General features: G+C 45.8%; 44 protein-coding genes, 2 tRNA genes and 1 pseudogene. 22 read left to right on the forward strand and 25 right to left on the reverse strand.

Going from position 1 to position 51,717, the window contains the following annotated elements:
* A partial coding sequence (locus tag GX419_09710) for a hypothetical protein (protein NLI24969.1) occupies positions 1–873 on the forward strand: 873 nt, incomplete at its 5' end.
* Between the two features lie 123 nt (positions 874–996).
* Here the strand turns inward: GX419_09710 and GX419_09715 are convergent.
* From GX419_09715 to GX419_09735, 5 genes are all read right to left on the reverse strand, one after another.
* Complete coding sequence (locus GX419_09715; protein NLI24970.1) at positions 997–1,638, reverse strand: WbqC family protein; 642 nt, start codon at positions 1,636–1,638, stop codon at positions 997–999.
* A gap of 6 nt (positions 1,639–1,644) precedes the next feature.
* Entirely contained in the window at positions 1,645–2,391 is a 747-nt protein-coding gene (gene larB / locus GX419_09720; protein NLI24971.1) for a nickel pincer cofactor biosynthesis protein LarB, read from the reverse strand.
* 37 nt (positions 2,392–2,428) lie between these two features.
* The gene (larE, locus tag GX419_09725; GenBank protein ID NLI24972.1) at positions 2,429–3,235 is read right to left on the reverse strand and encodes an ATP-dependent sacrificial sulfur transferase LarE; all 807 of its coding nucleotides are present in this window, start codon (positions 3,233–3,235) and stop codon (positions 2,429–2,431) included.
* 3 nt (positions 3,236–3,238) lie between these two features.
* Positions 3,239–4,432 carry a nickel pincer cofactor biosynthesis protein LarC gene (larC, locus tag GX419_09730; GenBank protein NLI24973.1) on the reverse strand — a complete coding sequence of 398 codons (1,194 nt, stop codon included), beginning with the start codon at positions 4,430–4,432 and terminating at the stop codon, positions 3,239–3,241.
* Between the two features lie 120 nt (positions 4,433–4,552).
* Positions 4,553–5,428 carry a hypothetical protein gene (locus tag GX419_09735; GenBank protein ID NLI24974.1) on the reverse strand — a complete coding sequence of 292 codons (876 nt, stop codon included), beginning with the start codon at positions 5,426–5,428 and terminating at the stop codon, positions 4,553–4,555.
* 132 nt (positions 5,429–5,560) lie between these two features.
* Here GX419_09735 and GX419_09740 point away from each other — a divergent pair, with 132 nt between their 5' ends.
* The 5 genes from GX419_09740 to GX419_09760 all read left to right on the forward strand — a co-directional run bounded on the left by GX419_09740 (position 5,561) and on the right by GX419_09760 (position 12,160).
* Complete coding sequence (locus GX419_09740) at positions 5,561–6,127, forward strand: RNA polymerase sigma-70 factor (protein ID NLI24975.1); 567 nt, start codon at positions 5,561–5,563, stop codon at positions 6,125–6,127.
* Between the two features lie 75 nt (positions 6,128–6,202).
* Complete coding sequence (locus GX419_09745; GenBank protein ID NLI24976.1) at positions 6,203–7,201, forward strand: DUF4974 domain-containing protein; 999 nt, start codon at positions 6,203–6,205, stop codon at positions 7,199–7,201.
* Positions 7,202–7,324: 123 nt separating this feature from the next.
* Positions 7,325–8,854 carry a hypothetical protein gene (locus tag GX419_09750; GenBank protein NLI24977.1) on the forward strand — a complete coding sequence of 510 codons (1,530 nt, stop codon included), beginning with the start codon at positions 7,325–7,327 and terminating at the stop codon, positions 8,852–8,854.
* A gap of 124 nt (positions 8,855–8,978) precedes the next feature.
* The gene (locus GX419_09755; GenBank protein ID NLI24978.1) at positions 8,979–11,435 is read left to right on the forward strand and encodes a hypothetical protein; all 2,457 of its coding nucleotides are present in this window, start codon (positions 8,979–8,981) and stop codon (positions 11,433–11,435) included.
* Between the two features lie 149 nt (positions 11,436–11,584).
* Entirely contained in the window at positions 11,585–12,160 is a 576-nt protein-coding gene (locus tag GX419_09760) for a hypothetical protein (GenBank protein ID NLI24979.1), read from the forward strand.
* A 25-nt stretch (positions 12,161–12,185) separates the two neighbouring features.
* On the opposite strand, the gene efp is transcribed toward GX419_09760, so the two are convergent.
* Both efp and GX419_09770 read right to left on the reverse strand, forming a co-directional pair.
* The gene (gene efp, locus GX419_09765) at positions 12,186–12,743 is read right to left on the reverse strand and encodes an elongation factor P (protein ID NLI24980.1); all 558 of its coding nucleotides are present in this window, start codon (positions 12,741–12,743) and stop codon (positions 12,186–12,188) included.
* 123 nt (positions 12,744–12,866) lie between these two features.
* Complete coding sequence (locus GX419_09770; GenBank protein ID NLI24981.1) at positions 12,867–14,153, reverse strand: M20/M25/M40 family metallo-hydrolase; 1,287 nt, start codon at positions 14,151–14,153, stop codon at positions 12,867–12,869.
* Positions 14,154–14,537: 384 nt separating this feature from the next.
* Here GX419_09770 and GX419_09775 point away from each other — a divergent pair, with 384 nt between their 5' ends.
* Positions 14,538–15,578 (forward strand): mechanosensitive ion channel family protein, encoded by a 1,041-nt coding sequence (locus GX419_09775; GenBank protein ID NLI24982.1) that lies wholly within the window; start codon positions 14,538–14,540, stop codon positions 15,576–15,578.
* A 39-nt stretch (positions 15,579–15,617) separates the two neighbouring features.
* Positions 15,618–16,130 (forward strand): ferritin, encoded by a 513-nt coding sequence (locus tag GX419_09780; GenBank protein NLI24983.1) that lies wholly within the window; start codon positions 15,618–15,620, stop codon positions 16,128–16,130.
* Here GX419_09780 and GX419_09785 read toward each other — a convergent pair.
* The 8 genes and pseudogenes from GX419_09785 to GX419_09820 all read right to left on the reverse strand — a co-directional run bounded on the left by GX419_09785 (position 16,120) and on the right by GX419_09820 (position 23,722).
* Positions 16,120–16,763 (reverse strand): annotated as a pseudogene (locus GX419_09785) (hypothetical protein). The gene GX419_09780 and the pseudogene GX419_09785 sit on opposite strands and share 11 nt — an antisense overlap.
* A 35-nt stretch (positions 16,764–16,798) precedes the next feature.
* Positions 16,799–17,179: a DUF1987 domain-containing protein gene (locus GX419_09790; protein NLI24984.1), complete on the reverse strand. Its 381-nt coding sequence runs from the start codon at positions 17,177–17,179 to the stop codon at positions 16,799–16,801.
* 6 nt (positions 17,180–17,185) lie between these two features.
* The gene (locus GX419_09795; protein ID NLI24985.1) at positions 17,186–17,716 is read right to left on the reverse strand and encodes a hypothetical protein; all 531 of its coding nucleotides are present in this window, start codon (positions 17,714–17,716) and stop codon (positions 17,186–17,188) included.
* 6 nt (positions 17,717–17,722) lie between these two features.
* A complete protein-coding gene (locus tag GX419_09800) occupies positions 17,723–19,393 on the reverse strand; it encodes a SpoIIE family protein phosphatase (GenBank protein NLI24986.1) in 1,671 nt (556 codons plus the stop codon).
* 115 nt (positions 19,394–19,508) lie between these two features.
* Positions 19,509–20,594, reverse strand: coding sequence for a hybrid sensor histidine kinase/response regulator (locus GX419_09805; GenBank protein NLI24987.1), 1,086 nt, complete (start codon positions 20,592–20,594; stop codon positions 19,509–19,511).
* Positions 20,584–22,794: a hypothetical protein gene (locus GX419_09810; protein ID NLI24988.1), complete on the reverse strand. Its 2,211-nt coding sequence runs from the start codon at positions 22,792–22,794 to the stop codon at positions 20,584–20,586. Before GX419_09810 ends, GX419_09805 begins: the two co-directional genes overlap by 11 nt.
* A 62-nt stretch (positions 22,795–22,856) precedes the next feature.
* Positions 22,857–23,339, reverse strand: a complete 483-nt coding sequence (locus tag GX419_09815; protein ID NLI24989.1) for a response regulator — start codon at positions 23,337–23,339, stop codon at positions 22,857–22,859.
* 5 nt (positions 23,340–23,344) lie between these two features.
* On the reverse strand, positions 23,345–23,722 hold the full coding sequence (locus GX419_09820; protein NLI24990.1) for a response regulator: 378 nt from the start codon (positions 23,720–23,722) through the stop codon (positions 23,345–23,347).
* Positions 23,723–23,986: 264 nt separating this feature from the next.
* Between GX419_09820 and GX419_09825 the strand changes: the two genes are divergently transcribed.
* Entirely contained in the window at positions 23,987–24,634 is a 648-nt protein-coding gene (locus GX419_09825; protein NLI24991.1) for a phosphatase PAP2 family protein, read from the forward strand.
* 11 nt (positions 24,635–24,645) lie between these two features.
* Positions 24,646–25,482: a hypothetical protein gene (locus GX419_09830; GenBank protein ID NLI24992.1), complete on the forward strand. Its 837-nt coding sequence runs from the start codon at positions 24,646–24,648 to the stop codon at positions 25,480–25,482.
* On the opposite strand, the gene GX419_09835 is transcribed toward GX419_09830, so the two are convergent.
* The 5 genes from GX419_09835 to GX419_09855 all read right to left on the reverse strand — a co-directional run bounded on the left by GX419_09835 (position 25,439) and on the right by GX419_09855 (position 31,085).
* Entirely contained in the window at positions 25,439–27,448 is a 2,010-nt protein-coding gene (locus GX419_09835; protein ID NLI24993.1) for a response regulator, read from the reverse strand. The two genes, GX419_09830 and GX419_09835, sit on opposite strands and share 44 nt — an antisense overlap.
* 227 nt (positions 27,449–27,675) lie before the next feature.
* Positions 27,676–27,759: transfer RNA gene (locus GX419_09840), tRNA-Leu, on the reverse strand.
* A 28-nt stretch (positions 27,760–27,787) separates the two neighbouring features.
* Positions 27,788–27,871 (reverse strand) — tRNA-Leu (locus GX419_09845).
* A gap of 173 nt (positions 27,872–28,044) precedes the next feature.
* Positions 28,045–28,725, reverse strand: coding sequence for a PKD domain-containing protein (locus GX419_09850; protein NLI24994.1), 681 nt, complete (start codon positions 28,723–28,725; stop codon positions 28,045–28,047).
* 146 nt (positions 28,726–28,871) lie between these two features.
* The gene (locus tag GX419_09855) at positions 28,872–31,085 is read right to left on the reverse strand and encodes a S9 family peptidase (protein NLI24995.1); all 2,214 of its coding nucleotides are present in this window, start codon (positions 31,083–31,085) and stop codon (positions 28,872–28,874) included.
* 86 nt (positions 31,086–31,171) lie between these two features.
* Here GX419_09855 and thrS point away from each other — a divergent pair, with 86 nt between their 5' ends.
* From thrS to GX419_09885, 6 genes are all read left to right on the forward strand, one after another.
* Positions 31,172–33,118, forward strand: coding sequence for a threonine--tRNA ligase (thrS, locus tag GX419_09860; GenBank protein NLI24996.1), 1,947 nt, complete (start codon positions 31,172–31,174; stop codon positions 33,116–33,118).
* A 32-nt stretch (positions 33,119–33,150) separates the two neighbouring features.
* Positions 33,151–33,717 carry a translation initiation factor IF-3 gene (locus GX419_09865; protein NLI24997.1) on the forward strand — a complete coding sequence of 189 codons (567 nt, stop codon included), beginning with the start codon at positions 33,151–33,153 and terminating at the stop codon, positions 33,715–33,717.
* 22 nt (positions 33,718–33,739) lie between these two features.
* Entirely contained in the window at positions 33,740–33,937 is a 198-nt protein-coding gene (gene rpmI, locus GX419_09870; GenBank protein ID NLI24998.1) for a 50S ribosomal protein L35, read from the forward strand.
* Positions 33,938–34,038: 101 nt separating this feature from the next.
* Positions 34,039–34,389, forward strand: coding sequence for a 50S ribosomal protein L20 (gene rplT, locus GX419_09875; protein ID NLI24999.1), 351 nt, complete (start codon positions 34,039–34,041; stop codon positions 34,387–34,389).
* A 195-nt stretch (positions 34,390–34,584) separates the two neighbouring features.
* Complete coding sequence (gene dapB, locus GX419_09880) at positions 34,585–35,301, forward strand: 4-hydroxy-tetrahydrodipicolinate reductase (GenBank protein ID NLI25000.1); 717 nt, start codon at positions 34,585–34,587, stop codon at positions 35,299–35,301.
* Between the two features lie 312 nt (positions 35,302–35,613).
* On the forward strand, positions 35,614–37,011 hold the full coding sequence (locus GX419_09885; GenBank protein NLI25001.1) for a S26 family signal peptidase: 1,398 nt from the start codon (positions 35,614–35,616) through the stop codon (positions 37,009–37,011).
* A 162-nt stretch (positions 37,012–37,173) separates the two neighbouring features.
* On the opposite strand, the gene GX419_09890 is transcribed toward GX419_09885, so the two are convergent.
* Positions 37,174–38,760, reverse strand: a complete 1,587-nt coding sequence (locus GX419_09890) for a 4Fe-4S dicluster domain-containing protein (GenBank protein ID NLI25002.1) — start codon at positions 38,758–38,760, stop codon at positions 37,174–37,176.
* Positions 38,761–38,765: 5 nt separating this feature from the next.
* Positions 38,766–39,671, reverse strand: a complete 906-nt coding sequence (locus GX419_09895) for a DUF362 domain-containing protein (GenBank protein ID NLI25003.1) — start codon at positions 39,669–39,671, stop codon at positions 38,766–38,768.
* A 371-nt stretch (positions 39,672–40,042) separates the two neighbouring features.
* Here GX419_09895 and GX419_09900 point away from each other — a divergent pair, with 371 nt between their 5' ends.
* From GX419_09900 to GX419_09910, 3 genes are read left to right on the forward strand one after another with little or no spacing between them, the layout of a single operon-like run.
* Positions 40,043–40,366: a Dabb family protein gene (locus GX419_09900; GenBank protein NLI25004.1), complete on the forward strand. Its 324-nt coding sequence runs from the start codon at positions 40,043–40,045 to the stop codon at positions 40,364–40,366.
* Positions 40,367–40,377: 11 nt separating this feature from the next.
* The gene (locus GX419_09905) at positions 40,378–41,058 is read left to right on the forward strand and encodes a rhomboid family intramembrane serine protease (GenBank protein NLI25005.1); all 681 of its coding nucleotides are present in this window, start codon (positions 40,378–40,380) and stop codon (positions 41,056–41,058) included.
* Between the two features lie 5 nt (positions 41,059–41,063).
* A complete protein-coding gene (locus tag GX419_09910; GenBank protein ID NLI25006.1) occupies positions 41,064–41,465 on the forward strand; it encodes a hypothetical protein in 402 nt (133 codons plus the stop codon).
* Positions 41,466–41,503: 38 nt separating this feature from the next.
* Here GX419_09910 and GX419_09915 read toward each other — a convergent pair whose 3' ends face one another.
* The gene (locus tag GX419_09915; protein ID NLI25007.1) at positions 41,504–44,701 is read right to left on the reverse strand and encodes a PAS domain S-box protein; all 3,198 of its coding nucleotides are present in this window, start codon (positions 44,699–44,701) and stop codon (positions 41,504–41,506) included.
* 358 nt (positions 44,702–45,059) lie between these two features.
* Here GX419_09915 and GX419_09920 point away from each other — a divergent pair, with 358 nt between their 5' ends.
* The gene (locus GX419_09920; GenBank protein NLI25008.1) at positions 45,060–46,952 is read left to right on the forward strand and encodes a Na+:solute symporter; all 1,893 of its coding nucleotides are present in this window, start codon (positions 45,060–45,062) and stop codon (positions 46,950–46,952) included.
* Here the strand turns inward: GX419_09920 and GX419_09925 are convergent.
* Entirely contained in the window at positions 46,936–48,024 is a 1,089-nt protein-coding gene (locus tag GX419_09925; GenBank protein ID NLI25009.1) for a glycosyl hydrolase, read from the reverse strand. The two genes, GX419_09920 and GX419_09925, sit on opposite strands and share 17 nt — an antisense overlap.
* Before the next feature lie 199 nt (positions 48,025–48,223).
* On the opposite strand from GX419_09925, the gene GX419_09930 reads away from it, so the two are divergent.
* Both GX419_09930 and GX419_09935 read left to right on the forward strand, forming a co-directional pair.
* On the forward strand, positions 48,224–49,858 hold the full coding sequence (locus GX419_09930) for an amidase (GenBank protein ID NLI25010.1): 1,635 nt from the start codon (positions 48,224–48,226) through the stop codon (positions 49,856–49,858).
* Between the two features lie 77 nt (positions 49,859–49,935).
* Positions 49,936–50,994, forward strand: coding sequence for a radical SAM protein (locus GX419_09935; GenBank protein NLI25011.1), 1,059 nt, complete (start codon positions 49,936–49,938; stop codon positions 50,992–50,994).
* Between the two features lie 439 nt (positions 50,995–51,433).
* On the opposite strand, the gene GX419_09940 is transcribed toward GX419_09935, so the two are convergent.
* Positions 51,434–51,717 (reverse strand): hypothetical protein (locus GX419_09940; protein ID NLI25012.1); only part of this gene is annotated, 284 nt, incomplete at its 5' end.

Raw genomic sequence — 51,717 nt, forward strand, 5'->3', positions numbered from 1 at the left:
CAGGAACGTCACATTGTTACCAAAGGCGGCATTGACGAATATTCCCTCACCTTTGGTGCCAATTATAGCCATATGCTGTATATTGGAATGTCACTCGGCCTGAACCGCCTGTTATATGACGAGAGCAAGGTGCATACCGAGTGGGATGCAAACAATACCATTGATTATTTCCAGTCATTTACGTTCAGCGAATACTTTTATACCCGCGGAACAGGTTTTACGGCCAAATTCGGAATCATTGCCAAACCGGTAGAAATGGTAAGGCTTGGTTTTTCACTGCATCTGCCTACGTTCTATAATCTGGAAAGCGAATTTTCCACTTCCATGAAGTCGAATTTTGATTCAGGAAATCCGTCTTCCATGAGTGCCCGTTCGGGTGTAACCGTTACTGATTACCGGGTTGTTACTCCGTTACGAATGGTCTTCAGCGGTGGTTTACAGTTCGGGAAAGTAGGCATCTTAAGTGCTGATTACGAGCTGATTGATTACACAACGGCAAAAATCGACGGTGACCTGGATAACTATGATGATATCAACAAGAACATTCAGGATTATTACAAGTCGGCCGGCAATTTGCGGCTTGGCGGAGAACTGAAACTGGGGAACCTCGCATTGAGAGCAGGGTATGCGCATTACGGAAGTCCCTATGCATCGGGGCAACTGAATGCCAAAGCTTCCCAGTCCATCCTTTCAACTGGTTTTGGAGTGCGTTCCGGCAGTATGTTTGTTGATTTTGCTTATGCATATGCAATGCGCGATTTTCGCCACTCAATGTATTATGCCGGTTTTGAAGGAGATAACGGAGTGGAATATTACAGCCAGCTGAAACAGAACACATCCAGGATAATGGCTACCATTGGTTTCCGCTTTTAAACTTTCTGTCCTGTGCGCTGATTACAGGTGAGGATGGCCGGAAGAATAACGGTCATCCTCTTTTTTATGAACTGCCGGTTGGTGCATTGCGCCAATGGGCTGTTATTTGTTTGATCCCCTTCGTTATTGAACAACCGAAGCTTTTAGTATCTCCGGTGCATCAGGCCCTGCATTAAAAATCAGATCAAGGATGCTGAGATTGGGAACAAATCCGTAACGTTCCTGAAATACCTGGTAGTATGGCACCGGTTTGAAGCAGGGATCCTCTTTCTGATGCAACGGCTTGGGGTGCATGGTGTTCCGGTAATCGGCCATATCGTTCCGGCTGGTCTCCCACCGTTCCGAAAAATCTACCTGGCTGTTGATGTCGAGAATCTGCAGGGTGGTCTTTAAAAGCGACAGGTTCCAGTCCCACAGGCCCGGAATTTTTTTCCCGTACAGGTCATGAAAGGCGTCAGCGTAATACAAAAAAAACGGGGCGTTCCGGTAGGCCGATTCAATGGCTCTCCAGTGAACGAGGTTCCAGCGTTTGGTATAATCAATTCTTACATCGGTGTAGCGGGGGTTGGGTTGGTTTCCGGTAATTACAGGAATGCTCAGCGAAAGGCGACCGTTTGCGCTCAGAATAATACACCGGTTGAGGTAGGTCTGACGGTTGTAGTTCGAATGCTTTTCAATCACTATGCTGGCGTGCAGAAAGAACTTGGTGAAATACTGTACCGGAGCATTGTAGAAAAGCGGCAAGAGTGCTTTTTCCGGAACCATGGTCCCTTATAATTTATTGATCATGCTGGCAAAAAATCCCGCTCCAAATCCATTGTCAATATTGACCACCGCAATGCCTGACGAACAGCTGGTGAGCATGCCCAGAAGAGCTGAAAGCCCCTGAAAATTAGCTCCATAGCCTATGCTTGTCGGTACGGCAATGACCGGGCGGGAGATTAACCCGGCAACAATGCTGGGCAACGCCCCTTCCATTCCCGCAATAACCACCACAATCCGCGCATCCCGTATTCTGGGAAGATTGTCAACCAGCCTGTGGATGCCGGCTACACCTACATCGAATATCCGTTCTACCCGGTTACCGAAAATCTCGGCTGTTATTGCCGCTTCCTCGGCTATCGGAATATCGGATGTTCCTGCGGTAACTACTGCAATATAGGTGGAAGGCAATTCCGGTTCCTTTTTTTTGATGGTAATGGTGCGCGCCAGCGGATGATAAACGGCTTCCTTGCATATGTTCTGCACCGCTTCATACATTTCGGGCGTGGCTCTGGTAGCCAGAATATTGGTATCTTTTGTGAGCATAAATGCAACAATATCCCGCACCTGTTCCACAGTCTTTCCTGAACAGAATATTACTTCAGGGTAGCCGGTGCGCATTTCGCGGTGGTTGTCAATTTTTGCAAACCCCAGATCACGGTAAGGCATATCCCTCAGGGTGTGGTAGGCTTCATCGGGAGAAATTCTGCCTTCGCTAACTTCCTGCAGAAGTTTTTTGATTTCTTCAGGTGACATATCGGGAATTTTTTGGATTGGTAATCTCTTTATGGAATTATGTTTTTTGTTCCGGAGGGACGGGTTTGCGGTATCCTTCCAGATCAAGGGTTACATAACGGTAACCAAGATATTTCAGGTGGGCTGTGATCTTTGCCAGTTGGGCCGAAGAAACCAGCCGGGGCATGATGTGTTGCGGTACCTCAATCCGGGCGATATCTCCGTGATGTCTGACGCGTACATCAGGGAATCCTGCTGAATGAAGATACCTTTCGGCTTCTTCAATGATTCTGAGCGCGTCTTCAGTTACACGGGTGTTGTGGGGAATCCGTGTAAGCAGACAGGCGTATGCCGGTTTGCCCGCTGTGGGAAGGCCAAGAATGGCTGATAATTTTCTGATTTCTTCCTTCCCGAGTCCGGCTTCAAGCAGCGGACTGTGTACATTCAGTTCCTTCAATGCCTTGCGGCCGGGCCGGATGTCACAGGCATCATCGGCGTTTGTGCCGTCAGCAATATGCTGGTATCCTTGTTTCTGGGCTTCTTCAATTAGTCTGCCAAACAATGCCTTCTTGCAAATGTAGCAGCGTTCCGGCGGGTTATTGCTAAGAGCTGGAAGGATTTCCACCGGAATAATGAGGTGAGGAACCTGCATCATGGAGGCAAGTTCAGAAGCCTCCTTTATTTCCCATTGGGGTATGTACGGTGCCGACACAGTCAGGGCAAGAACTTTTCCTGCCAGGGCATCGCTGGCTGCCTTCAGAAGAAATGTGCTGTCAACTCCCCCCGAAAAAGCCACAGCCAGTGATCCGAACTGCCTCAGCCGTTCATAAAGCGCCTGATATCCTGTATGGTCGTTGATCAGCATGAACTATCGCGAATAGAGTACTTCATTTATCTGGCGGTAAATTTCACTCAGAGGAATATTCTTTTCCGAAGCCAGGCGCCTGCAGTCATCAAATTCGGGCTTGCTGCGCAGAATCTTTCCGTTATGCACGGCATGTTTGATGCGCACCTTACCGGCCGGAATGGAAATTTCTTCTGTTTTACGCTGAAGCATTGCCTTTGAAACAGGAAACTTTCTTATACCCAGCGAAGTTGTCTCTGCAAGAATAAAACTGGCAACAGCATCGGTAATATGTTCGGAACATAAAACGCTGAGAGTTATGGCAGGCCGGGATTTCTTCATAATAATCGGCGTAAGGAACACGTCGTCAGCCCCCAGGGCCAGAATCCGCTCGATAAGGTAATCATACATTTCCGGATTCATGTCATCAATATTGCATTCAATCATCCACCACCGGGGGCTGTGCTCCAATTCAGGCACTGCAGCAAGGTATACCCTGAGCAGATTGGGTATTTCTGTCTGACGATGGCCTGCGCCATAACCTGTTTTATGAATGGTCAGATGGGTTTCAAGGGTGAATTTATCCGCCAGTTCAGCCAGAATAGCTGCGCCGGTAGGGGTAGTGGTTTCAAAGGGAAATCCTCCGGTGAGTACAGGAATGTCTTTGAGAATTTCAGCGGTGGCCGGAGCAGGAACCGGCAGTTTCCCATGGGCCGTATTTGCGAACCCCCCTCCAAGCCTGGGAGGAGTGGCATAGACAGCATCCGGCTTAAAATAATGATAACATACGGCAGCACCCACAATATCCACAATGGAGTCGACGGCACCGACTTCATGAAAATGAACGTTTTCAACTGAAACCCCATGCACTTTGGCTTCTGCAACGGCAATCCGCTCAAATATCCTTATGCTCAGATCCTTTATTTCATCCGAAAGCGTACTGCTTTCAATCATTCTTTTAATTTCTTTCCAGCTGCGATGTTCCTCATGATGATGATCCGATGCCAGAACACTTTTTTCCTGCGTCAGCACAACATCAACCAGAGTGCCTTCAATGCCGTTTTTCTTTTGCCGGCTGATCCTGAACTCAAACGGAAGTTCCCCCAGTTTTCTGAGCTCCGATTCAAGGTAATCTTTCGGAACTCCCAGGTCGAGCATGGCGGCAAGATTCATGTCTCCGCTGATGCCGGCAAAGCAATCATAAAAAAGTATCTCCATCCGCTTTCAGACTTTTATGAATGCGTAAAAATAAATCAAACTGCCGGTAATGCAATAGCTTATCAGTGAATGTCGAAAAGGAGGTGAAAGAGGAAGCGTTGGGTTGTCCCAATACCCTGTCTAATCAACCAGTTCCTGCCGTATGTTGGTCACCAGCGTTGAAATTTCGCGGATGGTATTCTCATCAACATCAATTTTATATTCCTCTGAAAGAATAACCTTGTTGATAGTATCCAGGTCAACCTTCCCCTGTGGGTAAAGAATGTTTACCTTATCAAAGGATTTTTTAAGAATCTTCAGCATTAGCAGGTACTGCGATACGTCCGGTTCTCCGGCATAATTGGAAAGCAGGCTGATCAGGCTATTGAGCGTATATTTCTGGGAGGCAATCCTTCTGGCCAGCAATTCGGTCTGGTTTTGCTTTAACCACGATTGGCAGGTAATATAAAGCGATTCAATCCAGCCTCCCATAACAATGAGCGAAGCCGCCTCAGGCCGGCCCGCCTTCTTAAGATACTCATCGGAGCTTTTATAAACATCATTGATAAAGCGGGTAAGAGAATCCCTGTTCCCGAGATTCTTTTCAAAACGTTCCCGGGAAACTGCCAGGTATTCTTCAGGAATACCAAGTTGCAAGGCGAGCTTGCGGATAGCGTTGAAATATTTAACGGCAGCCTGGGCATCACCAAAGAGCTTAATGTAACCAAGATCAATTCCGTATATGCCCAGATTGATGGCAGCTAAACCTGATTGGGAGTAATCATCTGCTTTGCTGACCGGATTCAGTAAGTCTTTGTTGTAATGAATACCAGCTTTTTCGAATATCTGGATCATGTCAACCGGCAGGGCAATCTGATATAAAATCGGCGAAGCATGCAGGGTGTCTTCTTCCGCCATCAGATTTCCCTGGACAGTACTTTCCTGTGAAGATTTGCCACCGCAGGAAGAAAGAACAAAAGCAAACAGAATAATACTGAAAGCAGGATAGTTTTTCATGGTTGAAAAAATATTGTATGCGAATGTAATGAAAATGAACGATAAAAAATCGCCACTCTTTCATTTGTCGCATTCTGTTTTGTCCTTCCCGAAACTTAATCTAAATTTGATTTTTTAAGCGTATATGCATTTATGACCAGCCAGCCTAAATCACCTGAAGCGTCATTGCCGGAAAACAGGAATGATTTCAGGGAGCTCTTTAACAGGCATTATGTTCCTTTGTGTATGTATGCCTTTTCGAAAGTCAGGAATCAGGAGGCCGCAAGGGAAATTGTACAGGAATTGTTTGTTCATCTCTGGGAGAAAAGAAACGAAATTACCATTCATACTTCGTTGTCGGCATATCTTTACCGGTCAGTACTGCATGCCAGTCTCAATTACATTAAACATAACAGCATTGTTGAACGCACCCACCTGAAGATTTCTGAATCAGACACGGAACAACCCGTCCAACCGGATGCACTTGCCGAAGAAGGAGAACTGTACGAAACCCTGCTGTCAGTTCTTGAAAAACTCCCCGGACGTACCCGTTTAATTTTTGAGAAAATACGGTTTGAAGGGAAAAAGTACCGCGAAGTAGCCGATGAACTGAAGATATCAGTCAAGACCGTGGAAGCACATATGTCAGAAGCCCTCCGTATCCTCCGCATTGCTTTGAAAAACTTCCTGACGGTTTTGCTCCTGCTTGCTCTTCTTTAGGATGATGGCTTTTGTTAACGTATTATAGGGTATTAGGAAACTGAATTGTCATATTGAAAGGTGAAAAAGACAGAAATGAAACAGACTTTAGAGTATGATGATCTGATAATCAGGCATTTAATTAACGAAACAACCTCTGATGAAGAGGTGAAATTGCAGCAATGGCTGAATGAATCAGATGATCACAGAAAATATTATGAACAGACGGAACGCCTGTGGGAACTGGCGGGGGCTTATCATCCGGCATTTGCGGAAAACAGGGAACGGGACCTGGAGTGCACGGAGGAAAGGCTGACTGATTATCCTGCCCCGCGTATTGTTTTCATCAAAAAGGTTTACCGGATGGCTGCTGCAGTGGCCGCCATCCTGGTCATTGCCATCGGTGCATTTTACCTGCTGAAGTCCCTGCCGGCTGGTTCTTCCGAAAAGATTGCGCTCCTTTCGACAGATAACATAGTCCATCAGATCTTGCCCGATGGTTCGGAAATATGGCTTAACCGGAACAGTTCGTTGACATTTGAGTACGGCAGGGAGAAAAACAGAACCTGCATCCTGAGCGGTGAAGCTTTCTTTCAGGTAAAGCACGACAGCCTGCATCCTTTTGAAATTGTCACCCGGGCGGCCATTGTGAGAGTTCTCGGAACCTCTTTTAATGTGAAAACAATTACCCGAAGCAACGAAACCGAAGTGTTGGTTTCGGAAGGGAAAGTCAGCCTGACACCCGTTAACAGCAGTGTGCAGTCGGTTATTCTGCCATCCGGATCATACGCAAAGGCAAACCCTGGTTCCGTTGTTGAAAGGAAGGATAAATTTGTCCGAACAAACTATCTTTCCTGGAAAACCCGGATTCTTGTTTTCAGGGATACCCCCCTCGATTCAGCTCTGGCGGATATTGAACAGTGCTATGGAATAACATTTGACCATGCCGGCACAGATATTTCCGGCTACAAGCTTACTGCCCGCTATGTTGATGAACAGCTCCCTGATGTGCTTGCCGTGCTTCAGGCTACTCTTGGACTATCCATAGAGTTTTCCGGAGGGAATACGTATCGTCTGTTCTCCTCAGAACCATAATCAATGGTTTCTTAATAAAGAGCTATGAAACCCACATGTTTTCAAAACACAAACACAGGCACAGCTCTGATAAAATCACCAACATGTGGGTTTCGTCATGCCATTGAAAAGCAATTGATTCTGATGAAAAACCGGTGTCTGATCTGTTGTTTTTTTCTGCTGTTTTCTCTGCCGGCTAATAATCTGATTGCCCAGTCAGTATTTAACGATACTGTGTTTTTCTCCTCTTCCTCCATTGTTGTTTCTGATTTGCTGGATACAATTCACTCCCGAACCGGTATCAATTTCTCCTATGATCCTACCAGGGTTCCGGTTTCAGATAAAGTAGCAGTGCATTTCGGCGGACAGACGGTCAATGAGGTCCTCAGCCAGATATTTCATGATATTCCGGTGGGTTTTGTCGCCCGCGGAAGGCAGATCGCCATTTTCCGGCGGAATGTTCCCGCTGGTGAAATAACGAAAAATCCGATGTACATCGAAATCAGAGGAAAGGTGACAGACGGGAAAAGCAGGCGGCCTGTTCCCTTTGCTTCTGCTGTGTTGTCAGGGACCAATACCGGAACCATTACCAATGAAGAAGGCGTTTTTAGCCTGAAAATACCCTCTGAATATTTGGACTCCGCTCTTACTGTTTCCTGCGTTGGTTACGAAAGCATTTCCCTCCCTTCCGCTATTCTGGCAAACGGAGAAAAGGAGGTTCAGCTGAATCCTGTTCGCATTTCCATACGGGAAGTTGTTGTCAGACCAACCGATCCGACAAATCTGATTTCCCTTGCTGTCAAATCTGTTCCTGAACGTTTTTTGGGTATTCCCGTTTATCTCACAGGATATTTCAGGGAGATTACATGGAAGGATGATAAATGCATTGCCCTCTCCGAATCAGTCACCCGGATCTATAAATCATCCTATTCCAATGTCTGGGACAACGATCAGATTAAACTGTTGAAAGGCAGAAAGCAGGAAAATTCCTATGAAACAGAACGGATCAGCTACCGGGTGGAAGGAGGTCTTTTCAATTCTCTTCTGCTCGATATTGCGAAAAATCCCGCCTCTTTTCTTCAGGAAGACTATTTTCCTTATTACACCTATACATTTGAAGGATTTACCCGCTCAGGAGATCGTGACCTTTATGTCATTTCATTCGACCAGAAGCCCGGGGTGCAGGATGCTCTTTATGCAGGAAAAATATTCATCGATGTGGCCTCTCTTTCCATTGAAGAAGCCCGATTTGGCCTGTCTGAAACCGGCATAAAATACGCCCGGAGCCTTCTGATAAAGAAATCTCCGGCGGGATATAACGTGCGACCTGTAAGAACATATTATACAGTGCGTTACAAGGATGTCAGGGGAGGGAGAGTACTTGCCTCGGTACATACCGAACTCGATGTGAGGGCAAGAGCCAGGAGAGCCTTCTTTAACTCCCTGTACCGTACCACTTCCGATCTGGTGATTACAGGTATGGATACCTCCGGAGTTAAACGTTTCAGGGGCAACGAAATCAGCAAAGTATCCGATATCCATATCAACCAGATCAAGGACTACGACCCTTCTTTCTGGGAAGGATTTAACACCATCGAACCGGAAATACGACTCGATGAGGCTGTTGCCAGATTGCAGCAAAAAATACGCAACCAGATTCCCCTGAACCCATGATAGTAGAGAAGTGAAACCTTAATAATCAACAATATGAAACCCACATGTTTTGCAAACACGAACACAGCGGTAATAAAATGCCGAACATGTGGGTTCCATCATACCATTAAAAATTAATTTTATTATGATGAAAATCAAAATCTTTGGAACCCTGATATGTTTACTCATGCTGCCTGGTCTGGTATCAGGGCAATCGGATCAGGTTAGCCGGATCAGCAGTTCGCTTCATCAGTATTATACAAGGTATCCGCGGGAAAGTATATGGTTTGTTCCCGCAATGAATGTTACCACCCCGGGTTCAAAGGTGCCTTTTGCGGCTGTCATTAGCAGGGATCCGTTGAATTCTGCCTCACGCCTCAGCAGGAGCCTTTTTCTTCAACTTTACAATGAAGAAGGGCAGTCTGTTTATTTTGTTCAGGAAAAACTGGAGGAAGATGTCTATGCAGGAGAGGTGAGGGTTCCCGGAGATATTCCGCCCGGACAGTATGTGCTTTATGCCTATACGAGTTGGATGAAAAACGGGGAACCGGAACATTTGGAAGCTATTCCGCTTTATATTACCAGAGAAGCAGAACCGGAATACGAGATTCTGATCAATGCTGCATCACCGGTGGTTTCGCCTGAAATCCCACTGCAGGCTATGATCAGCCTGGTTGCGTGGAAAGGAGAACTTCCTGCCGGAACGCAGTTTTCCATAGAAATGAGGGTGGATAGGAAGAAAATTTACAGTGGCAAAGTACCAGCCGACATAAATAACAAGGCATTGGTTGTTATTTCTGTACCAATGGGCATCCGGGGTGAGGGAAGGCTGGTTGTCAGTACTTCGGTAAAAGGGAAAAAACTGACAGCCGAACTGCCTGTTCAGATTACGGAAAATCAGGCCAGTGTCTCATTCTATCCTGAAAGCGGAAGCCTGATTCGGGGTGTTTCCAATAAGGTCAGAGTTACCCTTACCCTTGATTCCCTGCCTGTGGGGGATATCAGCGGTGAAATTACCGATAATGCCGGGACATTCTTAAGCTCGGTCCAGCCGGTCGGCCCGGGAACAGCTGTGTTCAGTCTTACCCCGAGGGAAGGGAAAAACTATTTCTTTACTTTTAAGACGCCCGACGGACGAAGGAAAACCTTTGCCATTCCTGATTCGCATAAGGGAATCCTCCTGCAGTTGCTGGAGAACACGCCGCAAAAAGCACGTTTTGCCTTGTTGAAATCGCCGGGATTTGAATGCGGTAAACTTTTGTTTCTTCTTGAATCCAACGGCTTTATCTACAGCTTTACCCAGGCAGAACCAGGCCAGGTGATCAGCGTGCCATTGGACGGCATTCCGTCGGGTTTGGCTCGTGTTTTGGTTTTTGATGAAAACGGACAGGTGGGAGCAGAACGCTGGTTTTATGTCAGAGGAGACGGGCTACGGATTGACACCAGTGCAGAGCTTTCATCCGACAGAAAATCCATCGAAACACGTTTCAGGACGGTGGAACCTGATGGTAAAACAATTCCTGCTTCCTTGATTTTATCTGTTACCGACAGATCTGCCTGGGCAGGACAGCATGTTTTCAGTCAGTTCCATCAGTCCCCTGTTTCTTTGCCCGGACTTACCGGCATTCCGTTGGATGCTGATTCTTCTTCAATGAGTAATGTTGATCTGTGGCTCTGCGGATATTCACACCCTTTTCTGTCATGGAAATCCATCACAACCCTTCCTGAAGAAAAGCTTCCGTACGAAAGCCAGGATTTTCTGGCCGGATATTTACGGGACAAAAATGGAAATGGCCTGGCAGGAACCAGGGTGCAAATGAAAAGTTCCGGAGGCAAAATAACCGAAAAAGTTACCGATGACAAGGGATATTTTCGGTTTGAACCATTTGTTCCTGAACAAGGCGGGAAAATTTCGGTATATGCTCCCGAACTGGCCGGAAAAAAACCGTATCAGATTCAATGGGATGCACCGTTTGATAAAAAACTGAGCCAGGCCGCCAGGGAAACTTTCCGGAAAAATACATTTTCCTCCAGCCGTTTTTATTCTTCCGGAAGAAAGGAATCCCGGCGAAACAATCAGACTGTGGTTCCCGCCAATGTGTCTTCTGACTTTCCTAAATATCCTCCGGGAATTTCCATTCTGGAAATCATCAAGCAAAAGAAGAATTACCAGATTATCAACAATCAGATAGTTTTTATCGGGTCCAGCAATTCCTATTATTCCCAGCAGGGAGCATTGATTGTTATTGACGGAGTTCCTTTCGGAACCGATATTTCCATCCTTCAGCAAATTCCGACTGAAGATGTGGAAAATATAAATGTTTCGACCAACGTAAATGACATTCATAAATATACCGGACTGAACAGCATCGGAATTGTAGAAATTACAACAAGAAAGGGAGTCTCTACGGCACCTGCCGCGAAATCTGAACCCAAACCTTCGGTCTTCTATTACTGGGAACCCTTCATTCCGGTAAATGAGGAAACGGTTGTAAAGCAAATCGGCATTCCCGCAGATTGCAGAAATTGCATGCTGATTCTCAATGCGTTTGACACCCGGGGAAGAAAGGTTGTTCTGGTAAAAAGCCTTCCCGGTAGATAAACACGGTTAAAATAGACCATGGAAAGGCAAAACTGTTCTGATAATAAGTTAATTAGAGAAAAATAGTACTTATATGTCTGAAATTTCGATGTGTGCGGCATCAGAGCTTATAAATTTTTTATATTTGCTGTCGAAAATCCCGGGATTTAATGGCAAAAGGCCGTAAACTACGAAAAATTGCTGATGAAGTCTGGAAGGAAATTCCTTACGCTGATCGCAGGTATGAAATAAGTAACTACGGTCGGGTGAAAAGTTTTTGTTTCGATAAGGAAAAAGGAAGGATACTCAGGCCTGGTGTTATCCGCGGATTTAGAATAGTGAGCATCCGGACAGGAGGGAAGCCCCGTACTTTTCTGATCCATAAGCTTACAGCCGAAGCGTTTGTTCCGCGGGAATCGGAGGATCAGACGGTGGTGATTCATCTCGACGGTAACAAAGGGAACAATTACTATAAGAACCTGAAGTGGGTTACCCGCGAAGAAGCCTACAGAAGAATGTTTGAGCGATATCTTGAAGAATACAGGAAATCAAACAAAGTGTTACGGAGGAATGCCAAGTTAAGGCCGGAAGATGTGAAATTGCTCAAATCGATGCTGCGCAGGGGAATAAAGCAAAAAGTTATCGCAAAGCTTTTTGCTATTTCCGAAATGCAGGTTACCCGTATCAAACGAAATGAAAACTGGTCGGCCATTGAGCCGGAAGACGAAGAAATCACTCAGGACTGAAAAGGTTTAACCCGGAATAAATATCTCAGGCCCGTTCAATGTATTCGCCGGTGCGGGTATCGACCTTGATTCTATCGCCCACATTGACAAACAGAGGTACTTTGACTTCAGCTCCGTTTTCAAGGGTTGCAGGCTTCAGGGTACGGGTTGCAGTATCCCCGCGCAGTCCGGGTTCGGTGTATGTAACTTCCAGTTCAACCGTAACCGGAAGTTCGGCATAAATGGGCTCGTCGCCGTCAAAATATATGGAAACGTTCATCCCTTCCTTCAGAAACTTAAACCCTTCACCAATAGCTTCCTTGCCCAATGTTATCTGTTCAAAGGTTTCATTGTCCATAAAAACAGCATTGTCTCCGTCAAGATACAGAAACTGATGTTCCTTGAAATGAACCCTGACAATCTCGATTTCATCATCGGGCCTGAACCGCTGCTCAATAAGCCTGCCGCTTTTAATATTGCGCATTTTCACCTGATAAAAAGCCCGAAGGTTTCCGGGTGTCCTGTGTTCATATTCAAGCACTACGGCAAGTTCACCGTTGTAACGTACAAAACTTCCTCTCGAAATGTCAGATACTTTATCCATAAATTAATTTTTGCGCAAAACTAAAAGTTTTTTTTTCAAATTGATACAAATTCTTCGGGACTGATTTTGTTTGGCACATTTCCTTGTGATGCGAAACCTTTTTTGGTTTTCCTGATAAAGAAATCAAAACCTCCTGTCCATCAGATAAAACAAAGATGCAATTGCCGCACTTCCCAATTGCAATTCTCTTATGTTGACATGATCGGGAGTATCGTAGGCAGAATGGTGATAATCGAAATACCTCTGGCTGTCGGTAAGCAGTCCGGCCAGAATCCGGGCAGAAGATCGCAATGGTGCCACATCAGTCCCTGAACCGCCTTTTAAGAATGTGTCGGTCCGGTATGGCTCAAAATACGGTTTTAATTTCTGAAGTATTTCCAGATCCTTTTCATTGCAGTCAAATGTAAAGCCAACGGGCAACAGGCCGCCGCGGTCCGATTCAAGGGCTATCAGATGGTTTTCCTTTTCCAGGGTTGCAGTCTGGGCATATTTCCTTCCCCCGGTCTGGGTAATTTCTTCATCCATAAACAATACAGCCCGTATGGTATGCTCCGGCCTGATGCCAAGGGTATGGAATAAGCGGATAACCTCGATGGACTGTATGCATCCTGCTCCGTCATCGTGCGCCCCCGGCGTATTGTACCAGGCGTCAAGATGCCCTCCGGTAAGCAGGATGCCCTTTGCGGGATTTTTTCCCCTGATTTCACCAATAACATTATATCCGGCAGTGTCGCCCGCCGGCCGGCAGGTGGTTTTGATAAAGACCTGCACATCCGGGTTTTGTTTCAGCCAGCAGCTTATACTGTCGGCATCGCGTGTTGCAACAGCAATTGCAGGAATTTTGGCTATTCCTTCCTGATAGCGCATTTGTCCTGTATGGGGGAAAGTATCACTGGCCAGGGTAAGCGAGCGTACCAGAACGGCAACTGCTCCTAATGCCGCCGCCTTTGATGCGCCGGAAACACGCTGATCAGCAGCTCGCCCATAGGCGGCAAATGTGTTGATGAGGGTGGGATCCATCGGCCTGTTGTAGAAAACAATACGTCCCGATACCCTTTCCCTGCCCAGTGCATTCAGTTCATCAAAGGAATGCACCTCAACCACGGAAGCAGTGATACCTTCTGCCGGGGAAGGAACAGAATTTCCCAACGGGAGGGCGTGCAGGGCAACTTTCCGGTTGCCGTTTAAAACATGTGCTTCTGTTTGTCCGGGTTTCCAGTTGGGTATCAGTACAGGCTGAAGATACACTGTATCAGCCCCGGCTTCCAGCAGAAATTGCCTGGTTAACTGAACGGCCGTATTTAGCTGCGGAGAACCGCTCAGCCTGCCTGGTGCCTGTCGGCATAAAAGAAGCAGATTGTTATAGGCTATGCGGCTTGTCAATGCTTCTGAATAAATGCTGCGGACCACGACTGAATCCCTGTCTGCAGCGTTGACCGTGTTTGAAACGGCCACGCTAATGCAAAAAATGCCCAAAACCAGGAACTGTAAAGAACTTTTCAGGTTAACCATGAGCAGCGGATTACATGATTTTGGTAAATGGTGCAAATATATTTTCTTCCTTACCAAAAACAAGTTTTTTTGTGGGTTTCTTAGAGTGCCGGAAGGGATTTTCCCATTTATCCCTGAGTCGAAAAACGAAGTAAGGAGCCATCCCCGGGAATAATCGCCTTGTTAATTCAGCAGCAGCGAATAGAGTGAGGTTAATGCTGCTTTACTGCATACCTTTTGAATTTTTCCAATGCAAAGAATGGGTTAAAATTTATCTTTGCACCAGACAAATTTCTTCGCATTATGGTTATTGATGTTGCCAGTCATCCTGACAGACTAAAAGAGTTGCTCATTTTTCTTTCCATTGTAGCCGGCGGCGCTTTAATCGGCTGGCTTATCGAACAGATTGTGCTGACAAAGCTTCTGCACCTTACTTCCCGAACAAAATGGAAAGGAGATGACCTGATTATTCAGAGCCTGAAAGGCATTCTGCTTCCCCTGTTTGTCCTGCTGGCCATTCATATAGGATTTAATTACGTAACCCTTAAACCCGGCCTGCTGGATGTGTTGCATAAAACGGTGAAAGTGGGAGCGATCCTTGTGTTTACCATCTATCTCTCCCGCATTGTAACACGCTGGATAGCAGGTGAAACAAAAGACGACAAATCGGTTCCTTCCAGTATTGTACTGAACAGCACCCGGATAACGATTATCGCAGTCGGATTTTTAATCGCTCTGCAATCCATCGGCATATCCATAACCCCTTTGCTGACTGCTCTGGGTGTAGGAGGTTTGGCAGTTGCCCTGGCCCTTCAGCCTACTCTCTCGAATTTTTTTTCCGGACTGCATATTCTCGCAACCAAGAAGGTCAGGGTAGGCGATTTTATACGCCTCGATTCCGGAATAGAAGGATATGTGATGGACATCTCCTGGAGAAGTACTTTGGTTCGCCAGCTGGCCAACAACCTGGTCATTATTCCCAACGCTAAGCTGGCAGAGGCTATTGTGATCAATACCCATCTTCCCGACAGAGAAGTGCCGGTTACGGTTGATATCGGCGTGGCTTACGATAGTGACCTTGATCTGGTGGAAAAAATTACCATTGAAACAGCGCGGGAAATATTGAAAACCGTTGAAGGCGGTGTCAGTACCTTTGAACCGGTAGTACGGTTCCATACTTTCGGCGAAAGCAGTATCAATTTCACTGCTGTTCTGAGGGTGCAGGAGCATTCCCAGCAGTTCCTGGTTAAACATGCTTTTGTAAAACTTCTGCATAAACGATTCAGAGAAGCTGGAATTGAAATTCCTTTCCCCATCAGAACCATTATTACCAAAAAACCATAAAAATAAGTACCTTTATACAAACCAATTAAAGAGATATTTATGGGACGACACGCTGTTGAAATTCTGGATCTGGACATCAAAAAACTTCTCGAGATGCTCAATGCGGCACTTTGCGAGGAGTGGCTTGCCTATTATCAGTACTGGATCGGGGCGAAGCTGATGGAAGGTCCCATGCGGAGTGAGATCGAACCGGAACTCCTTCTCCATGCCACACAGGAGCTCAATCATGCTGTGCTTGTCGTTGATCGCATCATCCAGCTGGGCGGTACGCCGGTGCTGAATCCAGCTGACTGGCCCAGGTTTGCCCGTTGCGCCTACGATGCTCCCGTCGATCCTTATGTGGAGGTAATTCTTCAGCAAAACCTGAAAGGTGAACGTTGTGCTATCCAGCGGTACAAGGAGATTGCTGATTTTACCAACGGAAAGGACCATACCACCCACCAGATGGCGACAACCATTCTGAACGAAGAACTGGAACACGAGCAGGACATTGAGGACTGGCTCACCGATCTGGAGAGGATGAAAGAGGATATCAAAAAGTTCAGGTTGTAAACTTCCCCATACAAAAGTTTTTAAATTTTTTCCCGCTGCCGGAGGGAACAGGGATTATTGCGGCCGACAGACAATTGTTTTTTCTGTTTTGCCATCTTATCCTGCTCGTTGTGTTTAATCCAGGCCATTACATTGGCCGGAGCCTGTTTTTTTGCCAGTTGGTCGGCCATGTATTGCATGTACGGATGCACATGCCGGAAGAATATTTTGTATGCAGCACACAATTAATTCAAGCCTTCTTCTCCGTCAGGAGTTTTCTCCCACCTGTGCTTAGGACACTCGCCATGGCAGGCGAAGCGGTACTCACACTTCAGATAATAACGGGGAAGGGTTGTCAACTTTGCCTTTCCGAATTGCAGTTGTTTTTCAAAACAACGGTTTTGTATAATTCGATGCCCGCCAGCGAAGGTTCTCCTCCCTGCCAGACAAACGTCACCACGGGTATTTTTTGTGCTTCAATAAATTGTCTTATAAATTCTTCAAGGGTGCTGTTGACATTCGCAGGGCCTGCCCTTCATAAAGGGTCCTCTTTTCCAGATAGTAACAATAGGAACACCGCAAATTGCAGGCCGATCCTGCTGGTTTCGCCATTACATTAAAAGCGAGTCCGCGTGTGGGAAATTGAAAATCCATGTGCCCGGGTATGCTGTGAAGACTGAGGGGTTGTTTTACATTGGGATCAGGTGTGCATCAATCCCTGCTTCCTGGCACAGGTCTTCAATGTCATTTTTAAGATCCGGGTCCTCTGCCGGATAAGACCATTCTATCTGAATGTTTGCGCCTTTTTGCCTGTACAATGCAAGCATTTTCAACATCTGTAGCAATGTGCGTGAGGTGCTTGTGTTAAAATAGATCAAACGGACAGATAATTTGATCTTACCCTCAGATTCCAGCATTTGCTGAATCCATTCTGTTATGGGATTGTAGAATTTACGGGCATCTTCCATGTAAGATTCTCCCATTATCCTGCATTCTGCCGAATTGTAATAACACCTTATTTCAGGAAAATAAGGTGTTTCCGGAGAAGTAAGCAATACAAGATCCTTCATGTCCGGTTAATTTTCTTCGGTTGTTTTAACTTTTGCCGTGACCGTAAACATAGAAAATTTATCGTCTTTTTCTTCAATCTGAAAATCCAGCGGTTGCTCCGAAATGATTCCGACATGGATCAGGCCAATATGGGCCGCTGAGGTTTTCATTTCCCTGTGATTACGGTTTGCCGCCTTAAAAGCCTTCAATTGTTCCGGTTCCATGCCGTTAATCTGATGGCAATAACCGGCAAGGATGGGTCCGTGCTCATGCAAAATAAGGTTGGAGGTCTGAATATAGACATATTCTTCATCGGTAAAAATATCAAATCGCCCTATACCGCAAGTGCCGTATATTTCAGTTCCCGTATCGGTCCTTTCTGCAGAATAGTGGGCAACATTCTGGGCAAGTTCAATAAAAATCTTATGCACTTTCAGTTTTACTCTTACATGAAAGAGCATACTGCTTCTGATCCAGTTGGAGGTTGCAGCCAGGAGATCCATAAAGAAAGGTCCCTGGTAACTCATAACCGGGGTTGTTGATGAATTGTGTTTCATGTGCAGTTATCGAAGTTTGACTATCCAAACTGTTATGTCATCGCGTTGGGGTTCAGCAGTAAACTGTTTCAGTTCATCCCTGAGTTGCGCTATTTTTTCTTCAGGAGGCATGTTTATATGCCCGGCAAGGAAATCCTGAAATCGTTGCAACCCAAATCTTTTTCGGTTTTTATCTGGCTGGTCTGTAATACCGTCAGTATACAGTACAAATTCATCATTTGGCTGAAGAACAACGTGATGCGAGGTAAATGTTTTTTTTTCGGATTTTCTGCCAAACCCTCCCAGTGAATTTTTGTCACCTTCAATTATGTGATAAAGTCCATCACTGCAATACATCATTGGCCGTTTTGCCCCGGCAAAACTTATATTCCAGGTTCGGTTATCTGATAAGTCAGCTTTGAGAATTGCGATATCCATACCATCAGTATTTTCAGAAGTTTCCTGGCGCAGGGCATAAAAAAGCCTTTGATCAAGTTCCTGAAGGATTTTTTCAGGATCCATGATATTCTGTTCATTCACAATTTCATTCAGTAACATGCTGCCTATCATTGACATGAAGGCGCCCGGAACGCCATGGCCGGTGCAATCAGCGACGGCAAACACTGCTTCATTGCCCCGGCGCGAGAACCAGTAAAAATCGCCCGATACAATGTCTTTAGGCAGGTATAAAACTGCTGAAGAGGATATTTCGCTTATTTCATCCTCAGAGGGTAAAATGGCCTTCTGGATGGTGTTTGCATAATGAATACTGTCTTTAATATTGCGGTTCTGCAGGTCAAGCAGTTCGTTCTGCTTTTGAATCTGAAGATTTTGTTCTTCGATCTTCCTTTTCTGTTCGCGAAGCCTTTTGTTGTCACGGACTTTCAGAATTAGCATCACGCTAACTAAAAGGAGAAACAGGAGAATTCCTGCTGCACCAGCAAACATGGTGCGGCGGATATATCGCTCATACTTCAGTTGGGCTTCTTTTTCGCGAAGCTGTGATGTCCGCAATTCGATTTCCATTTTCTGTAACTGGGCTAATCGCGCCACCACTTCAAGCGAATCGGAAGTTTCTTTGAGACGTCCTGCTGTTTTGGAAAGTTCCTGTTCGGCTATTGCTACTTTGGTATCTGCCTCTTTACGGATGGACTGATATTCCTCTGCCTTGATCTGCCGGTCCAGTGCCGAAAATTGCTCGAAATACTGAAAAGCCTGATCTGATTTGCCAAGTTTTTCATAACAGGAGGCCAGCAGACCGTATCCTTTCCTCATTAAACGGAGGTCCTGCTCTTCCTGCGCAATCCGCATCGCCTCCTGGGCAATTTTTGTCGCCTGTTCATAGTCCTTAAGCCCTTCATGGGCTGAGGCGATATTCATGAGGGCTTCTGCCTGTTCCCGGTTTGTGCGCAATTGCCGTATCAGTTCATATGCTTTCTGGAAAAAACGAAGGGCATTCTGATAGTCTTCCTTCCCGGTATAAAGAAGGGCCAGATTGTTATTGAGGGTAATCAGTGCATTTCGGTTGTTCAGTTCGGCAGCATACCGGAGTCCCTCGCCGAAAACCTGAATTGCTTTTTCTATGTTTCCACCCGACCAGTATGCATATCCCGCCTTACTGTACAAATCCAGTGCAATAGCCTGGTTTCCTTTTTCTGCTTCCTGAATCGCCTGCTTTTCCAGATCTGATCCTGCCATCTGAGCTGTTGTTGTAACAGGAACGAACAGAATGAAACTCAAAAAAAACAAAAAGCAAATACTGTTTATTTTCATGTCACCGGCTGATGCAAGTTGTGAAGTGAGACAAATCTTATCATTCAATCGAGATAATAAACTCAGTGCCTTTTCCTTTTTCTGACCGGAACGTAATTCCAAAACCATGGGCATCCAGAATCATCTTGCAAATGCGCAGACCGACCCCCGAGCCTTTCTCCCCTCGTGTTCCGCGGGTAGATTTGTGAAATTCTTCCTTAAAAAACTCTTCGGGGTTCACTTTTTCCATACCTACTCCTGTGTCTCTGACAGAGATGTACCGTTTGCCATTCTCCTCCATGGCCTGTACGGTTATTGTTCCCCCATCGGGTGTAAACTTGATGGCATTGCCAACCAGATTGTTTAGGACCTGGCTCATAAATGTGATATCGGCTGACAACAAAAATTCATTTTTGATATTCACCTGAATGGTCTGCTGCTTTTCTTCCGCTTTCTTCCTGAACATCAGAGCTGTTGTGTTCAGCAAACGGGAAATGGGGATTTCCTCACGGGAGAGTTCGATTCCCCGTGAACCCAGGTTGGCCCAACTCAGAAGTTTGTTAAAATATTCGCTGATGTTGTGCGTTGTTTCAACTATAATCTGCAGGTAATTTTTAATTTCTTCACTTTGTGGTTCATTGCCTGAAATACTCATCAGGATCATTTCGGCAAATCCTGATATTGTTGACAGAGGAGTCCGCAGATCATGGGCTACAATACGGATAAACTCCTCCTTCGACCGCAACATGTTTCGCAATGTATCTGCCTGGTATTTGATGCGAAGGGCTGTCTTAAGCCTTGCCAGAAGCTCCGTCTCATTAACAGGTTTCTTTATATAGTCCTGGGCTCCTTTTTTTAATGCTTCTTCCACATCTTCCGGTCCGGTTTTTGCCGTAACCATCAGCACCGGAATTTCGCGGGTTTCTTCTTTCTGCTGAAGGACTTCCAGTACATCCAGCCCGCTCATTCCCGGCATCATTACATCCAGCAGGATGGCATCAGGTAGTTGTTTTTCCAGACTCTGAAGAGCCTCCGGCCCGTTCATGGCTGTCTGCACCTGATAACCGAGCTCGCTCAGCAGCCCTTCCAGCAGGAAGATGTTGGCAGGCTCATCATCAACCACCAGAATTGTGCTTCTATTTTCCATATAGTCTTAGATTTTGCTCGATAATCTGCAGTAAAGTGCTTTCACTTACCGGCTTTTTCAGAATATCATGATGAATGCGTTCAAGAGCAGTTGTATTGATAGCCTTTGTTTCGTTGCTTACAAAAAACAGAAATGGACTGGTGTCGTTTACTGGCCGTTTTTCAACAATTTCTGCAATCAGGGAATCTGTTTTCTCACCAAAAGAATCCTGGTCGATAATCGTCAATTCGGGAAAGAAAGCGGATGCTTTTTCAACAGTATCTTCCTGTCCGGATACAATAATGGAGTATTTTTTCCCGAGCATGGTCAGCAAGGTATGGTTCAAAATATCATCTGTGCAGGCAAGAAGAAGCCTCGGCTTGCATTGTTCTTCCAGTATTTTTCGCAATGTTGCATAAGGCTGGTTTTTAGAAAACACCGATCGTACCTGCCCGGTAAGCCTTTCGTCAGGACATTCTCCAAGAATAACGACCGGGATTCTGCTCAACCGCCCGTCAAGAATCAGCTTCCTTAAAAATTCCATGCAGGAAATCCCTTCAATATCATTACCTATCAACAAAATGTCAGGCAGAATCTGAACCGTTTTCTTTAAACCCTGGAATCCGTTTTCGGCGGGTTCAACATCATATCCGCTCTGAATCAGGTAATCAATAAGGGAATTTCTGTATCCTGAATCTTTTTCTATCACCAGAACCCTCTTCTTGGCCAGTTCAATTGCTCTTTCTGTATTTCTGCCAAGTTCCCGTATTTGCTCTTCCGAAAGCACAGGAAGCCAGAAACGCATGGTGGTACCAACCCCTGGCTCACTTTCAACACCAATTTCTCCGCCCAGCATGGTAACCAGCTTCCTGGTAATGCTCAACCCAAGCCCTGTACCCTGGTGCTTTCTTGTAGCTGAACCATCTGCCTGCCTGAATTCGTCAAAAATGATTTTCTGGTCTTCCTTTTTTATTCCGATTCCTGTATCGCTGACAGCAAAATATATACGCTCATTTTCGTTAGAAACAGTAAGTGATATTAACCCTTTTTCGGTAAATTTCACTGAATTTCCCAATAAATTAATCAAAATCTGATGCAGTTTTTTTCTGTCAGTAATCAGGGTTTTGGGAACATTGTCGGCAATATTAATATCAAATCTGATAGGTTTCCCTTTCAGCAGGCCTTTAATAATATCCTTTATCTCGGTCAGTATGGAACTCAGGTACACTGTTTCATAGGTTATGACCATCTTGCCGGCTTCAATTCTCGAAAGATCCAGAATGTCGTTTATAAGTTCAAGCAGATGTGTACCGCTTTGATGAATCATCTGCAATGCTTCGGTCTGCTTTGGCGTTAGGTTGTCATTCTGATATTTTACCAACATTCCGGAAATCCCGATGATGGCATTCATTGGTGTCCGTAATTCATGGCTTATGGTGGCAAGAAACTGACTCTTGGTCTTGCTGGCACTTTCCGCTGTTTCCTTGGCTTTCTGCAGTTCTTTTTCAGCTTCTTTCAGAAGGCTGATATCAACAAAACCATAAATGGTATAATAGGTATTCTGTAAATGAATATCCGACTTCCTGAAAAGCACCGGCAAAGTCTTTCCGTCCTGTTTTCTGAAAGTCCCTTCCTGAATTTCTCCTGAGGTCTTATCTTCGTTATCACCGGGAATCAGAAAATCATCAATTTTTTTTCCTGTAATCATGTGCCGTTTCCCTTCGAACATACGTAGTGCTTCAATATTCATATCCCTAATCAGAGCCGAGTCGTGATCGGCAATGATTAACCCCACCGGAGCTACCTGGTATATGGCATTGATAAACTTCTGCTGTTCAATAAGTTCAATTTCTGTATTTCGTTGATCGGTTATATCGTGGAATACCATGCCGAGGATGGTGGCAGTGACCCTGAACGCCATGGTATCATATATTCGCGCATTTTTATCATCCGATAAAGTGAGAGCTTTGTTACGCCAGAGGGTATTCTTCGTCAGAACCTGCAACAATTCGCTTTCTATTTTCAGATTGGCCAACTGGGGAAACAGTTCATTAAAAGTTTTTAAATCTTCCCGCTGGTCTTTGATTTGAAAAATGGCAGCAGCCTGCTGGTTGGACCGGATTAGCACAAAATGTTCGTTAACATTTCTTAATAAGATCATCGGATGAGGAAGGATGTTCACAATTCCTTCAAGTTCCTTGCTAATCTTCAGATTATTCATTTTCCGAAGATGTGTTGATGATTGTTATACATCTTTTCGACCTGTGGCTTTAAAAAAGTCATTTAGCGGAAAAACAGGAATTGCACGAGGAAAGTAATCCATGCCAGTGCGGCAACAATGATAAACAGAATCATCAGTTTCTTCGACCGTTTTGTTTCTTCCCCCAGCTTTTCGATCGTTACTATCTGTTTGATTTTATTAGCCAGATTCTCTTTTGCGTATGGGTCTTTCACAATATAATCATATGCCCCGAGCTTCAGGGCCTCAACCGCTATTTTTATACTGGTCTGACCCGACATAAAAATGAATTTCGTACCGGGACTGATTTTTTTTACCTCAATCATTGTTTCAATTCCATTGATACCCGGAAGTTCAAAATCCTGAACAACAATATCGGGCCTGAGAGTTTTAAGTTTTTCAAGGCATTCCTCACCCGTCAAACAGGAGTGAATTTCACCCATTTCCTTATTGGTCAAAAAGACTGTGTACAATTTGTTCAGGCCGGGATCATCTTCCACAATGAATATGACAGGTTTCTTTTTCATTTTTTCTATGATTTTGAACATTGTTGTTCCAGATTCCGCGCAATATTGATTATTTCATCGTATCGTACCGGTTTGTAAAGAATCTTATCAATCCCCAGTTCAAATAATTTCTGTCTTGTGTGCAGTGAACTATCGGCTGTTACCACAATTACGGGGATCGCCTTTCCCCGTTTTCTCATCTCCTCAATGAATTGCATGCCATCCATTACCGGCATCATAATATCAAGAAAAATAACTGACGGATTCTCGGTTTCCAGTATTTCAAGAGCTTCTATTCCGCTACCGGCCTCCAGTACATCGATGTCTTCAAATGAAAGAGCGTCCGATATGAATTTCCGGTTGAGAAACGAATCGTCAACTACAAGTACCAGTGGTTTTTTCATGATAAAGATACTAATCTTTCATTTTTCAATCATTGGTTTAATCGCCAAGTTATAAAATCTTTTAATTCCAAAATCCGGAACAATGATGATTTAGATCACCTTATGACGGAAATATTGATTCATTGAATATTTTATTATTTTGCACCTTTGCTCGTTCCAATGCCTGTATACCTGTTCAGACGGATTCTTTTTACCGTGGCATGCGCTTTTATTCATTGTGCAGTTTGTTTATGTATGTCATCAGATTCCTTAACCTATTCGCACATGAAGAAGAAGCATGAACTTAGGACTTATGCGGCACCGGTGGCATTGTTTACGGCTTCTCTTTTCACCATTCCTGATAATTCTCCGCTGAACAGAATCAAGGTTCGTGATGCAGTTCAATCCGGTTTCCCCGGATTCAGAACGCATATGGATGATGGTTTGTGGGCTGTTCCGGCGGCCGGTGCTTATGCTCTTCATCTGGCCGGGGTGAAAGGCAGAAATGACCTTCTGAATACGACTCTTCTGTTTCTGAAGTCCCAGCTGTTTACAGAAATTCTTGTAGAACCGCTCAAGTACACCACACGGGTACTCCGGCCCGACAGCAGCACGCGCAATTCCTTTCCTTCGGGCCATACAGCCAGGGCTTTTGCTGTTGCTACCTGCTTTCACAGGGAGTTTGGCGACAAAAGCATCTGGTACAGTATCGGAGGATATACCATAGCATCCGCTACGGGATTATTACGAATCATGAATAACCGGCACTGGATTACTGATGTACTTGGAGGTGCTGCAATCGGTATAGTTTCAGCTCAGCTTGCCTATGGCACCCACAGGTACCGGTGGGGAAAGCGTCCTGTGCAACTTTCCTGCATGCCGGTATGGTTTGCCGATTCCGGAAAACAACTTATGTTTGTGATCAATTGGTAAATGCATATAGTATGAATAAAACCACCTTTCTTTTTGCCGTTCTGTTGATATTGGCCGGGTCTTTTGCCTGCCACCATCGTGCTGTAACTTCCGATCCCCTTATCCGGGCTATTGACTCCCTCCGGCAGGCTGGTTTTGAAGTAACTGACCTTCATGCACATCTTAAAGGAGGCCTGACAATGGAACAACTGCTTGAACACAGCAGGAAAACGGGTATCCGGTATGGAGTTGCAATAAACTGCGGCCCTGGTTTTCCGGTACATAATGATTCTTCGCTCAGGGCTTATTACAATCAGGTAAAAGACTACCCTGTGTATCACGCTGTTCAGGGCGAAGGAAGAGAATGGACTTCGCTGGTTTCAAAAGAGACCCTCAGTCTGTTCGATTACGCCTTTACTGATGCCATGACCTACACCGATGCCGGAGGACGCCGGATGCGGTTGTGGATGCCCGGTGAAGTGTTTGTGGATGACCCGCAGGAATTTATGGATTATCTTGTGGGGAAAATAGAAGAAATTCTCTCTTCCGAGCCTATCCGTATTTATGTTAATCCAACCTACCTTCCGGAGGTAATCCGCGACCGGTATGACGAACTCTGGACCCCGGAGCGGATGGACCGTGTCATCAATGCTCTGGTAAAAAACCGCATTGCACTGGAAATTAACTGTGCCAACAACATCCCTTCAGCAACGTTCATTAAACGGGCCAGGGCTGCAGGCGTTAAGTTTACTCTTGGTACGAACAACAGCGGGGCTGAACTGGGTTATCTGGAATACGGAGTAAAAATGATCCGTGAATGTGGCCTTACGCCTTCTGATTTCTGGGTGCCTGAGCGAACCGTCCGCTGAAGATGCCGTTTCTAAGTGTGCCTTTCATCTGAAGGGCAATCCGGAAAACCAGTTCATCTCTTCCGACAGGCTTGGCAAGATAGTCATCGCAGCCTGCCCCAAAACATTTGGTCCGGTCTTCTTCCGAAGCATATGCCGTTTGGGCTATGATGCGCAGATCCTTTTTTCTTTCCCTGATCCTGATGGCCAGATCAAGCCCGTTTCCGTCGGGCAGGAATATGTCCAGCAAAACAATCCTTATCGCAGGTTCTGAAAGCAAAATTTCCCATGCTTCCTTCATTGAAGCTGCCTCATATATGATCATGCCCCTGGATTCCAGAACTTCCCTGTAATAAAGGCGGCTTTCCTCATTATCATCGACAATCAGTAAAGGAATACCCTGCAAATCAAAATCAAGCATCAGGGTGCGATGACGTTTAACTTCTTTATTATGCTGCAATCCACCTCTTGGTATAGTAAACCAGAATGTTGTCCCTTTCCCTTGTTGCGAAGAAAACCAGATTCTCCCTCCGGTAAGGGAAATCAGTTTACTGCATATGGCCAGACCAAGGCCAGGACCACTGCTCTCTTCGGCCCCTGTTTCTGCCGCGTGAAACGGTTCAAATACGGCAGTTTGCTTTTCCGGAGGAATCCCGGAACCTGTATCCGATACAAAAAAAGTGAACCATTGTTCGCTGGCAGAATGATATCCGTATGATATTTCCCCTTCGTCGCTATGGCGAACGGCATTGTTGAGCAAAATACCAAATATTTGTTGCAGCCTGCCGGAGTCATAAAAAAATTCATCCGAAACGGATTCAGGTACAGGATGAACGGTCAGCGTTACTTGATTTTTCTCCATGAGTCCCCGGGAATGCAAAAGTTCTTCTTTCAGGTTGTTAAAAAATAAATTAAGCCGGAAGGTCTGAGGAAACAGGGGAAGCTGATGTGTTTCAAGCAGACTGATATCGATCAGGGAATTGATAAGGTTGAGCAAAGCTTCGGAATTTTCGCGTATTATACCCAGGTAATTCGTTGCCACAGCCTCCGGAAGTTCCTTTTGTTCCAGAAGCGTGGCAAAACCGTAAACAGCGTTCATCGGAGTACGCAGGTAATGGGAAAGATTTCTCAGAAAGGCTGTCTTCACACTGCTGGCTTTTTCTGCCTCCAGTTTGGCTCTTGTGAGTTCGTCATCCAGCTGCCGGCGTAAAGTAAAGTCATGTGCGGTTCCCAGGAATTTCCATCTCTGGCCTGAAGGTTTACCATACAAAATATTGATTGTATGCATCCATCGCCAGGATCCATCCTTGTGTTTCATCCTCAGGTCATGTTCGTATGCATTGCCATTGGATGTGGCACCAAAAGCAAGAAGTCGGGCATTGAAATCTTCTAAGTCAGAAGAATGACAAACTTCTGCGAAGAAGTTTTTTCCCAGTTGTTCCCACTCTTCTTTTGTATAACCCAACTGTTTGGCAAGAATCAAATTGGAGTATTCAACGGCCCGGCTGGCAGGTTCATAGATATAAATGCCTGAAGGGATTTTCTGGAGTATTTTCCGAAGCAACTGGAATTCTTCCTGTTCTGCTTTTATTTCATCATCCATTTTTTTCCTTTTCTCGTCTATATGCCTGAGGTCTTCAAGTGCAAACTTCAATCTCTCCGGGCTTTCCCATACAATCAGATCATTGATGCCTGCATCGCGGAGAAAGTTTTTCTCTTTCGCTGCAGGGGTTTCACCAAGGATTATCATCGGAATTTCAGGAGTAAGACCTTTACGGAGGCGGAGAGCCGTAATCCCGTCAAATCCTGTAACCGGAAAAGCCGTAATGATCAGGTCGGGCCAGGCATTTTCGAGATTCTCAACATAGGCGTCGCGCGTACTGACTACCCTCACCGAACAACCGGGAATCGAATTTTTAATTTCCTCAGCAATCTGTGAAGATGAAATCGACACATCCTCCACATACAGCACATGCTTTAATTGCATAAAACATTATATGTGAGATTTTTATGTCAGATTGCCACAAAAAATTAAGTATTTAAACAGTAAAGGTAACAAAAATTATGTTATAACGAATTGAATTGGCTGATATTTTGTAGAAAAGAATATTCTGAATGGTCATTCTTTTGCGAAACACATTCGGTGCAGCCTGTGCGAAAGCAGCTTTAGAAAGAAAAGAAGGACAAAACCGGGAGGTTTTGCCCTTCTTCAGGTGCCCAGAACAGGACTCGAACCTGCACATCATTGCTGATACTAGTCCCTGAAACTAGCGCGTCTACCAATTCCGCCATCTGGGCGATGATCCCGCTAATGCGGGAGTATTTGTGCCCAGGACAAGACTCGAACTTGCACGCTTTTGACGGCGCCAGCCCCTCAAGCTGGTGTGTCTACCAATTCCACCACCTGGGCATTTGGGATTGCAAAAATAATATTATTCGTGAAAAAGTAAAAATGTGATGAAATTTTTTAAAAAAATGAGTGCCGGATCAACCTGTAACTGACCCGGCACTCTTGCCTAACCCTAACTAACCAAAACTAACCGTTACTAACCTAAATGAGATTAAGCAAAAAACGTGCCAGAATTATTCCGTTGCCTTCATTTTTCTTCCTGAAGGATTGCTTGCCGGATTCCGGATGGTTCCGCTCTTTCTGCTGCCGCCGGTATAATCAACCCAGGCAGTAAATGTGTTGACGGCATTGGGAACCAGAGCCATGGTGCGGATAAATGCCACATCCTCCTCGGCAAGTATGTAATTGTTGTGGTATTGTTCCCAGACGTCCACATAATATACGGCAGGTGCAAGATGGGTGAAAACCACACGCCCGTCAATATCGGTAAGACCTTCTGCTACGGCATTGGTCTGATGAATCCAGTCGGTAAGGGAAGGATAGAGAATTACGCTCGCATTGGGAACCACGTACTGGTTATAATACTCTTTAACGGTGATTTCCAGTGTGGTTGGATACAGTACGGTGATGTCCATCATGCTTTCATCCGAAAAATGGTCGGAAGAGAAAACTTTCAGCACGACGCGAAAGGTTCCGGGGCGGGTAAATACATGAACCGGGTCGTATTCATTGCTGATATAGCCATCGCCAAAATCCCATTCTGCAAAATCGGCATTGACTGAAAGATTAGTAAATGCTACGGCTTCGCCGGCTTCGATTACCTGTGCAGATACCGTAAACCGGGCCCGGGGCACCTCCCGGGTGCAGGATGCTGCCATCAGCAGCAAAACCGGCAATAAAATCAGTTTTTTCATGGGGCTGGTCTTTTCTTACCTGAAAGCATCCAAAAAGTATGCCAGAGGCTGATAGCTATTCATACACACAGCCGTTTTGGTGGAAAATACCAAAACGGCTGTGTACCATTAGTAAACAATCAGGAGTTAACTCCTGTGAAATGATATCACAGGTTTCTTTTGATGAAATCGTATATTTTGGTGTACAGGTGCAGGCGTGTGTTTCCTCCGTAAATACCATGGTTCCTGTTGGTATAGAGATGCATGTCGAATTGTTTTCCGGCCTGTACAAGAGCTTCCGCAAATTCCAGCGTGTTCTGCATATGCACGTTGTCGTCGGCTGTTCCATGGATCAGCAGGAGTTTGCCCTTTAAATTTTCTGCATGGCTGATGGGAGAGTTCTGATCGTATCCGTCGGGATTATCCTGGGGTTTCCTCATAAAACGTTCTGTATAAATATTGTCGTAATACCTCCAGTTGGTAACCGGAGCCACAGCAATACCGGCTTTGAATTCTCCATTTCCCCTGGTAAGGCAAGAACATACCATGAAACCTCCAAAACTCCAGCCGAAAATTCCGATCCGGTTCTTGTCAACATAAGGAAGGTTTCCCAGGTATCTGGCTGTTTCAATCTGATCCAGCGTTTCGTATTTTCCCAGCTGGAGATAGGTCATTTTTCGGAATTCCTCCCCCCGGAATCCGGTACCGCGGCCATCGACACATACCACAATGTACCCGTTCTGGGCCAGGAAATTTTCCCATCCAAATGACCAGGAATCGGAAACCGACTGAGACGCAGGCCCGCTGTACTGTGTCATGTAAACGGGATATTTCTTCTTTTTGGAGAAATCAGGGGGTTTTATCATGTATCCGTTCAGGGAAACGCCTTCTGTGGTGGTAAAGGAAAAGAACTCCTTCCGGGTTGGTTTGTATTCGGCAAGGACTGATTTCAGGCGCTTGTTGTCTTCAAGCACTCTCACCAGCTCGCCGCCTGACCGGTGAACAGTTACCAGGTAGGGCGTATTGGCATCGGACCATGTGTTGACAAAGAAACTGAAATCAGCACTGAATTCAGCATCATTAGTGCCTTCCATGACCGAAAGTTTTTTCCGGCCGGTGCCGTCAAGTCCGGTGACGCATATTTCCCGGCGGAGGGGAGAGGCTTCGGCCGACTGGAAATAAACCAGTCGGTTGGCTTCATCAATGCCTGAAATAGATGCATCATCATACTGACCTGAGGTGACCTGATGCAGTTTCCCTGAAGACAGATCCAGCAGGTAAATATGCTGCCAGCCGTCGCGTTCGCTCATGAATACCATCTCCTTGCCGTTTTTCAGAAAAGTAAAGGAGTCGAACAGCTTTTCATCCAGGTAGTATTTGTTTTCTTCGGTATAGAACACCTCTGATTTGCCGGTCTTATAATCTGCACGGAGCAGTTCCAGTTTGTTCTGAAGCCTGTTAAGCCGGAAAATACATAAATACTCCGGATCAGCCGTCCACCGGATTCTGGGAATGTACTGATCGGTTTCTTCCCCCACGTCCTGCCGGACCGTCTGATGCGTTTCCAGATCGTAAACATGCACGGTAACAACTGAATTGTCTTCTCCGGCTTTGGGATATTTCCATTCCCTTATACCCGGGTAGGTTGCATATTCCTTGAGTTCCGGACGCAGGCCTTTGAACATGCTCATGGCAAAGGTGCGCACATTGCTCTCGTCAAAACGGCACCAGGCAACCTTCCTGCTGTCGGGAGACCATTCAAAAGCCCTGCTGTATTCAAATTCTTCTTCATAAACCCAGTCGGGAATACCATTTATAATCTGATTGATTTTCCCGTCGCTGGTAATCTGAATCTCTTCATCCCTGAGAAGATCTTTAATAAAAAGATTATTCTGCCGCACAAAAGCCACTTTATTCCCATCGGGAGAAAAAGTGGCAACCTGCTGGGGGCCATTGCCCGACAAGGGAACCACCGTAGCGGAGGGCACATGATAAACCATGTATTCGGCCGTAAATGAATGGCGGTAAATTGGCTGGCGGTTGGTAACAAGCAGAATACGCGATCCGTCGGGACTGAAGGTAAATCCCTGATAGCCTTTAATACCGGCTTCTATGAGAACATTGCCGTCCAGGATCTTTTTTCGAGAAAGGCCGGTTGCATAATCGTACGCTACCAGATCAAAATTTTCTTCCTGAACACAGTAGCTCTTTCCGTCGGGCATAGGAATCATTGCCTGAGGAAAATCCGGGAAGAAGGTGTAGTTGACAAACAGATCTTCGAGCGTTATCATCCGTTTCCCGGACTGGGAATTACCGGAAAACGAAACCAACCCGGCCAGGACAATGGCAAGAAACAGATTGGCGATTACTTTATTCTTCATACAAATTTCTTTTTTGGAGATAATGGCGAAAAATAATGATTTATTGCTGAAATCATTATTTTTGCATGATTTTTTTTAAACCAGGAATGATTAAGATAACTTTTCCGGATAACAGTGTACGTGAGTTTGCTGAGGGGATTACACCTGCTGAGATCGCCAGGAGTATCAGCCCTGCTCTCGCAAAGGAAGTATTTGCCGCCACGGTGAATGGTGAAATCTGGGATCTTACACGGCCTATAACCAGCGATGCATCGGTAAAACTTCACAAATGGGAGGATCCTGAAGCCCGGCATGCCTTCTGGCATTCTTCGGCCCATTTGATGGCCGAAGCTCTGGAAAAACTGTATCCGGGGATTAAGCTGGGCATTGGCCCTGCCATAGAGAATGGCTTTTACTATGATGTGGATCCGGGGGAAGGACGGACCATTTCGGAAGAAGATCTGCCCCTGATCGAAAAAACCATGCAGGAGCTTGCAGCACGGAAAGTACCCTACATTAGGGAAACTGTAACCAAGGAACAGGCTCTCAACCATTACCGCAAGCTGGGAAATGAATACAAAGTGGAACTGATCAGTGATCTGGAAGACGGTCAGATTACCTTTTACCATCAGGGCGACTTTACCGACCTGTGCCGGGGGCCACATCTGCCCGATACCGGCTATATCAAAGCGGTAAAACTTTTGAGTGTTGCCGGAGCTTACTGGAGGGGCAATGAAAAGAACCGCCAGCTGACCCGCATATACGGAATTTCTTTTCCGAAGCAAAGTCTGCTTGATGAATACCTGGCTATGCTGGAGCAGGCAAAACAGCGCGACCACCGCAAGATCGGAAGGGAGCTGGAATTGTTCGCCTTTTCACCCAAAGTCGGACAAGGGCTTCCCCTGTGGCTTCCACGAGGTACGCAGCTGCGGGAACGTCTGGAACAATTCCTGCGGAAGGTTCAGCTCCAGTATGGCTATCAGCCTGTTATTACACCCCATATCGGGCAAAAGGAACTGTATGTTACTTCAGGGCACTATGAGAAGTACGGAAAAGACTCCTTTCAGCCGATCCACACCCCAGAGGAAGGAGAGGAGTTCCTCCTGAAACCCATGAATTGCCCCCATCATTGCGAAATTTATAAATTCAAACCTCGTTCATACCGCGATCTGCCCCTTCGTCTGGCTGAATTCGGAACCGTGTACCGGTACGAAATGAGCGGTGAACTGCATGGGCTTACCCGCGTAAGGGGGTTTACCCAGGATGATGCCCATATTTTCTGCCGCCCTGACCAGCTGAAGGATGAGTTCAAAAAGGTAATCGATATCATTTTCATTATTTTCAGGGCACTTGATTTTCAGGACTATACTGCTCAGATTTCTTTAAGGGATCCGAACAACAAGGAAAAATACATCGGGTCTGATGAAAACTGGGAAAAGGCAGAACGGGCCATTATTGAGGCGGCTGAAGAAAAAGGGCTCAAGACGGTTGTAGTTCCGGGGGAAGCAGCTTTTTACGGCCCGAAGCTTGATTTTATGGTTCGTGACGCCATTGGCCGGAAATGGCAGCTGGGTACCATCCAGGTTGATTATAACCTCCCCGAACGTTTTGAACTGGAATACATAGGGGCGGATGACCAACGGCACCGTCCTGTTATGATTCACCGGGCCCCTTTCGGCTCCATGGAGCGGTTTGTCGCCCTGCTGATTGAGCACACAGCCGGGAAATTCCCCCTCTGGCTGGCTCCCGACCAGGCTGTAGTGCTTCCTATCAGTGAAAAATTCGAAGATTATGCACAAAGTGTTTTGAAATTCCTAAATAATTCCGATATTCGCACGCTGATTGATAACCGCAACGAGAAGATTGGCAGAAAGATACGCGACAATGAACTGAAGCGCATTCCCTATCTGCTCATTGTGGGCGAAAAGGAACAATCTTCAGGTACGGTATCAGTCCGCAAACAAGGCCAGGGAGATATGGGATCCATGACACCGGGTGCTTTTGCCGCCATGGTAAAGGATGAGATCGACCGGGCACTTGCGTTTATTAAATAAACAAATGTTTAACTAATCAGGAGGACCAGGAAATAGCCTTGCAAAATTCCAGAGGGGGTTTCAGAAGACCGCCAATAGCTCAGCAAACCCCGCACCGGATTAATGATCAGATCAGAGCCAGAATGGTTCGGCTCGTAGGTGATAACATTGACAACCCCCGGGTTGTCCCCATTGATGAAGCCTTAAAACTGGCCGATGAAATGGAACTCGACCTGGTGGAAATTTCACCAAATGCCGATCCGCCGGTTTGTAAGATCATCGATTACCAGAAGTTCCTTTATCAGCTGAAACAAAAGCAAAAAGAAGCCAAGGCCAAAACAGCCAAGGTGGTGGTAAAGGAAATAAGGTTTGGCCCCAATACCGATGATCATGATTTTAACTTTAAGGTTAAACATGCCCAGAAGTTTCTGGAAGAAGGAAATAAGGTGAAAGCATATGTGTTCTTTAAAGGCCGTTCCATTGTTTATAAAGAGCAGGGCGAACTGATTCTGCTCCGCTTTGCCACCGCCCTTGAAGATTACGGCAAGGTGGAACAAATGCCCAAACTGGAAGGCAAACGGATGAATATGCTGATTGTTCCCAAACCAAAGAAAAAATAACAGAACCAATAATCAGAGAGATATGCCAAAAAGAAAGACAAAATCAGGTGCCCGTAAACGGTTTTCACTTACCGGTACCGGCAAAATCAAACGGAAACATGCATACAAAAGCCATATCCTCACCAAAAAATCCAAGAAAAGGAAGAGGAATCTGACGTATGCTGGTCTTGTTGATAAGGCCGACCGCCGGAATGTGCTCAGTGCCCTTGGACTGAAATAAATGTACGGGTTAGTTTAAATGTATGATTGTTTAACCGGATGTTTGAGCGGAAAAGAGTCCCGGTGAAGGGGAACGCAAAACGTCCATAAAATCAAGTAATTATGCCACGATCAGTCAATTCAGTAGCATCGCGTGCGAGGAGGAAAAAGATTCTCAAACGGACAAAAGGCAACTTCCTTTCCAGAAGGAATGTGTGGACAGTTGCAAAAAACACGTATGAAAAAGGCTTGACCTATGCCTACGAACATCGGAAAGACAAGAAAGGCAATTTCAGAAGCCTCTGGATACAGCGAATCAATGCCGGTGTCAGGGCTTACGGTATGTCCTATTCCGAATTCATGGGCAAACTTGGAAAAGCAGGCATTGAACTGAACAGAAAAGTGCTTGCCGACATGGCCATGAACGACCCCGAAGCCTTTAAAAAGGTCGTTGAACAGGTTAAAGCTGTCTGATTTAAAAAGAAAGGTTTCAGTATTGTGCCTGCATTTCTCAGTAAGTGCAGGCATTTTTATTTTCTGATTGTGCGCAGAAATGAAGTTGGCTTCAGACATAAGTGTTGGTATTCGGTTGATTCCCACTGATTACTTGATTCATCAGCCGAAAATCGAATCAATGAGGATTAATTGTATTTTTGAAACAAAAACCCTATGAAAATAGCATTGATCGGATACGGAAAAATGGGCCGGGAAATTGAAACGGTTGCCCGCGAAAGAAACCATACCATAGCTATGGTAATTGATGTAAACAACCAAAATGATCTCCGGCCTGAAAATCTCAGGAAAACCGACGTGGCCATAGAATTTACCATTCCCGCTTCCGCTCCCGAAAACCTCAGGCGTTGTTTCGAAGCCGGAGTTCCCGTTGTTTGCGGAACCACCGGATGGATGGATGCATGGAATACCGTGGCAGATGCCTGCAGGCGAACCGATGGCGGACTGTTTTATGCTTCCAATTACAGCCTTGGAGTCAATATTCTTTTTTATCTGAACCGGCAACTGGCGCGCATCATGAACCGTTTTCCCCAATATGATGTTCGTATTGAGGAAGTCCACCATACCGCAAAAATCGATAAACCCAGCGGTACGGCCATTACCCTGGCCAATGACATAATAAAGGAGTTTGCGGCAAAAAAACGCTGGGAACTCGATGGTGCCTCTACTCCCGAATCCATTATGATCCGTGCGGTACGAAAAGAAAATATACCGGGAATCCATTCCATTACCTGGGATTCAGAAAACGATACCCTCCAGCTCTACCACTCTGCAAAAAGCAGGAGAGGTTTTGCTCTTGGCGCTGTCCTTGCCGCTGAATTTATGCAGGGAAAGAAAGGGATCTATGGAATGAATGACCTTCTGCAGTTCTGATTTACCCATCCTTCAGCCGGTTTTGCAGTAATTGATTTTCGCTGTTCGCCTTTTATCCTTCGCCTTTTGCCGGGAAAGAGCATGTGCAGGGGATAAGATAAGATGAACCCCCATTGCGCATCAAAAAATGTCCCATATAGGTTCATTACATGTCAGATGGTTGGTGCAAAACGCCAACCATCTGAAATTCTCTCCCGGGATATCGAAAAGCGAAGTTTTAAAACTTCCCCGGCCGATGAATTGAATACCTGAATGGAATAGTTTTTTAATCCGGCGAAATTCATTTACTTCGCACTGTAAAAGATGTACCTTATGAAAAACTTTTTTTCCAACAAATATGTAAAATTTGGAATCGCTGCTGCTCTTTATCTTGCCTGGGTTGTCTGGCTTAATAATTACTGGTTTCTCTTGGGGCTTATCATCATTTTTGATATCTATGTTACTGAAAAGGTAAACTGGGCCTTCTGGAAAAAACGGGGAGTCAAAAACCCGGCCTGGGTGGAGTGGCTCGATGCACTGATATTTGCTGTAATTGCTGTTACCTTCATCAATATTTTCTTCTTTCAGAATTACAAAATTCCTACAGGGTCTATGGAAAAAACCCTGATGATAGGGGATCATCTCTTTGTAAGCAAGCTGGCCTACGGTCCGAAAATCCCCAATACTCCGCTTTCCTTTCCTTTTACACAGAATACTTTGCCTTTGCTGGGAACCAAAAGCTATGTCGAGTGGATCAAGGTTCCTTACAGGCGATTGGCGGGTTTCAGGAAGGTGAAGAATGACGATATTGTGGTCTTTAACTTTCCGGCAGGGGATACGGTGGTGCTTGAAAACCCTGCCAGCAGTTATTATACCAACCTTCTTCTGCTGGCTGATTCACTTCGATACAGGGAAATCAGGATGGGAAATACCATGCGTTCACCGGAAGAATACATGAAACTGGCTGAAAAATACCTCTGGACAACGAAGCATGTTGTTGTCCGGCCTGTTGACCGGCGCGATAACTATATCAAACGTTGTGTGGCCATTCCCGGCGATACCCTTGAAATTCGTATGGGCGATCTGTACATTAACGGAAAACCTCAGAAGCACCTCAAATACATGCAGTTTCTCTATCGGGTCAAAACCGGAAATAACCGCCTGTCGAACCGTGCATTCGACGACCTCGGCGTAAGCCGTGAGGACCGGCGGAACAGCTATATGCAGGACGGCTACCTGCTTCCCCTGACCGAAGAAATGGTTGAAAAACTAAAGAAAAATAAAGCGGTTCAGTCTATCGAACGCTACCTTCAGCAACCGGGAGAATATGACCGGTATCTCTTTCCCTATTCGCCCAAATATCCATGGAATGTTGACAATTATGGTCCTATTGTCATGCCAAGGAAAGGACAAACAATTGAACTTACCCTCGACAACCTGCCTCTTTACCGCCGGATTATTGCCGCATACGAAGGGCATACCCTTGCCATACAGGACAGTGCTGTTTATATTGATGGCAAGCCGGCCCGGACATACACCTTTGCCATGGATTATTATTTCATGATCGGCGATAACCGCCATAATTCGGCCGATTCGCGTTACTGGGGTTTTGTCCCTGAAGATCATATCGTCGGAAGGCCGGTGTTTATCTGGTTATCTATCGATAAAGACAAGAAATTCCTCGGAAAAATCAGGTGGAACAGATTACTGCACTCTGCCAACAGGTATTGAGCAGAATGATTTGGTTCGCTTTTCGTCATTCGTGGCGCGGGGACAGTGATATTTGTTAATATCCCGACTCCCGGAATTCTTTGGCCTTTAACAGCATGAAAGGCCAGACGGGATGTGGGAAGCAAAGGAACAGAAAGACCACGCCGCTGTCCTGCTATCGTTTCAGAAAGGAAATTCCTCCGGAGCCTTTTCCTGCATTTTTTCTTCTTTGGGTTTTTCTGCTACCTGATGAACGGTATTGCCGTCAACATATATGGCTCTGTAGGGCCGGGCAGGACATGCATGTTCGCATGCACCACAGCCGATGCAGATTGATGTGTCTACCTGAGGAATGTTCAGATCACCCTTGTAAGGAACCATTTTAACCGCCTGGGTGGGGCAGTGTTCATTGCAGGCGGCACAGGCTGTGTTATCAGTGTAGACAATGCAGTTTTCCCTTATAAAATGTACTTTGCCGATCTGTGTGACCTTTTTCTGTTCAACGGTGAGCGGCTGAATCGCTTTGGTAGGACAAACTTCCGTGCAAACAGTACATTCGTAATTGCAGTAGCTGGCATGGTAATCCATATGGGGTTGCATAAATCCCAGGATTCCGTATTCGGTTACCGAAGGTTTCAGCACGTGCGAAGGGCATGCACTAACACACAACTGGCAGGCCGTACAGTGTTCCGTAAAATGTTCTATGCTGAGGGACCCGGGAGGAGATACAGGGTGGGTTTTTAATTCAGTCAGTACCGAAGGTTTTCTGGAACCGGCACTTTTTTCCTGAGCGGAGGCAATTTTGGAAAGACCCGTGATTCCGGCAACAAAGGCAACTGATTTTATTACAAATTCGCGTTTTGACGAATCGGTCTTCACCATTTCAACATCCTGTTTTTCCTTTTGTTTGGGAAACCAGCTGTTTCTGTATTGAATGCTGAGGCTGGGACAGGCCGAAAGGCAGTTGAAGCAACCAACGCACCGGCTGAAATCAACTTCTTTTTCTTTAATGTTGATGCACTGCGACTTGCATGAAGAGGAACATTTCCCGCAACGGTCGCAGGTGACCTTGTCGATACGTATTTTGAAGAGGGAATACCGTGAAAGAAAGCCCAGGAATGTGCCCACGGGGCAAATGGTATTACAGTAAAGACGGCCATGGAAGAATGACATCCATGTGACAAGAATCAGGATGGCAGAAGGATAGATCAGGGTAAATGGATTAACCGCCCTAAGTTCAACCGGGTTGAGCCAGAAAATGCTCCGGGAAGCCAGGGCTTTTGCCAGAAAGTTATTGATTTCTGCTGCTGCCGGCTTGACAAGCGAAACCACGATACGTCCAAAATTGCTGTAAGGATCGAGAAGGTTCAGCAGCAGGATATTTCCGGCCAGAAAAACCAGTATAGAAAGGATAAGAATGGAATAGCGCATTACATTATACGGTTTTCCGAATCGGAAAATTCTCTTTCTGCGGCTGAGTTTCCTTCGAAGCCAGCTCACCACATCCTGATAAATACCCAGAGGGCATACGGTTGAGCAATAGACTCTTCCGTACAGCAGGCTCAGGAGGATGACCACCAGAAAGCCAATGCCGGCAAATGAAAGCAGGTTTTTAAACGTCAAAAAGGAAGGTATAAACTGAAACCAGGTTATCCCTTTCATTATATTCCGCGGGAAGTGTCCTGTGAAATCGACCAGCATCAGAAAAAAAAGCAACAAAAAAACCAGGGAAACAAATACCCTGGAATATTTGAGCCATCGGAAATGCATGCGTCTCAGATTTTAATGCGGTTAATATTCAGTGCATCCAGATCCATTCTTCCTACGCCCATTTCGGCGGCATAACGGATATAATTGACTTTTGAGGGTTCGATCCCGTAAAGTTTAGCCGCAGCAGCATCAACAGCAACAATGTCAGCTGAAACGAGGAGAGATTTCATCAGGACAGTATCATTCACCGAAATGCCTCTCGGACCGTTTTTCTTCATTACACGGTATGCGTCGACCACATTCAGGGTGGGTTTACGGTAGGTCACAAAGTCGGCAATGCATTGATGCAAATTGTGCGCGTGCCAGTATGAACGATCCCAAATTGTTCCCATGAGGTTTTTCATGGCAATGGTAAGCTGGGGACCGCTATGATGCTTCAATACAGGAACATTAATAAAGACGTCCGAAGAGAGAATCAGCTCGTGTTCTTTCACATCCTTCAGATTTTTTCCGTTAGGAATTTTAACCGGATGATAATACCGTTCTGAGTTGGCAGGGACAATTTCCCCTCCGGCTTCTTTTACGGCCTTTTCAATTCCGCTGTTGGTATAGCATTTTTTCCAGTCATCGCAGGTATAGTCAAAAACATACACTTTTTTTGCCCCGGCCGCAAGGCAGTGCTTTACAATCTGCTTAACAAGGAGTGGATTGGTATCAGCGGCTTTTTCAGGCGTGCTGTCCCATCCGATGTTGGGCTTGACGACCACTGTTTGTCCTTTTTTCACAAAGGTTTCCATCCCGCCGAGTGACTGAATGGCTTTATCGAACATTGCATCAGGTTCGCCGCCCATAACGGCAACAAGATCATAGGGGAGATTCATCCGGCTCCCCTGAGCCAGCAGATTCCCGGTACCAAACGCTGTAAATGCACCGGCGGCAATGCTCCTGGTAATAAAATCTCTTCGTTTCATAGAACCATCCTCCCGTTTGATTGTTTGATGCGCTAAAATTAAAGCGAAATTTCCTAAAATCCTGAGAAATTTTAACTGGTACCGATCTGCTGGTACTAAGCAAAAAAACTTCTAGTACCGATAAAACCTCATTACCCTGATTTGTGATTTTAGATTTCTGATTCTGATTTGCGATTTTTTCGATTTGGAAGGCAAACCCGTTGAATCATAACTCAGAAATCACAACTCACCGAAAATTCCCAATTTCCTAATTTCCTGTATAAGATCATGCTATGAAAACCTGAACAAGTCAATAGGAAATCGGAAATCGGAAATCTTCAAATTGCCCCGGAAAATATTTCCTGTATTTCCGGATGAAATATTTTTTACTTTTGGAAAAATTGGTTACTGAGGTGGTACGGCATATTGTTATCTGGAAACTAAAGGAAACGGACCCTGGTCAGAAATTCCGCATTCTGGAGGAATTTCGTTCCCGTCTGCTTGCGCTGAAAAACGAAATCCCGGGTATTACCGGTATGGAGGTTAAGTTCAATGCAGAAAAAGCTTCCGCTTCGAATGACGATATTGTTCTTATAGCTGATTTTACCGACTGGAAAGCGCTCAACGACTATCAGGTGCACCCTGCCCATCAGAACCTGGTTTCATGGGTTTCCGCTGTGCGGATTTCGCGCTCGGCCATTGATTACGAAATCTGAAAGTATTCTGCATGTTCCCGTTACGAGACAATATCCCCCACAGGCACTTCCCCTACATGAACTGGGCAATTATTCTGGCCTGTACCGCTGTGTTTCTTTTTCAGCTTACCCTGAACCAGCAGGAACAGCAGGCATTTTTCTACCTTTTCGGACTGGTTCCGGCACGCTATTCCCACCCGGAATGGGCACGTTTTTTTGGACTGTATGCAGACAATTATTTCCCTTTCATTACCAATACATTCATGCATGGCGGGTGGGGCCATTTTATCTCCAATATGTGGATTCTTTTTATTTTCGGCGACAATGTGGAAGATCGTATGGGCCACTTCCGCTATCTGCTCTTCTATCTGCTGGCAGGATTGATGGCCAGCCTCACGCATTTTGTCCTGCATCCGGCTTCCACTATTCCTGCTCTTGGTGCTTCCGGGGCGATTGCCGGTGTTATGGCCGCCTATATGTTTCTGTTCCCCTACAGCAGAATACTGGTTCTTTTACCTATCCTTATTATTCCGTTTTTCTTTGAAGTTTCTGCCTTTGTATTTATTGCCATCTGGTTTGTTATTCAGCTTTTCAGCGGCATGAACGATCTTATGTTTCCTGCCTATACGTCGGGAATTGCCTTCTGGGCCCATATTGGCGGCTTTCTTACAGGGCTTCTTACGTTCAGAATCTTTCTGGCCAAACAACGTTAAATGCCATGAAGGTATTTTCAAATGATTTTGTCCGGGTCGATTTTCAGGAACCTTTGCGTTTACTGGAAACAGTGTGGATGCCTCGTTCTTCGGAACTGACCGAAGAAGGCGTTCTCAGGGAAATGAGCCGTTTTCTTGAATATGTTCAACTGTATACTCCTTTGTGCATGATCGCTGATACGCGGTACTTCGGAGTGGGTGTTACCCCCCACCTGCAATCCTGGATTGTACTCAATTTTATGGCAAAAATCATGGAAGCAGGAGTGAAAAAATATGGCATCATTGTTACCGGGGAAAAGTATGAACAGTTGCATGCCGAAACTCAAGCAGAAGAAGGTGAGGAGGAGCTTCTGATCCGGTATTTTACTGACTATAACACTGCCTTTCGATGGGTATGCCAGGTTTGATTCTTTTGCATGCCCTTGAAACCGGCATTTGATATCATTCAATCAGCGCAATGGAGCAAGCTGTTACTGATGGCTTGCAGTAAATCTTCTTTGAGGAAGGGCTTGGCCAGATAACAGGAAGCACCTGCTTCGAGGCATTTCTGTTTGTCCTGCTCATAAGCATAAGCTGTCTGGGCAATCACAGGAGTAAGCGGATGGGCAGAGCGGATACTGCGAATCAGAGAATATCCGTCCAGGTCAGGCAGGCAAATATCGGCCAGTACCAGGTCAATGTGTGTTTCCTGTTCCATAACCTGAAGGCCTTCTTTTCCCGTTACAGCTTCCAGAATGACCGCATGCGTTTCTGTGAGCATTTCCCGCAACAATTCAAGATTGGACGGTGTGTCTTCAATCAGTAAAATTTTTCGTCCTGTCAGATCAAAGCGGGCATCTTTTTCCTCAACGTGCACGGGTTTTTCTTTTTCCGGCTCAGGAAGATAAGGAATGGTGAAGTAAAAAACGGATCCCTTGCCCGGTTCTGACTCAGCCCATATTCTTCCTCCGAATAAGTCAACAAGTCCTTTACTGATCGACAAACCCAGCCCTGAACCTCCGGCCTGCGTTGATATCGTTTCATCCTCCTGCCGGAATCGCTCAAAAATCACACTGATTTTATCCGGATGAATGCCTTTGCCGGTATCGGATACTGAAAAGAGAACCATTTTTTTGTCGTCGGATAATTTGTACTCAAACCGGATATAGCCAGTCTGGGTAAATTTCATACCGTTGGAAAGAAGATTGGCCAATACTTGCTGAAGCCTTACCGGATCGGTTTGTATTTCGTCTTTTCCCTGCGGCAGACCGCATCTGTATTCCAGCAGTAGCTCATTTTTCTGCTTCCTGATGCGCTCCTGTTCATATTGCTGATAAATCTGCTGCATCAGCTTATTCAGACTGCACGGTTCGTAATGAAGCTTCAGCTGCCTGGCTTCCAGTTTTGACAGGTCAATGATGTCATTGATCAGGGTGAGCAGCTGTTTTGTTCCGGTCTGAATGATGTCGGTGTAGAGTTTTCGCTTGGCGGGATTGATGTTTTCATCGGCCAGCAGATAGGAAAATCCAAGGATGCTGTTAATGGGCGTCCGGATTTCATGCGACATATTTGCAAGAAAAGCACTCTTCAGCCGATCGGATTCTTCCGCCTTTTCCTTGGCAACCACCAGCTCCCTGTTCAATCGGATTCGTTCGGTAACATCATTGAAAATGCAAACAACTGAATCAAAAGAAAGTGGAAAAAGAAAAGCTTCCAGCGTACCCTGAAAATGCTTGTCGTGGTATTCAAACTGTTCGGTATAAATTGGTTTCTTGTTGACAAATACGGATTGTATCAAAGCAAACTGACTTTCGGAAAATCCTTTAAATATTTCCTGTAACGGTTTGCCGAGAAAGGAATTGTGTTTAATATGCAGCATTTTGTCGGCGGCAGGGTTAGCTCCCGACAGAATAACCGATCCGTTTTCTGACATGCTGTAAAAGTGCATTCCCAGCGGGTTGGCTTCCACAACACTGCGGAACTTCTTTTCCGATATCTGAAGCATTTCTTCCGCCTGCTTTCTCTGAAGTATCCTCCACAACCCGTCCATGACAAGCGTCAGTTGACGGGCATCGCGTTCTTCATAAGGATCCCGTTTGTTGGCAACACCTGCCACCAGTACTATTTTCCCCTTATCAAATACCGGTACAGTAAGGAAACGTTTCAGAAGGACATGACCGGATGGAAAACCTCTCTTCCAGGGATTATAAGCCTCATAATCATTAATGATTACCGCTTTTCGCTGACGTATGGTTTCCGCCCATAAACCGGCCTGTTCAACCTGAAATTTCCAGGTATGGTCAGGAATATTGCACTCTTTCATTACTTCGGCCGAAAATGCTTCCATATTCATTTCCGTTTCATCCGGGTTGATGCGCCCGATAAAACCCAGGGAACTTTCAGTAAGCCAAAGCACTTTTTCAAGAGCAAAATTGTACAGTTCGCGGGGCGGAAGATCCATCATCCGGTTCAGTTCAATCAATGTTTCCATGCGGTCTATGTCCTGAACCCTGATCTTCTCGGCATATAACTGTTCACTTACATCGGTAACGGTTATTACACGGAATTTTTCTTTTCCCAATGGAATAGACCGCACATTGATTTCGGCCGTAATGCGGGTACCTTTTTTTTTCATGGCCTGATACCGGAGGGTACCTTCGGGTGCCTGTTGAATAAAGGTTTGAAACTCGCGCTTATGCTCCGGTACAACAAACTCAGTTATGGGTTTTTTCTGAATTTCTCCGGGACTGTAACCAAAGATCCGGGCAAATGAATCATTGGCTTCAATAATCCGCATCCCCGTATCCAGCAATGCTACTCCTTCATGGGCTGCATGGGCAAGAATCCTGAACCGTTCTTCTGATTCTCTAAAGGCCGCTTCAGCTTTTTTCTGCGAAGTGGTTTCAAGGGCAATCTCAATGGCACCAGACAATTGTCCATCGGAGTCAAAAAGGGGGAAGCCTCTGACATACCAGGATTGTCCGTTAGGGTGAAGTATTTCAGACTCTCTTGGCTGCCGCGATGCCATGGCTTCCTGAACCGGGCATCCCGGACAGATTTTCTTTTGTTTACTCCATATTTCAAAACAATTTTTGCCTGCAATATTGTCTATATCAAGGCCGGCGCTTTTACATGCCGCATTGTTTGCCCATACCGGCTGCATGTTCTGGTCATATACCACTACGATCTCACTGAGGGCATCCAGAATGATTTTGGATCCTTTAACCAAAAAACCTTCCTTATCTTTCTCTCTTACCAGCGACACAGCTGTATCCTGATTCTCGGTTTTTTTATACCATACCTCCGGCTTTGTTTCAAAACACCACAATATAAAAGACTGACCCTCTTCCCTGAATGCGGCGAGTTTAATGCGAAGTGTCATGGACTCATACTGGAGGTGTTTTTCAATGGCATATCCCTGATCTTCTGCACCGCTTATCCATTCCAGCACCTTTTCCTTAGTTAGAGCGGGTATTATGCCCGCAATAGGCTTTCCTTCCGTTGCGTTGAAAAAAAAGGACAACCGGCATCCTTCATGAAGGTATAATTCCCTGATGTTTCCTTGATGGTCGGTAATCAGTACACAGCCGTTAATTAAGGAAACAAGCGACAAGAGTTTTTCATTCCTGTTTGATGCCTGGTATGGGGGTTGATTCTTGGACATATCCTGGAACAAAGTGCAAAAAATGCTGAAGCCTAATATTATCAAAAATTTTTATTACTGAGTGAATAAATATGAATGATCTTTGTTATTAAAATGAATGATCTGCATTACTATTTAGGTTGCACCTGCTTCTGGAGAGAACGAAATTAACTTTATAGGGCATCCTGGCAGGAATTTTTGTATCATCGAAGGATTAAGGTTTTAACTGACAGATATATAATGAATTAATAAATCTGAGTCTTCACATAAAAGAATTGATTACTTTGTTTGAGAAAGTTCCAATCAAAAAAAGTTGTTTATTTGTACAGCATGAGGATCTGAGGCGGCCGGTTTATTTTTAACCTATAACCCTACTGTTATGCATCTCAGTGTAATCGATATCCTGATCATTGTTGTTTATCTTATCGCCAGTATCATGATCGGGTACTGGGTATCACACAGGGCTTCGGCCAGCATACGGAATTATTTTCTCGGTGGTAATCAGCTTCCCTGGTATCTGCTGGGTGTATCGAACGCATCCGGAATGTTCGATATTGCCGGTACCATGCTGCTGGTCTACTGGTTATCGGTTTACGGGATGAAAAGTATGTGGATACCCTGGCTATGGCCTGTATTTAACCAGATCTTTCTGATGGTTTATCTGTCTTCGTGGTTGCGCAGAAGCAACGTTATGACCGGCGCCGAATGGATCAAAACCCGTTTTGGTACAGGCAAAGGGGCCAATCTGTCGCACATTATCGTTGTGATTTTTGCCATCGTGAGCGTGATTGGCTTTCTCTCATACGGTTTTAAAGGAATCGGGAAATTTATAACAGCGTTCCTTCCCCCCCTGGTAACTGATGCGGCAATGCTGGCCCGATATCCCCAGATGAATGAAAATCTTTACGCTCTGATCCTGATGGGCATTACTACATTTTACGTTGTCAAGGGTGGGATGTTCAGTGTGGTCATTACCGAAGTAATTCAATACTGTATTCTTACCATTGCCTCCATAGCTATCGGGATTATTGCCATTGTTAAGGTGTCTCCGGGCACAATCAATGCTGTGATTCCTGAAGGATGGAAGAGTATGTTTTTCGGCAAAACTGTTGGTCTCGACTGGACGCAGATTTCAGCGCAGGCATCGGCCAAACTTCATGCTTTCAATGACTGGATTCAGAATGACGGTTATTATTTGTTCGGGATCTTTTTTGTCATGGTGCTGTTCAAGGGGATTTTGCTTGCCGCAGCAGGACCCGCTCCCAATTATGATATGCAAAGAATCCTGTCCACGCGCAACCCTCAGGAGGCGTCGAAAATGAGTTCCCTTGTCAATGTGGTGCTGAATCCGTTCAGGTATTTCATGGTAGCCGGACTTACCGTGCTGGCTCTGACGAATTTTGATACGCTGTACACAGCCTCCATTACGGAACCTGATTTTGAATCCATTCTTCCCCAGGTACTTGCAACATATATTCCTGTCGGATTGCTCGGTTTTCTCATGGCGGGTCTGCTGGCCGCATTCATGAGCAATTTTGCAGCCACGGTTAATGCGGCACCTGCCTATATTGTGAATGATATCTATAAGAAATATATCAATCCGCATGCCAGCGAAAAAACGTATGTCCGTATGAGTTACCTTGCCTCCGTTGCAGTGGTGTTGGTAGGTGTCAGCATCGGGTTTTTTGTTGAATCCATCAATAAAATTGTTCTCTGGATCGTAGCCGGTCTGTGGGGAGGATACACCGCGTCCAACGTGCTCAAATGGTACTGGTGGCGTTTTAATGGCTACGGCTATTTCTGGGGTATGGTGACCGGCATTGCAGCATCCCTGATCCTGCCAGCGTTGAGCCATCTGTACCCTGTTTCGGTACTAAGCAATTCACCTCTTCCTGCCAATTTCAATATGAATGCTTTTCCGGTCATTTTCTTCCTGTCGCTTATTGGCTGCCTTCTTGGCACTTACCTCACCAGGCCCGAAGACGATGAGACGCTGAAGCATTTCTATAAAAATGTCAGGCCCTGGGGCTTCTGGAAACCGATCCATCAGAAGGTTGTTGCTGAAGACCCGTCGTTTGTGGGTAATAAAAACTTCCTGATCGATATGTTCAACATAGTTGTGGGCATTGTCTGGCAAATTACGCTGATGGCATTTCCCGTTTACCTGGTACTGCGCGACTGGAAACTGTTCGGAGTTACGTTCGGGATCATGGTGATAACTTCACTGATTCTTAAAAAGACCTGGTGGGACAGGCTCAAGTATGTAGACTGATCTCCGGTTTTTTCTTTTTCAGGTCGTTCCAGGCGGCTTCCATCAGAAGGTAAAACGCCTGACCTTCAGTCGCTGCTCCGGGATGGTCAAACTCCGGTGAACCGCACACACCGCGAACCATTCCAAAAGAATCCATTTTGCCCTGCGCCGCCTTCCTCATTTTAACGGCAGCTTCCAGGTAGGAAACCGGCAGCCAGTCTCTTTCTATCCCTCTGAAAATAGTGTAGGCTGCCATTTGCGACAAATTGGTCTCGACAAAACTTCCCGGTTCGTCAATAATGTTATGAAATAATCCGTCTTCCCTCACATGTGCAAGGCATCCATCTATGCCCTCCCGGATGTATCCATACAGTCGTTCTTTGTCGTTCGTCCGGTTCTCAGGCAATGCATGGGCGACACGTGTCATCCCTGCCAGAGCCCATCCGTTACCGACACCCCAGAAAGCTTTCCGCTCGAATGTTTTTTTCTTTTCGTCCCAGATATGGGAAAATAACTTTTTCCGGCTATCCCATAAATATTTGCGCAAACCTTCCACCTGACGGAGCGCTTCGTCATATTCTCCTGCTACTGCAAGAAAGGGCGGACACATGTACATGCTGTCGATCCATAATTGCGGGGCATAGGTAATGTGATGGATGATCCCGTCACTTGTCCTGGGTGCCCTATGAAGAAGATATTGCAGCATTTTTGCCTGGGCTTCCCTGAAAGCTTCATTGGAATACCTTTCAGCCATTTTCAGCACGGGTTCTCCGTTGGAGGCAGGGTCGGTAACTGCTTCGTCACTGGCTACATTGGCAAGCCGTCCAAGCTGGTCCTGTCTCAGAACTGCTTCCTCAGCCAACAGATAAACCAGTTCATATTCTCCCAGTTCCAGCAAGGCCTGCGCAGCCACCCCCTGCTCCCACGATCTTCGCTGTGTGCTGAGCATGGCAAAAATCGCTTTCCTTATTTTTTTACAGTCTTCGGATAAATTTTCCTTTGCTTTTCCTGAAGCACAGGAAGAAAGGAATGGAATGCTCCCGGCAAGAGCGGCAGTTGTTGTAACTCTGCCCAGAAATTGACGACGTTCCATAATTAAATCAGTTTTTTATGCAATTTGCAGATATTTTTGAATTTGTCCTATACTGCCTTTGAACATAGGGTTTATTTTTTTGCCTTACTTTGTTAAAAAGTATTTCCCAATGAAAACACTCCGTCTATACTCAGGTTTGACCCCGGGAAGAAAGAATTTCTCTTTCTTTTGCGCGGGCTTTTTATTTGCTGTTTTTATTATGTTGATTTTATCCGGTTGCGGAAGCAAAGAATCAAATCAGAGCATAATTACCAAAGAGGTTGTTCGCTCTGCTGCTATTCTTTCTGATCTGGCATTTGATGATGCCGAAATTGATTCTATGCTGGACGGTTTGAATGCTTACCGTTCATCCTATCAATCAATGCGCAACGTATCACTTTCCAATGATGTGCCTCCGGCTTTTATTTTTTCTCCGGTACCACCGGGCTACAGGGCTGATATTTATACCGGTATACCTGATTATGGTTTGCCGGCAAAGGTGAGTATCCCTGAAAACAGGGAAGAGTTGTGTTTTTATCCTGTATCGGAACTTTCGGTTCTGTTGCGTACCGGACAGATTACATCGGAAGAACTGACACGGTTGTATATCAATCGCTTAAAGGAATATGATCCGGTGTTGCATTGTGTGGTAACTCTTCTTGAAGATCGTGCCCTGGCCCAGGCAAAAAAAGCCGATCGGGAAATAAGGGCCGGGAAATATCGCGGACCTCTGCATGGTATTCCATACGGAGTGAAAGACTTGCTGGATGTTGAAGGTGTACCAAGCACGTGGGGATCAAGGTTGTATGAAAAGCAAATAGCCGGACATACTGCTGCTATTGTTCAGCGGCTCGACTCAGCCGGTGCTGTACTGGTTGCCAAGCTCTCACTGGGTGAATTTGCCATGGGGGATGTCTGGTTCAAAGATATGACGCGGAACCCATGGAATCCGGCAACAGGATCGAGCGGTTCTTCTGCTGGTTCTGCTTCAGCAACGGCAGCAGGTCTGGTTGGCTTTGCCATTGGTTCTGAGACATGGGGGTCGATTGTTTCCCCTTCGACTGTTTGCGGAGTAACTGGACTCAGACCTACTTTCGGACGTGTTCCGCGAACCGGAGCAATGACATTGTCGTGGACCATGGATAAACTGGGTCCCATTGCACGAACTGCCCTGGATTGTGCCATTATTCTTGCCGCAATCAATGGCAGCCACCCGGGTGACCCGGCTTCAGTCAGTGTGCCATTTTCCTTCAAGGCCTCGCAAAATCTGAAGAATTTGCGGGTTGCCTATGATGAGGAAATTTTTACACGGAATTACCCCTTCAGAGCGAATGACAGCAGTGTTATAGAGTTGCTAAGGCATCTGGGCTTTCAGCTGGTTCCGGTTAGAGTTCCTGATACCATTCCTGTTAATAGCCTTAGCATTATTCTTGAAGCGGAAGCTGCAGCAGCCTTTGACGAATTAACGCGATCCGGGAAGGATACTATAATGGTACGCCAGACCAAAGATGCATGGCCCAATATTTTTCGTCAGGCACGTACCATTCCCGCCGTGGAATATATCCAGGCCAGCCGTTTACGAACACTTCTGATCAACGAGTTTAACCGGCTTTTTCAGAAGGCAGATGTTATCGTTTTTCCTTCCCTCGAAGGGAATCAATTGCTGATTACAAATCTTACTGGTCATCCTGCCTTGTCTGTCCCCAGCGGGTTTGATGCACAAGGCATGCCCACAAGTGTAACATTTGTCGGCAACTGGTATTGTGAGCAAAATATACTTCTGCTGGCGAGGGCTTATCAGGAATATACGCAATGGTACAAAAGAACTCCCCCTGATTTTACTCCTTCAAAATAAAATATTTTTGAAGCGTTCATTAGCAAAACAATAATAATGCATAACACAAAAAAACGGAACCCGAAACCTTCGACCGTATGGATTTTCTGGCTGGGAAAACATTAGAGGATTTAAAATTGTGGCTGCGGGAATCCGGTGAAAAAGAGGATTATGCTGTCCCTTTACTGACGGGCTTTTACAGGAAAAAGATGCGTGATATAATGCAGATAGCTCAGCTGCCTCTTTCCCTTCGCCGGAAATTGGCAGCAGCTTTTGCCGATGGATACTATGAACCCTCCCATCTGATGGTTTCAGCCGACGGAAGCAGGAAATACCTCTTTTCAGCCGGGGAAAAAGGGTTTGTCGAGTCGGTTTACCTTCCTGAAAGATCCAGGCATACGTTGTGCGTTTCGACACAGGCTGGTTGCCGTATGGGATGCGCATTTTGCTGTACAGGCCAGTCGGGTTTCAGAGGCAATCTGACTGAAAGGGAAATTCTGAACCAGGTTCTGTCGGTTCCGGAAAGCAGTATGCTCAACCGCATTGTTTTTATGGGCATGGGTGAACCGTTCGACAACAGCGAAGCCCTTTTTCGTGTTCTTGCCATACTTACTGCTTCCTGGGGCCTTTCATTTGGAGCTCAAAAAATCACTGTCTCAACTGTTGGTATTCTTCCATCTGTTCTGCGGTTTCTGGACGAAACCAATTGCCATCTTGCCCTGAGTGTTCATTCTCCGTTCCCGGAGGAAAGGAAGAAATGGATTCCTGCCGAAAATAAGTTCCCGCTAAAGGAAATCATTCTGTCTGTGGGCCGGAAGGGAATGAACCGGCATCGCCGCATAACAGCCGAATATGTTATGATGGCTGGTGTGAACGATTCCCGTGAGCATCTGCAGGAGCTGATTTACCTGTTTCGTGGCACCGTATTCAGGATAAACCTTATTCCTTTTAATCCTTTCGAAGGAAGCGTTGTACGGCCATCGGAAGCATCTGCTATGCAGTATTTTATGAAGGAGTTGAACGAAGCCGGCATTTCCGCCACCATTCGTCGGTCACGGGGCACTGACATCAGTGCGGCCTGCGGTCAGCTGGGCAATTCATTAAGGTTAAGCCCGGATTGCGCATCAGGAGCAAGCGAACTGATGCGCAGTGGGTAGGCCTTGCGTGGAAGCATCCGGGCAAATCCCGCTGAAACGGAGTGAAAGCGGCCCGCAGGGAACATTGCGAATGTTTTCATGAGCAATGTGGGTTAAGCCCGGATTGCGCATCAGGAGCAAGCGAACTGATGCGCAGTGGGTAGGTCTTGCGCACAGGCATCCGGGCAAATCCCGCTGGAACGGAGTGAAAGCGGCCGGTTAAGCCCGGATTGCGTATCAGTAGCGAAAGCGAACTGATACGCAGTGGGCAGGCTTTGTGGGATGGCATCCGGGCAAATCCCGCTGGAACGAAGTGGAAGCGGCCCGCAGGGAACATTGCGAATGTTTTCATGAGCAATGTGGGTTAAGCCCGGATTGCGCATCAGGAGCGAAGTGAACTGATGCGCAGTGGGCTGGCCTTACGCGCCAGCATCCGGGCAAAATGCGCAATGTGGGTTCATCAGAAAACCAGCGTCGCAATAGACCTCTCCGGCATGCTGGTACGGAAAACGGAACCTGAAATCCATACACCAACCTCCCGCGCCGAATCCGTTGCATTGAGGATGACTACTGCCAGCCTGCCATCGGGATTAATAAAGGAAGCGCCGGGCAGATCATCCTGTGTGGAGCTGGTCAGTACCTTAATGGCACCGGGTCGCACAAACTTGCTGATATGCCCAATGTACCAGTAGGAATCCATATAATGCAGACTGCCGTCACGGGTATCGGCAATTACCGGCGCCA

Source organism: Bacteroidales bacterium (genome assembly GCA_012517825.1).
In the GTDB taxonomy this organism is placed as follows: Bacteria; Bacteroidota; Bacteroidia; order Bacteroidales; family JAAYUG01; genus JAAYUG01.

What these genes read in the sequence shown, in the direction of transcription:
- GX419_09715 (NLI24970.1), bottom strand. Translation starts at nt 1,638, where the DNA reads ATGGTTCCGGAAAAAGCACTCTTGCCGCTTTTCTACAATGCTCCGGTA.
- larB (NLI24971.1), bottom strand. Translation starts at nt 2,391, where the DNA reads ATGTCACCTGAAGAAATCAAAAAACTTCTGCAGGAAGTTAGCGAAGGC.
- larE (NLI24972.1), bottom strand. Translation starts at nt 3,235, where the DNA reads ATGCTGATCAACGACCATACAGGATATCAGGCGCTTTATGAACGGCTG.
- larC (NLI24973.1), bottom strand. Translation starts at nt 4,432, where the DNA reads ATGGAGATACTTTTTTATGATTGCTTTGCCGGCATCAGCGGAGACATG.
- GX419_09735 (NLI24974.1), bottom strand. Translation starts at nt 5,428, where the DNA reads ATGAAAAACTATCCTGCTTTCAGTATTATTCTGTTTGCTTTTGTTCTT.
- GX419_09740 (NLI24975.1), top strand. Translation starts at nt 5,561, where the DNA reads ATGACCAGCCAGCCTAAATCACCTGAAGCGTCATTGCCGGAAAACAGG.
- GX419_09745 (NLI24976.1), top strand. Translation starts at nt 6,203, where the DNA reads ATGAAACAGACTTTAGAGTATGATGATCTGATAATCAGGCATTTAATT.
- GX419_09750 (NLI24977.1), top strand. Translation starts at nt 7,325, where the DNA reads ATGAAAAACCGGTGTCTGATCTGTTGTTTTTTTCTGCTGTTTTCTCTG.
- GX419_09755 (NLI24978.1), top strand. Translation starts at nt 8,979, where the DNA reads ATGATGAAAATCAAAATCTTTGGAACCCTGATATGTTTACTCATGCTG.
- GX419_09760 (NLI24979.1), top strand. Translation starts at nt 11,585, where the DNA reads ATGGCAAAAGGCCGTAAACTACGAAAAATTGCTGATGAAGTCTGGAAG.
- efp (NLI24980.1), bottom strand. Translation starts at nt 12,743, where the DNA reads ATGGATAAAGTATCTGACATTTCGAGAGGAAGTTTTGTACGTTACAAC.
- GX419_09775 (NLI24982.1), top strand. Translation starts at nt 14,538, where the DNA reads ATGGTTATTGATGTTGCCAGTCATCCTGACAGACTAAAAGAGTTGCTC.
- GX419_09780 (NLI24983.1), top strand. Translation starts at nt 15,618, where the DNA reads ATGGGACGACACGCTGTTGAAATTCTGGATCTGGACATCAAAAAACTT.
- GX419_09790 (NLI24984.1), bottom strand. Translation starts at nt 17,179, where the DNA reads ATGAAGGATCTTGTATTGCTTACTTCTCCGGAAACACCTTATTTTCCT.
- GX419_09795 (NLI24985.1), bottom strand. Translation starts at nt 17,716, where the DNA reads ATGAAACACAATTCATCAACAACCCCGGTTATGAGTTACCAGGGACCT.
- GX419_09800 (NLI24986.1), bottom strand. Translation starts at nt 19,393, where the DNA reads ATGGCAGGATCAGATCTGGAAAAGCAGGCGATTCAGGAAGCAGAAAAA.
- GX419_09805 (NLI24987.1), bottom strand. Translation starts at nt 20,594, where the DNA reads ATGGAAAATAGAAGCACAATTCTGGTGGTTGATGATGAGCCTGCCAAC.
- GX419_09810 (NLI24988.1), bottom strand. Translation starts at nt 22,794, where the DNA reads ATGAATAATCTGAAGATTAGCAAGGAACTTGAAGGAATTGTGAACATC.
- GX419_09815 (NLI24989.1), bottom strand. Translation starts at nt 23,339, where the DNA reads ATGAAAAAGAAACCTGTCATATTCATTGTGGAAGATGATCCCGGCCTG.
- GX419_09820 (NLI24990.1), bottom strand. Translation starts at nt 23,722, where the DNA reads ATGAAAAAACCACTGGTACTTGTAGTTGACGATTCGTTTCTCAACCGG.
- GX419_09825 (NLI24991.1), top strand. Translation starts at nt 23,987, where the DNA reads ATGAAGAAGAAGCATGAACTTAGGACTTATGCGGCACCGGTGGCATTG.
- GX419_09830 (NLI24992.1), top strand. Translation starts at nt 24,646, where the DNA reads ATGAATAAAACCACCTTTCTTTTTGCCGTTCTGTTGATATTGGCCGGG.
- GX419_09835 (NLI24993.1), bottom strand. Translation starts at nt 27,448, where the DNA reads ATGCAATTAAAGCATGTGCTGTATGTGGAGGATGTGTCGATTTCATCT.
- GX419_09850 (NLI24994.1), bottom strand. Translation starts at nt 28,725, where the DNA reads ATGAAAAAACTGATTTTATTGCCGGTTTTGCTGCTGATGGCAGCATCC.
- GX419_09855 (NLI24995.1), bottom strand. Translation starts at nt 31,085, where the DNA reads ATGAAGAATAAAGTAATCGCCAATCTGTTTCTTGCCATTGTCCTGGCC.
- thrS (NLI24996.1), top strand. Translation starts at nt 31,172, where the DNA reads ATGATTAAGATAACTTTTCCGGATAACAGTGTACGTGAGTTTGCTGAG.
- rpmI (NLI24998.1), top strand. Translation starts at nt 33,740, where the DNA reads ATGCCAAAAAGAAAGACAAAATCAGGTGCCCGTAAACGGTTTTCACTT.
- rplT (NLI24999.1), top strand. Translation starts at nt 34,039, where the DNA reads ATGCCACGATCAGTCAATTCAGTAGCATCGCGTGCGAGGAGGAAAAAG.
- dapB (NLI25000.1), top strand. Translation starts at nt 34,585, where the DNA reads ATGAAAATAGCATTGATCGGATACGGAAAAATGGGCCGGGAAATTGAA.
- GX419_09885 (NLI25001.1), top strand. Translation starts at nt 35,614, where the DNA reads ATGAAAAACTTTTTTTCCAACAAATATGTAAAATTTGGAATCGCTGCT.
- GX419_09890 (NLI25002.1), bottom strand. Translation starts at nt 38,760, where the DNA reads ATGCATTTCCGATGGCTCAAATATTCCAGGGTATTTGTTTCCCTGGTT.
- GX419_09895 (NLI25003.1), bottom strand. Translation starts at nt 39,671, where the DNA reads ATGAAACGAAGAGATTTTATTACCAGGAGCATTGCCGCCGGTGCATTT.
- GX419_09905 (NLI25005.1), top strand. Translation starts at nt 40,378, where the DNA reads ATGTTCCCGTTACGAGACAATATCCCCCACAGGCACTTCCCCTACATG.
- GX419_09910 (NLI25006.1), top strand. Translation starts at nt 41,064, where the DNA reads ATGAAGGTATTTTCAAATGATTTTGTCCGGGTCGATTTTCAGGAACCT.
- GX419_09915 (NLI25007.1), bottom strand. Translation starts at nt 44,701, where the DNA reads ATGTCCAAGAATCAACCCCCATACCAGGCATCAAACAGGAATGAAAAA.
- GX419_09920 (NLI25008.1), top strand. Translation starts at nt 45,060, where the DNA reads ATGCATCTCAGTGTAATCGATATCCTGATCATTGTTGTTTATCTTATC.
- GX419_09925 (NLI25009.1), bottom strand. Translation starts at nt 48,024, where the DNA reads ATGGAACGTCGTCAATTTCTGGGCAGAGTTACAACAACTGCCGCTCTT.
- GX419_09930 (NLI25010.1), top strand. Translation starts at nt 48,224, where the DNA reads ATGTTGATTTTATCCGGTTGCGGAAGCAAAGAATCAAATCAGAGCATA.
- GX419_09935 (NLI25011.1), top strand. Translation starts at nt 49,936, where the DNA reads ATGGATTTTCTGGCTGGGAAAACATTAGAGGATTTAAAATTGTGGCTG.